This window comes from Arenimonas sp., from assembly GCF_047602345.1.
Lineage (GTDB): Bacteria > Pseudomonadota > Gammaproteobacteria > Xanthomonadales > Xanthomonadaceae > Arenimonas.
Window position 1 is genome coordinate 1 of record NZ_JASGHN010000009.1, and the last position, 56281, is coordinate 56281.

Consider the following 56281-nt stretch of genomic DNA (forward strand, 5'->3'; position numbering starts at 1 on the left):
AAGCTTATGACAGACATCTGCAAGATTGGACTTGTCCACTCCTGCAGGCGCCCGCACAAATTTCCTGCGCACACTGTCAAAGATCAATCGCTTGGAATGCTTTCCGCATCCCGCCCCAGAGGACCTTTCGTCCGAGGGAGCCGCACATTATACGGCGCTTTTGCCGAAGGTCAACACCCCTAAACCATCAGGATCTCCACCTCCCCCGCCCATCAATACCCGCCCGGCCGAGGGACGCGAATCCTAGCCCCTCGTCCCCTAAAGAAACAGTCTTGACGGATTCGCCAGAACCGCTACTGCGCGTCTTGACAGCGACGCGCCGCATCCCGGAACGTCTGCGCTCCCTCAGGACGATGCCCGAATGCCCCGTATCCACCGCCTTCTTGCCGCCTTCGCCGCCACCCTCACCCTGGCTTCCTGCGCCACCGCCAGCAACGAGCCGTGGGTGGAATTGAAGGGACGCCGGTTCACGGTCGAAGTCGCCGACGAAGAAGGGGAGCGCGCGCGCGGACTGATGTTCCGCGACACGCTCGCCGCCGATCGCGGAATGCTTTTCATCCATGATTTCGAGGAGCCGCAGGCCTACTGGATGAAGAACACGCGCATCCCGCTCGACATCCTGTACTTCGATCGCGCCCTCAAGCTCGTCTCGGCACAGAAGCGCGTACCCGCCTGCTCGGCAGGTGATCGCTGCCCGCCCTTCCCCAGCGAAGGTCCTGCGCTCTACGTGCTCGAGATCAACGCCGGTCTCGCCGAAACGCTGGGCGTAAAACCCGGGGATGAATTGCGCCTCGACCCGAGCCTGAAGAAGGCCCCGGCCAAGAGCCCTTGATTCGCCGGCGCGGCAAGCCCACATTAGGCGCATGCCCCGCTACGCACTCCCGGACTGGAACAGCCTCGCGAGCTGCAGCGACGACGACCTGCCCCTGCTCGATGTCGCGCTACTGATCGCTCGCGACGAATACCCGCAGCTCGATGCCGGCGCTTATGCCGACACGGTGCAAGGTTATGCCGATGCCCTGCGGCCCAAACTCGGGGGCGACATCGACCTGCCGGCTCGCCTAACCGCCATCAACCATTTCCTGTTCGAGGAACAGGGATTCAAGGGCAACGCCTCGCAGTACGACGATCCGCGCAACAGCTATTTGAACGAGGTGTTCGATCGCAAGCTCGGCATTCCGATCTCGCTCGCGGTCGTGCAGATCGAAGTCACGCGCCGCCTCGGCCTGCCGCTCGACGGCATTTCGTTCCCGGGCCATTTTCTCGTCCGCCTGCCGGTGGACGACGGCATCCTGGTGATGGATCCCTACAACAAGGGACGACCGGTCAGCGCCCAAGAGCTGAAGGAACGCGCGTCGCCGCATCTGGGCGGCCGCATGATCGACGACCATCAGCTCGGCGATATCCTGGCACCCGCGACGCACCGCACGATCCTCGCGCGCATGCTGCGCAACCTGATCGGCCTGTATACGCATCGCAAGGACTGGGATCGCGTCGCCCGCACCGCCGATCGCATCCTCAAGCTCACGCCCGACCAGGCCGACGCGCTACGCGATCGCGGGATGGCGTATCGGGAGCTAGGTTACGCGCCCGGCGCCCGTGCCGACCTGGCGCGCTACCTGCACTTGCTGCCCGAGGCGGACGACGCCGAAGCGGTGCATACGGCCCTGGTGGAAGTCAGCGGCTCGCGTTCGAGCATCAACTGAAGCGATTCCCGCCTCAGGCTTCGATCATCTCGAAATCGGCCTTGGTCACGCCGCAGTCCGGGCACACCCAATCGTCCGGGATCTCGTCCCAGCGCGTTCCCGGCTCGATACCCTCTTCCGGCAAACCGTCGGCTTCGTTGTAGATGAAACCGCAGACCACGCACATCCAGCTGCGGTAAGCCGTCGAATCGTTCATTGCCTCGGCGCCAAGGGGGAGCGGAGCTATCATTGTCGCATCTTGCCGCGACCGCGACACGCCTTCGAACCATGCCTCCTCGCATCGCCTGGCCGCGCCGCGGCCTCTACCTGCTGACGCCCGACGAGACCGACACCGTGCGGCTGCTGGCACGCACTCGCCCCCTGCTCGACGCCGGCGTGGCGATGCTGCAATACCGGAACAAGCTCGCCGACAACGCGCTTCGACGCGAACAGGCCGCGGCATTGGCCGAAGCCTGCCGCGCATCCCGCACGCCGCTCATCATCAACGACGACTGGAGACTGGCGCTCGAGGTGGACGCCGATGGGGCGCACCTGGGCGAACAGGACGGCGGACTGGCGGAAGCCCGACAAGCGCTCGGTCCGCAGCGAATACTGGGCGCGTCCTGCTACGACCAGTCTGAGCTCGCCGTCCGCGCCGCGAATGCCGGCGTCGACTACATCGCTTTCGGCGCATTCTTCGCCTCCGGCACCAAGCCGCTGGCGCGACGCGCGACGCCGTCGCTGTTACGCGATGCTGCGAGACTGGGCCTGCCCCGGGTGGCGATCGGCGGCATTACTCCGGACAATGCGCCTTCCCTGATCGCCGCAGGCGCCGATCTCGTCGCCGCGATCGTCGCCGTATACGACGCCCACGATCCTGTCGCCACCGTGCGCGCATTCCGCCAATGCTTCGAGCCAAATGCATGAACCACCAGAACAGCCATGATCTTTTCGCCCGCGCCCAGGACCTGATGCCGGGCGGCGTCAACTCGCCCGTGCGCGCTTTCAAATCCGTGGGCGGCGAACCGTTCTTCGCTGCGCGCGCGGAAAGCGCTTACCTGATCGATGTCGACGGCAATCGCTACGTCGACTACGTCGGAAGCTGGGGGCCGATGGTCGCCGGGCATGCGCATCCGCAAGTGCTCGCTGCGGTCGAACGCACGATGCGCGACGGCCTGAGCTTCGGCGTGCCGAATGCGTTGGAAGTAACTATGGCCGAAACCATTTCGCGTCTCGTGCCGAGTTGCGAAATGGTGCGCATGGTGAACTCGGGTACCGAGGCGACGCTGTCGGCGATCCGCTTGGCACGCGGCGCCACCGGTCGTTCGCGCATCGTCAAGTTCGAGGGTTGCTATCACGGCCATGGCGACTCGTTCCTGGTGAAGGCGGGCTCGGGCATGCTCACGCTGGGCGTGCCGAATTCGCCCGGCGTACCGAAAGCGTTGGCCGATCTCACCCTGACCCTGCCTTACAACGACTTCGATGCGGCGACACGACTGTTCGCCGAACTGGGCGCCGACATCGCCGGGGTGATCGTCGAACCCATCGTCGGCAACGCCAACTGCATCCTGCCGCGCGAAGGCTACCTGCAGCATCTGCGCGCCCTGTGCACCGAGCATGGCGCCCTGCTTATCTTCGACGAGGTGATGACCGGTTTCCGCGTCGCGCTCGGCGGGGCGCAGCAGCGTTACGGCGTCGTGCCCGACCTCAGCACGTTCGGCAAGATCATCGGCGGCGGCATGCCGGTCGGCGCCTACGGCGGGCGGCGCGATCTGATGCGCAACATCGCGCCGAGCGGACCGGTCTACCAGGCCGGCACCTTGAGCGGCAATCCGGTGGCGATGGCAGCCGGGCTGGCGACGCTGGATCTGATACAGGCGCCGGGATTCCACGCCGCGCTCGAACGCCGCACGCACCAGCTCTGCGACGGACTGGAAGCGGCGGCCCGCGATGCGGACGTGCCGTTCACCACCACGCGCAGCTGCGCGATGTTCGGTCTGTACTTCACCGACCAGCATGTCGAAACCTACGAGCAGGCGATCGCCTGCGACACCAAGGCTTTCAACCGCTTCTTCCACGGCATGCTGAAACGAGGCGTTTACCTGGCGCCTTCGGCTTTCGAAGCCGGCTTCGTGTCGTCCGCGCACGGCGACGTCGAGATCGCACACACGCTTGCAGCGGCCGCCGACGCATTCCACGAAGCACGCGCAGGATGAACATGCTTCCCCGGCCGAAGCTGCTCCTGCTGGATCTGGACGACGTGCTGGTCGAATACAGCCATGCCATCCGCTGCCGCGTCCTTGCCCAGGCCTCCGGCGCCAGCGAAGAGCAGGTGCATCGCGCCGTGTTCGCCAGCGGGCTGGAAGCGCGCTCCGATCGCGGCGAGTTCGACCTCGATGCCTACCTCGACCTGTTGCGCAGCGAATGGGGCCTGGATATCCCAGCTTCTGAGTTCCTGTCGGCACGGCGACAATCGACGCGCGCGCGTCCCGGCATGCTGGCCTTGTGCGAGGCCCTGTCGTCGCAAGCGCAGCTCGCGGTATTCACGAACAACGGCCAATGGCTGCACCAGCACATCGATCGCGTGCTCCCCGAGCTGTCTCCGTTGTTCCGGCATCGTTTCGTGACCTCGGCCAGCCTGCGCCTGTCCAAGCCCGATCCGCAGGCCTTCGCGGCCTGCCTGGAGCGCCTGGGATACGCATCGCATTCGACCTTGTTCGTTGACGACAAGCGCGCGAACGTCGATGGCGCCAAGCAAGCGGGCATCGATGCCTTCGTATTCGAAGACGAGGCACAATTCGCCGGCGAACTCGTCGGCCGCGGTTTCGTACTGGGAGAACTGCATGCGTTTTGAAACCCTGGCCATTCATGCCGGCGGCGACCCGGACAAGGAAACCGGCGCGTTGTCGCCGCCCATCCACCTGGCGACGACCTTCGAACACGGTCCTGCGGGAGAACGCCGCGCCGGCTACGAGTACCTACGCGAAGGCAACCCAACGCAGGATCGCCTCGAGCAGATGCTGGCGAGCCTTGAGGGCGGCGAAAGAGCCTTGGCTTTCGCCTCAGGCCAGGGCGCGATGATCGCCGCATTGCAGTCCTTGCCTACCGATTCGGAGGTCCTGGTGCCCGACGACTGCTACACGGGTCTGCGTGTGCTCTGCAGCGAATTCCTGCCGGAGAAGAAGATCGTCGCGCGGACCGTCGACATGGGCGATCTGGCGTTGGTTGCCTCCGCCTGCAGCGAACGCACCGGAATGATATGGGCCGAAACCCCGTCCAATCCGCGCCTGAAGGTCGCCGATATCGCCGGGCTCGCCGCCATCGCGCACGAGCGCGGCGCTTTGCTCGCCTGCGACAACACGTTCGCCACGCCGGCGCTTCAGCAGCCCCTGGCGCTCGGCGCGGATATCGTCATGCATTCGACGACGAAGTACTTCGGCGGCCACAGCGATGCCCTGGGCGGTGCGTTGGTGTTCGCGAAGAACGACGACCTCTTCGCGACCGTAGCGCATCGGCGCCATATCACCGGTGCGATCCTGTCGCCCTTCAATGCTTGGCTCATCCTGCGCGGCGCTCGCTCCCTGCCGGCGCGCATGGCCTGGCATTGCCGGAACGCACGCGACATCGCCGCATTCCTGTCGGGACACGAGGCCATCGAGACGGTGAACTATCCGGGTCTGGCGCAACACCCGGGCCATGCGATCGCCGCGAAGCAGATGCGCGATTTCGGCGGCATGATGAGCTTGCAGGTCGCCGGCGGCCGCGAAGCGGCATTGCGCGTCGCCGGAAAGCTGCGTTTGATCCGCAACGCGACTTCGCTCGGCGGCTGCGAGACATTGATCGAACATCGCGCCTCGGTAGAAGGCGCGAATCCGGTTTCGCCGCCGAACCTGTTGCGTCTGTCGGTCGGACTGGAACACGTCGCCGATCTGATCGAGGACCTTCGCCAGGCCCTGGCCGGCTGAAGCGCGACGGCTCCTACCAGTTGCCGGTATTCGGCATGGACACCCACGGCTCCTGTGGCGGCAGGGCTCCGCCCTTCTGCAGCAGCTCGATCGAAATGCCGTCCGGCGAACGCACGAAGGCCATGTGGCCATCGCGCGGCGGTCGGCTGATCACGATGCCTTTCGATTGCATCCGCCGGCACAAGGCATAGATATCGTCCACCGCGAAAGCGAGGTGCCCGAAGTTGCGGGCGCCGCCATAGTCTTCGTCGTCGTAGTTGTAGGTGAGCTCGATTTCGATCTCCGGATTCTCCGGCGCCGACAGGTAGACCAGGGTGAAGCGGCCTTGCGGATAGTCCTTGCGCCGCGTCTCGACCAGACCGAGCGCATCGCGATAGAAAGCCATGGATGCGTCGAGGTCGCGAACACGGACCATCGCATGCAGATACTTCATGGCAGCGCCTCGTCGAGGAAGAGGTCGGGCAACAACTCCTCATCGGGATCGACCGCGTACTGTCCGAAGAGGTGTACGCCGGCCGCGCTCAGCACCTGGTCGTCGATCAGGAACTGGCCGGTACGTTCGCGCGACGGCGCCGTCAGGATCACGTGCGCGGCATCGGCGAGGATCTCGGGCGTGCGACAACGCGAAACCTCGACGCCGGGAATCATCTTCAATGCGTCGGTGGCGATCACCGTGCGCGGCCACAGGGCGTTGACGGCGATGCCGCGATCGCGGAATTCGGCCGCCAGGCCGAGCGTGACGAAACTCATGCCCATCTTCGCCAGCGTGTAACCGGTATGCGGCGCCCACCACGCAGGGTTGAGGTTGGGCGGCGGCGCCAGCGTCAGGATGTGCGGGTTGTCGGCCTTGAGCAAATGCGGCAGGCAGGCCTGCGAACACAGGAAAGTGCCGCGGGCGTTGACCTGGTTCATCAGGTCGAAGCGTTTCATCGGCGTTTCCAGCGTGCCCTGCAACCAGATGGCGCTGGCGTTGTTGACCAGGATATCGATGCCGCCGAAGCGCTCGACGGCCTGCGCGACGGCCGCGCGAACCTGATCCTCCTCGCGGATATCGCAACGCACGGCCAATGCCTGGCCGCCCTCCTGCTCGACCGCCTCGGCGGCGCTGTGGATCGTGCCCGGCAGCTTGGGGTTGGCGACGCTGGACTTCGCGGCGATGACGATGTTGGCGCCGTCGCGCGCGGCGCGCAGCGCGATCGCCAGGCCGATGCCGCGCGATGCGCCGGTGATGAACAGGGTTTTTCCACGCAAGTCGCTCATTGGTTCTTCCTGCAGCTGTTCAGTCGGATTGGAATTCGGGCAGGCGATCGACTATCTGCTGCAGACGACGATGCGGATCGTTCTCCTGCAGGAGGCGCTGGCGATCGTGCACCGCGATCGGCAACCATTCGGCCAGACGCCAACCGACCCATTCGGCATCCTCCAGCCCGCACTTGTCGTAGGCTTCGTCGGCCTTGTCCAGGATGCGCGCAAGCAAGGTCGCGAGCAGCTGGTGTTCGGGACGGATGCGCAGGCGCGTGGACTCGGGCAACCATGCGACATCGGCCACGATCAAGCCGTTGTCGCGAACCTTGGTCCGTTCGACGTGGAAACGCCGTTCGCCGCGAACGACGATCCCCAGCAAGCCTTCTTTCGTGGTCGAGAAGTCGATCACCCGGGCTTCGCAGCCCAGGGCGACGGGAACCGCCGGCGCGCCGACCTCGCTGCCTTCGAGGATAAGGCAAACGCCGAAGCCGCTACCGCTGCGCGTGCAGTCGCGAATCAGGTCGAGATAACGCGGTTCGAAAATACGCAGCGACAATCGGCCGCCGGGGAAGAGCACGGTGCCGAGGGGAAACAGCGGCAGTTGGTTCGGTTGCACGCAGCCACTATAGCCGGAAGCGCCGTAGCCTTGGGCCCGTCCGCTTCAGCCCTGCAATGCGGCCAGAGCGCGACGCGGTGCGCCCTCGAATCCGCCGTTCGACATGAAGACCAGATGGTCGCCGGACCGGCACAGACACTGCAGCTTGTCGATCAGCGCATCGACGCTGACCACGGCCTCGCCCTGGCCGCGCAAGGCGCCGACGACCTTGCCGGCGTCCCAAGGCAACTCCGGTCGCTGCAGGAACACCACGACATCGGCCTGATCGAGCGAAGGCGCGATCTCGTCGGCATGCGCGCCGAGGCGCATCGAATTGCTGCGCGGTTCCATCGCCACGACAATGCGCGCCTCGCCAACGCGCGCGCGCAGACCCGCCAGGGTCGTGCGGATGGCGGTGGGGTGATGGGCGAAGTCGTCGTAGACATGTACGCCGCCGGCCTGCCCCAGCAGTTCCAGCCGGCGTTTGACGCTGACGAAGTCAACCAAGCTTGGAATCACCCGTGCGACATCGACGCCCGCGGCATGCGCCGCTGCAAGCGCGGCGAGTGCGTTCATCGTGTTGTGCCGCCCCAGCAGGGACCACCGCACCGTACCGAGCGGCTCACCGCGATGCAGGACGTCGAACTCGGAACCATCTTCGCGATGCAATCGCGCCGTCCATTCGAATTCGCCATCGAGCCCGAACCGTTCCACCGGCGTCCAGCACCCCATCGCCAACACCTCGGCCAAGGCCGCGTCTTCGCCGTTGACGATCAAGCGCCCGTCGCCAGGGACGATGCGCACGAGGTGATGGAACTGGCGCTGGATCGCGGCAAGATCGGGAAAAATATCCGCGTGGTCGTATTCCAGGTTGTTTAGGATCGCCACGCGTGGCCGGTAGTGCACGAACTTCGAACGTTTGTCGAAGAAGGCCGTGTCGTACTCATCCGCTTCGACGACGAAGTCGCGCCCCTTGCCGAGCCGGGCCGACACGCCGAAATTTTCCGGCACGCCGCCGACGAGGAAACCCGGCTCGCGGCCGGCCGCTTCCAGCAGGAAGGCGAGGATGGACGTGGTCGTGGTCTTGCCGTGCGTACCGGCCACGGCGAGCGTGTCGCGCCCGGGCAAGACATTCTCGCGCAGCCACTCGGCGCCGGAGGTGTAGTTCAGGCGCGCATTCAGCACGTGCTCGACGGCGGCATTGCCGCGCGAGAGCGCGTTGCCGATCACGACCATGTCGCAGTCGGTGGCGATATGCGCCGGCGAATAACCCTGGTTCAGGCCGATGCCGAGTTGTTCGAGCTGGGTCGACATCGGCGGATAGACCGCCTGGTCCGAACCCTGCACTTCATGGCCGAGTTCGCGCGCCAACGCGGCGACGCCGCCCATGAAAGTGCCGGCGATTCCGAGGATATGCAGTTTCACCGAACCCGCCGATGCGTTGTCGAAGTGATTTCGATGCGACCGGCGCGGCGCGCCGTCTCAGCCGACATCCGCATGCGGACTGATCGCCTCGAGGATGCGATTGAACACCTCGTCGAGCGAGCCGACGCCGTCGAGATGCGCGAGCTTGCCCTGGTTGCGATAGAAATCCACCACCGGCGCGGTCTGCTCTTCATAGACCTTCAGTCGGTTGCGCACCGCTTCCGGGCTGTCGTCGGCGCGGCCTTCGGCCTTGGCGCGGCCCGCCAGCCGATCCACCAGCAAGTCCTGGTCGACATCGAGCTGAACCGCTATGTCCATCGGCTGATCGATTTTCGTCAACAGGGCATCGAGCGCATTGGCCTGCGCCAGGTTGCGCGGGTAGCCATCGAGGATGAAGCCGTTGCGTGTATCGGGCTGGGTCAAGCGTTCTTCCAGCATGCCGAGCACGATGGCATCGGACACGAGATTGCCGGCGGCCATCACGGCCTTGGCCTGCAAGCCCAGCGACGTGCCGGCCGCGACCGCGGCGCGAAGCAGTTCGCCCGTGGAGATATGCGGCACCTGCAGGTGTTCGCGCAGTCGCGTCGCTTGCGTGCCTTTGCCCGAACCGGGCGCGCCGAGTAGAACCAATCGCATGTCGCTGGAGATCCCTGCTTCGTCCGGGCGTCGCGTGCGGGCCCGGCGCAAAAAGAATGAAAGACGCACGGCACCGTCTTCACCCCGTTTGGCTATAGTGGGGCCGCAGACTCGCCGTGCGTACCGGCCCACGCTACTGGGGGTGCCTAGGCAAGTCAATCAAACCACGGCAAGAGCTTGATTCTTATGAGCAAAGGAACGCTCCTTTACGCCCAGTCCGGGGGCGTCACGGCGGTCATCAACGCCACCGCGAGCGCGGTCATCCAGGCGGCCCGGAGCCGCGGTCTGCGCGTGCTGGCCGGGCGCAACGGCATCCTCGGCGTTCTGCGCGAGGAACTGGTGGATACCGGGCGACTGTCGACCGACGAGGTCAGGGCGCTTTCGCATACGCCCGGCGGCGCCTTCGGCTCCTGCCGCGTCAAACTCAAGTCTCTCGAAGCGGATCGGGCCAAGTACGAACGCCTGCTCGACGTTTTCCGCGCCCATGACGTGCGCTGGTTCCTCTACAACGGCGGCAACGATTCGGCCGACACCGCGCTGAAGCTTTCGCGCCTGGCCGAGGCCAGCGGCTATCCGCTGACCTGCATCGGCGTGCCGAAGACCGTCGACAACGATCTCGTGCTGACCGATTGCTGCCCGGGCTTCGGGTCGGCCGCCAAGTACACAGCGGTATCGGTGGCGGAAGCCGCGCTGGATGTCGCCGCCATGGCCGACACCTCCACCAAGGTCTTCGTTTATGAAGTCATGGGCCGTCATGCCGGGTGGCTGGCCGCTGCGGCGGGGTTGGCTGGCAGAACGGCGAAGGACGCGCCGCATATCGTGCTGTTCCCCGAGGTGCCGTTCGACGAGGCGCTTTTCCTCGAACGCGTGAAAGCGATCGTCGCCGATGTCGGGCATTGCGTGGTCGTCGTCTCGGAAGGCCTGCGCCGCCCGGACGGCAAGTTTCTCGCCGAAAGCGAAGGCAGCGTCGACGCCTTCGGCCACTCGCAGCTCGGCGGCGTCGGTCCGCTGATCGCGGCAACGGTGAAAGATCGGCTCGGGCTGAAAGTTCACTGGACCGTGCCGGACTACCTGCAGCGCTCGGCCAGGCACCTGGCCTCGAAAACCGATCTCGCGCATGCGCAGGCGGTGGGCAAGGCCGCGGTGCAATACGCGCTCAAGGGCATGAATGGCGTGATGCCGATCATCCGCCGGATTTCCTCGCAGCCCTATCGCTGGGACATCGCGCCGGCGGCGCTGGAAGAGATCGCGAACCGCGAGAAGAAGATGCCGTCGAACTTCATCCGCGCCGATGGTTACGGCATCACTCCCGCCTGCCGCCGCTACCTGCAGCCCTTGATCCAGGGCGAAGCACCGACACCCTTCGACAAGAATGGCCTGCCGGAACACGCGCGGCCGAAACTGCGATTGGTGAAACGGCGGCTGCCGGCCTGGAAAGATTGAGCATCATCGCTGTCCTGTCGGACGACAGGACCACGTTTTCGCTGTGAACATGCCGGGCTGAACAGCTGCCCCCAAGAACTCCGGAGTAACCCATGTCCCCCACGCCGTCGCGAAAGCCCTCCTCCCGCAAGCACGTCGCAATCGTGCTGGTCGCCCTCGGCGCCAGCCTGCTTGCGCTCGGCGCGTCCTCGCAGGCCGGCAGCGGCTCGCGTTTCCGCGTGACCAGCAAGATGGAAATGGCCGGTTTCAGCATGCCGGGCCAGACGCATGAGGTCTGCGGCCCGAAGAACGGCAATGCCCAATCCCTGGTACCGAAGCAGGACAACTGCCGCGTCGACAACTATCGCGCCAGCGGCAACAAGGTCACCTTCGACATGGTCTGCACCGGCAAGGACGCCATGACGGGTTCCGGCGAGCTGGAGATGCTCGGCGCCGATGGTTACCGCGGCAAGATGCGCGCGACCGTGGAAGGCCAGCAGATGCTGATGAGCTTCGAAGGCAAGCGCATCGGCGACTGCAACTACGCCACCGAATCGCCGAAGGCCAAGGCCGACGCGATGATCGGCAAGTCCTGCAACGAGATGCTCGCGCAACCGGGCGCCGCGCTGGTTGGCGCCGGCTCCATGTTCGTCGGTCCGGAAGCGATGTGCGCGGCGAAGAAGCCGGCGTTCTGCGCCAAGGTCACGCCGCTGGCCAGCGACCTGCAGTTCCTGCGTTCGCAGAAGCAGTTCGACGATCTCGCCGCCAAGAACGGTGCCAACACGCAAGGCCAGACCGCCTGGGACGCCTTCGCCGGCTGCGGACTGCCGCGCGCAACCGTGATCAGCAAAGCCTGCGCGAAGGCCGACGCCGGCGGCGACTACGACTTCATCGGCGACATGTGCCCGACGCTGATCGCCGGCTCCTGCAGCAAGGCCGATCCGAACCGCGCGCCGGACTTCCTGATCACGCATTGCGCTGCCCGCGCCGAGGGCATCGCCAGGCAGCACTGCACCACGCGCTCGTTCACCGGCCATGTCGAGGGTCCGTACGGCGCGTTCTGCAACCGCTATGCCGCGCGACGCCTGAACCAACGCAACGAGGGCCAGCCGTCGCAGCAGCCACCGGCGAAAAAGCCGTCGCTGCGCGATCGCCTGCGCGGCGTGATCGGCGGCTGATCGCATGCGGGCCCTGGCGCTCGCATCGCTGCTGTTCTTCTCCGCACCGCCGCCGGCAGCGGCGGTTGCGCCGCCTCGGGACGCGTATCCCGACGTCGCACGAGCCTACTGGGTCGAACTCGACGGCAAGCCCTTATGGGCAGGCCAGCCCGACAAGCGTTTGCCGATGGCCAGCCTCGCCAAGCTGATGACGGCGCTGCTGATCGCCGAAAACGCCGATCTCGCGGCCAAGGTGACGATCAGTCGCGGCGCGCAGCAGGAAACCGGTTCGCGCCTGGGCCTGCGCAGCGGCGACACGGCGCGCGCCGGCGACCTGCTGACCGCGACCCTGGTGCGCTCGGCCAACGACGCCTGCCGTGCACTGGCCGATTGGCGCGGTGGAGACCAGCCGCGCTTCGTCGCGATGATGAACGCGCGCGCGGCCAAACTCGGCCTGCGCAATACGCATTTCGCCGATGCCTGCGGGCACGACGCACCGACGCAGTACAGCAGCGTGCGCGACCTGGCTTTGCTCGCGCGTGCCGCGATGAAGCAACGCGCCATCGTCGACGCGGCCCGCCTGCCTTCATTCCGTTTCCGCAGCGGCGCCGGGCGCGAGTACCGGATGAACAATACCAACGCCTTGATCGGCCGCTACGAAGGCGCGCGCGGCCTGAAGACCGGCTACACCCCCGGGGCCGGGCGCTGCCTGATTGCATTGGCCGATCGCGAAGGACACGAGGTGCTGGCCGTGCTGCTGCACGCGCCGGAGCGCTGGTGGGATTCGATCGGCCTATTGGAGCTCGCCTTCGACGAAGCGAAACGGCGCTCTCGCCGATGAATTCGCCGACAGCAGGCGACGCCGCACGCCGTTTCGTCTGGCTGCCTCATTGCCTGCTGTTGCTCGCGATCGCCGCGACCTGGTTGAACGCACTGCAGACGCCGTTCCAGTTCGACGACTGGTGGGCCGTGCAGGGAAATCCGTCCGTCGCCAACCTCGTTGCCTGGTGGGATGCCCTGCCCGGCATTCGCCCGCTGCTGAAGCTCAGTTATGCGTTGAACTCGATGCTTTCGCCCCATGCCTGGGGATTCCATCTGTTCAACCTGCTCGTGCACGCGATCAATGCACTGCTGTTGCATGCGCTGGCACGACGATGGCTCGCAGCGCTGGCGCCTGGCCTGACCGGTCGCGAATTCGCCGCCTTGGCGACCGCCCTGCTCTTCGCCCTGCATCCGGCGACCACCGAAGCCGTGACCTATGTCAGCGGGCGATCGGTCTCGTTGATGGCCTGCTTCGCGCTCGCCTCGTTGCTGACGCTCACGCCCGATACGACGGATCCGACCGTACGACCGCAGCCCTGGTGGTCGGCGCTCCTGTTCGCCATCGCGTTGGCCGTGCGCGAAACCGCCATCGTCATGCCGGCGGCCTGGCTGCTGTTCGCCTGGTGCGCGGGATTCCGGTTGCGAGATTCCCTTTTCGCGCTGCGCGGCCATGGCATCGTGATCGTTCTCGCACTGATCGCCGTCGCCGCGACGCCGGGCTATCACAGCTTCTTCGCCTGGAGCCTGGACACGCGCTCCTTCGAAGAGCAGCTGCTCGGCCAGGTGCAGGCGCACGCCTACCTGTTCGGCCACACGGTTCTCGGCCTGCAGACGAACATCGATCCGGACGTACGCGTGCCCGCGCAATGGACGATGCCGCTGGCACTGAAGGCACTTCTTCTGTCCACGGCCGTGGTCGTCGCGGCCTGGCAGCGCAGGCGCCGACCCTGGTTGTGCTTCGCGCTCGGCTGGTACTTCCTGCAACTGCTGCCGACGAACTCGCTGTTGCCGCGCTTCGATCTGGCGAACGATCGACATGTCTACCTGGCGCTCATTGGTCCGGTCTTCGCAGTGGCGGTCGTATTGTTCGGCGGGCGCGGACGATTCATCGCGACGCTCGGGCTGGCGGCACTGGCCCTGCTGTTCGGCACGATGACCGTACTGCGCAACCATGAGTACCGGAGCGAACTCGCCCTGTGGCAGGCCACGGTGAGCGCGTCGCCGGCCAAGGCGCGCCCCCGGGTCAACCTCGGCGTTGCCTACGAGCTGGCGGGCGACGAGGCGGGAGCGAAACGCGCCTACCTCTGCGCGCTTCATCTCGACCCCGAGAACCAGCAGGCCCGGAACAACCTCGCCGTAACGGTGTCCGGCGACATCACGCCTTCGCAACGGGATTGTTCGCCGCCCTGAATCGCCGCCATTGCCCTTCAACCCGAAGTTCGCTTACAACCATCGTCAAACACCACAGGGGAAATGCATGAACAAGCACACGCTTCACACTGCCCGCCTCGGCCTGGTGGCCGCCTGCTTCGCCGCGGCCGGCATCGCCTCGGCCCAGGAAGCGACGTCTGCGCAGCCTGCAACGACCGCCGAAGTCGCCGCTGCGCCGGCAGCGGCGACGACCGCCGAAGCGGCCCCGGAGCCGCAAGCGGCCTCGGCCGCAGCCACCGCCGCGGCGCCGGCCGTCAATCTGCCGATCGATTGCATCGAGGTCGAAACCTTTGCTGTCTCCGCCGACGAGAAGGTCGAGGGGCAGACCGACCGTGCCGCCGCGATACCACCGCGGAACCTGGAAATCATCCGCGATGCCGTGATCAGGTTCCTGCCGCGCGAAGCCAAGGGCGTGACCGCCATGGCGCCGGGCACCTGCCCGAACATCGCCAGCGCCGCGAAGCTGCGGGGCGACATCCTCGATTTCCGCAAGGGCAACATGGCGCTGCGCTATTTCGTCGGCTTCGGCGCGGGCTCGCAGAAGGTGCGCGTGCGCCTGAGCCTCGATCGCAAGAACGACGGCTCGCAATTGGTCCAGACCGAAGTCGCGGACACCAAATGGGCCGGGGTCTTCGGTGGCACCAATACCAAGGGCTTGGAGGATTTCGCGGAGAAGGCGGCGAAAGCTGCCGCGACCGCACTGAAAAAGCGCTGATTCCGGAGCCCGGCCCCGGCCGCGCACATGCGAAGCCCGGCCCTGGCCGGGCTTCGCCGTTTCAGGGTCCGCGCAGGCTGGCGCACCCCCCGGCCCTTTGCCATACTCGGGCGCCAGCGGCCTCCGGGCCGCCTTATTTTGTCTTTTTGGGGAGTCAGGGATGTTTTTCGAGCAATACGGTTTACAGCTGGCATTGGCCTGCGCGGCCATTGCCATCATCTATGGTCTGCTGACGGCGCGCTGGATCGTCGCGCAGCCCAACGGCAACGAACGCATGCAGCAGATCGCCGCTGCCGTGCAGGAAGGCGCCGGCGCCTATCTGCGCCGCCAATACACCAGCATCGCGGTGGTCGGCGTGGTCCTGTTCTTCGTCATCGGCATCGTGCTCAAGAGCTGGCCGACGGCGATCGGTTTCGCCATCGGTGCCGTGCTTTCGGGCCTCGCCGGCTTCATCGGCATGTTCGTCTCGGTGCGCGCCAACGTGCGCACCGCGCAGGCGGCCACGCAGGGCCTGAACGCGGCGCTGAATGTCAGCTTCAAGGGCGGCGCGATCACCGGCCTGCTCGTGGTCGGCCTCGGCCTGCTCGGCGTCGCCGGTTACTTCATGTTCGTGCTGCAGGGCAGTGCGGGTAGCGAAGAAGCGCTGAAATCCGCCCTGAACCCGATGATCGGCCTGGCCTTCGGCAGTTCGCTGATTTCGATCTTCGCGCGCCTCGGCGGCGGCATCTTCACCAAGGGCGCCGACGTCGGCGCCGACCTGGTGGGCAAGGTCGAAGCCGGTATCCCGGAAGACGATCCGCGCAACCCGGCCGTGATCGCCGACAACGTCGGCGACAACGTCGGCGACTGCGCCGGCATGGCCGCCGACCTGTTCGAAACCTACGCGGTCACCATCATCGCCGCGATGCTGATCGCCGGCATTGCCTACGGCACCTATGGCTGGGCCGGCGTGATCTATCCGCTGGTGCTGGGCGCGGTGTCGATCGTCGCGTCGATCATCGGCACCTTCTTCGTGAAGGTGCGCGAAGGCGGCAAGATCATGAATGCGCTGTACCGCGGCCTGGCCGTCTCCGGCGTGCTCGCTGCGGTCGCTTTCTGGTTCGTCACCAAGAGCATGTTCCCGGCGGCCGAAGGCGCGCCGGACCTGGGCATGGATCTGTTCTGGTGCGCGATGATCGGCCTCGTGCTGACCGCAGCCATGGTCGTGATCACCGAGTACTACACCGCGACCGAATACGGCCCGGTGCAGCAGGTGGCCAAGGCCTCGGAAACGGGCCACGGCACCAACGTCATCGCCGGCCTCGCGGTCTCGATGAAGTCGACGGCGGCGCCGGTGCTGGCCGTCGCGGCGGCCATCTACGCCTGCTACGAAATCGGCGACCTGTACGGCGTGGCGATCGCCGCGACGTCGATGCTGTCGATGGCCGGCATGATCGTGGCGCTCGATGCGTACGGCCCGATCACCGACAACGCCGGCGGCATCGCCGAGATGAGCCACCTCGGCCCGGAAATCCGCAAGATTACGGATGCGCTCGACGCCGTGGGCAACACCACGAAGGCCGTGACCAAGGGTTATGCGATCGGTTCGGCCGGCCTGGCCGCGCTGGTGCTGTTCGCCGACTACGCGCACAAACTGCAGGAAGCCGGCATCGTCGCCAACTTCTCGATCAACGAACCGAAGGTCGTGATCGGCCTGCTGATCGGCGGCATGATCCCCTACCTGTTCGGCGCCTTCGCGATGCAGGCTGTGGGCCGCGCCGCCGGTGCGGTGGTGGAGGAAGTGCGTCGCCAGTTCCGCGACATCAAGGGCATCATGGAAGGCACCGGCAAGCCGCAGTACGACAAGGCGGTGGACCTGCTGACCAAGGCCGCGATCAAGGAAATGATCGTGCCCTCGCTGTTGCCGCTCGCCATTCCGGTGATCGTCGGCCTGCTGCTCGGCCCGGCCGCGCTCGGCGGCCTGCTGATGGGCACGATCGTCACCGGCCTGTTCGTCGCCATCTCCATGTGCACCGGCGGCGGCGCCTGGGACAACGCCAAGAAGTACATCGAAGAAGGCCACCACGGCGGCAAGGGTTCGGAAGCGCACAAGGCCGCCGTCACCGGCGACACCGTCGGCGATCCGTACAAGGACACCGCCGGCCCGGCGATCAACCCGCTGATCAAGATCATCAACATCGTCGCGCTGTTGCTGATCCCGATGCTCGGCTGATCGATCCGCCCGCTGCAAACGCAAGAAGCCCCGCGAAAGCGGGGCTTCTTCTTTCCGGCGACGATCGCCGGTATTCGCGCGAAGGAACGGCTAGCGGATCAAAGCGAATCCACCACGCTGAGCAAGGCCACGACCGCGTTGCGCGACTCGACGCGCAGGGCCGCCAGCGCCGCTTCCGATGTGGGTTCGCCGTATCGCGCCACGTCGAGGTGCTCGATGACCTGGCTGGTTTCGATCATGCCGGTCAGGCCCAGGGCCAACGCGCCGGAGCGCAGGAAGTGCGCCGCCTGCCGCACCTGTTCGCCGTCGCGATCGCGATAGCCCTCTTCGACCCGTTGCATCTGCACCGGCGCATCGGCGATGAACAGCCGCACCAGTTCGATCATGGCGCCGGGACGGTCCTGGTCGAGCGAGCGCAGCAGCTCTAGGGCCTTCGGGTCGATGACAGGGTCGGTGCTCATGGCGCGGGGGTCCGGGGAGGTTGGCCTACTGTAACCCGCTTCACGCGTCCCGGCGATCCTGCCGAGCCGGGCAAGAGCCGCCCGCCCGAGTGTTCGCTCCAGCGGCTTGGGCTATCATTCGCGCCCTTTTCCGCAGTACGGGAACCGCCATGGCCCTCGATCTCGTCCCCACCGGCCGCGATGTGCCGAACGACTTCAACGTGATCATCGAGATCCCGATGAACGCCGAACCGGTGAAGTACGAAGTGGACAAGGCCAGCGGCGCGATCTTCGTCGATCGCGTGCTGACCACGCCGATGCGCTACCCGTGCAACTACGGCTACATCCCGCACACGCTGTCGGGCGACGGCGACCCGGCGGACGTGCTGGTGATCATGCCGCTGCCGCTGATCCCGGGTTCGGTGATCCGCTGCCGCACCGTCGGCATGCTGAAGATGACCGACGAAGCCGGCGAGGACACCAAGCTCATCGCCGTGCCGGTCAGCAAGATCTTTCCGGCCTACGATTCCGTGCAGTCGGTGGACGATCTGCCGGACCTGACCAAGGAACGCATCGCGCACTTCTTCGAGCACTACAAGGATCTCGAAAAGGGCAAGTGGGTGAAGGTCGAAGGCTGGGCAGGCGCCGACGAGGCGAAGAAGGAAATCCTCGTCTCGGTCGAACGCTACAACGCGCTGCCGGAAAAACCCAACTTCTGAAGCGCGACTAGCCCGCGGCGCGGGCGTTCGGGCGCTGGCGGATCTCGACGTCGTTGTTCGGACGATCGGCGACCGCCACTTCCAGTACGCAGGACACCAGCGCCTGCAGGAAAGCCACATCGTTGCGCAGGGCGATGCGATCGGCGCCCTGCGCCTTGAGCTCGACCTTGGCTTCCTCGATCAGCGCGCGATAGCGCGGCCAGCCGCTTTCGTCTTCGCCGTAGCACGACCATAGCGCCTGCCAGCGACGAGCCAGGCGCAACAGCACGCCGTTCACCGCCGGCACCTGCGGATGCGGTTCGCTCTCGCCGAGCAGGAAGACGATGTGCTCGCGCATCTCCCAGGGCGTCATCACCTTGGGATAATTCATGGTTTCGTAGTCGAGCGCCGGCGTCGGCGCGTCCTTCGGCGACACGAGCCTGGCGGCCCAACCCGGCATGTCGCGATTGGCGGGACGCGCGGCCTGCATCAGCGACCAGAATCCGTCGCCGCCGACGGTATCGGCCACCAGGTGGATGCGCGGACGACTGGCGTCGTTGATGACGCGATGCAGGCGCCAGGTATCGAAGATCCAGCATTCGCCCGCCGCCATGTTGATTTCGGCGTCGCCGCAATGGAAGCGCACGGTCGGCTGCGTCAGGATCGGCACGTGCACGCGAACGCGTTCGCGCCAGTAGTAGTTGATGTCGACGTGCGGCGTGACTTCGGCCTGCCCCGACAAGCGCATCAGGCGCGACCTCCCCCAGGTCGCGCCGACGGCGTCCAGCGTCTGCATCAGGTAGGGACAGCGCAGCAGGTGCGGCGTGGGCCGCATCGGGCCCGCCACTTCGTCGCTGTCCGGATCGCCGTGGGCGGTGATCAGGGTGAGCGAATCGTTGCCGGCGAATCCCTGCGGATGCGGCCGCCATGCCTGTTCGCCCAAGGCTTCGACCTCGGCGTTGAGCCGTTCGGCGTCGAAACGCAGGGGCAGTTGCAGGAAGGGAACCTGAAGCTTCATGGGCGGACTCTGACGCACGGGTCGACCCGGCCATGATACCGGCTGCACTGGCGCCGGTCAGCGCCGGGCTCAGCGCGCCGCCATGACCTTGTTCCTGCCGTTGCGCTTGGCCGCGTACAAGGCGATGTCGGCCTCGCGCACCAGGCCGTCGGCTTCCATGGGAGCGCCCGGCGCGCAGGCGGCCGCGCCGATGCTGATCGTGACGAAACCGCCCGGCGCGAAACGATGTTCGATCGCCCGCGCGGCGATCGCCAAGCGCAGGCGCTCGGCGATCGACAAGGCCGTCGGCAGATCGCAATCGGACAGGATCGCCACGAACTCCTCGCCGCCGTAGCGCGCCAGGCGGGCCGCCGTGCCTTCGAGCATGTAATCGAGCACGGCCACGACCTGTTGCAGGCAGTGATCGCCGGCCTGGTGGCCGTAACCATCGTTGAAAGCCTTGAAATGATCGACGTCGAGCAGCAGCAGCGAGAGCGCCTCGTCCTGCGCGATCGCTTTCCGCACAGCCTCCGGCAACCACGCGTCGAAACGTCTTCGGTTGGCGATGCCGGTGAGGCCATCGTTATGCGAAAGCCGCTCCACTGCGGAATAGGCCTCGCGCAGTTCCTCGTTCGCCTGCCGAAGCTTTTCGTACAGGCCGGCGGCGCGCAGGATGCCCGCAACCTGATCGGCCACCGTCTCGAGCAGGGCGCGCTGGCCGCGGAACGCACCGACGCGCCGACTCTCGGCGTTCAGTACGGCGAGCACTTCGCCCTGGTGCAACACCGGCACGCAAAGTTCCGAACCGGTGCCGTGCAAGGTATCGATCACCGCCGAGTGGCCGCGCGCGTCATCGATATCGACCGTTTCGCCGGTCGCCGCGCAGCGCCCGACGACACCCGTGCCAAGGGCGCGTCGGTAACCGATACGGACCTCGCTTTCGAGGTCGCCGGCGACGGCAGCGCAAACGAACTCGTTCGCCTCATGGTCGATGGTGGCGCAAGCGACGAATTCCCATTCGAACTCGGCGACGAGGGTATCGACGATCCGCTGCAGCATCGGCTGCAGGGCGAGGTCCTGCAGGGCGATGCGGGCGATGCGGTTGACCGTCGCCAACTGCCGCAGCGCATCCGCCCCCGACTCGCCCGCCATGCCCATGGCTCACCTCATTGCTGACGATACACCTCGGCGCCGGCCGCGCGGAACTCGGCCGCCTTGTCGGCCATGCCGCTGTCGAGCGCTTCGTTCTCGGCCACGCCGTGTTCGGCCGCGTAGTCGCGCACATCCTGAGTGATCTTCATCGAACAGAAATGCGGGCCGCACATCGAACAGAAATGCGCCAGCTTGTGCGCGTCCTTCGGCAGGGTCTCGTCGTGGTATTCGCGGGCACGCTCCGGATCCAGGCCAAGATGGAACTGGTCCTGCCAGCGGAATTCGAAACGGGCCTTAGACAGTGCGTTGTCGCGCGCCTGCGCGCCGGGATGCCCCTTGGCGAGATCGGCCGCATGCGCGGCGATCCTGTACGCCATCAAACCCTCGCGCACGTCGGCCTTGTTCGGCAGGCCGAGGTGTTCTTTCGGCGTGACGTAACAGAGCATGGCGGTGCCGAACCAGCCGATCATCGCCGCGCCGATCGCCGAGGTGATGTGGTCGTAACCCGGCGCGATATCGGTCGTCAGCGGTCCCAACGTGTAGAACGGCGCCTCGCCGCAGACGGCGAGCTGCTTGTCCATGTTCTCCTTGATCAGTTGCATCGGCACGTGGCCGGGGCCTTCGATCATCGTCTGCACGTCGTGCTTCCAGGCGATTTTTGTCAGTTCGCCCAGGGTTTCGAGTTCGCCGAACTGCGCGGCATCGTTGGCGTCGGCGATCGAACCCGGGCGCAGGCCGTCGCCGAGGCTGAAGGACACGTCGTAGGCCTTCATGATTTCGCAGATCTCTTCGAAATGCGTGTACAGGAAGTTCTCGCGGTGATGCGCCAGGCACCACTTGGCCATGATCGAACCGCCGCGGCTGACGATGCCGGTGACGCGGCGCGCGGTCAGCGGCACGTAGCGCAGCAGCACGCCGGCATGGATGGTGAAATAGTCCACGCCCTGCTCGGCCTGCTCGATCAGCGTGTCGCGGAAAATTTCCCAATTCAGTTCCTCGGCGCGGCCATCCACTTTCTCCAGGGCCTGGTAGATCGGCACGGTGCCGATCGGCACCGGCGAATTGCGGATGATCCATTCGCGTGTTTCGTGGATGTGCTTGCCGGTCGACAGGTCCATCACGGTATCGGCGCCCCAGCGGATGGCGTAGACGAGTTTTTCCACTTCTTCCGCGATGCCGGAGGACACGGCGGAGTTGCCGATGTTGGCGTTGACCTTGGTCAGGAAATTGCGGCCGATGATCATCGGCTCGATTTCCGGATGGTTGACGTTGGCCGGAATGATGGCGCGGCCGCGCGCGACTTCGTCGCGCACGAATTCGGGCGTGATCAGTCTCTGGATCGCGGCGCCGAAGGACTGCCCGGCATGCTGGTTCAGCAAATGCGCTTCGCGGATGCTCTCGAGACGCTGATTCTCCCGAATGGCGATGTATTCCATCTCTGGGGTGACGATGCCGCGGCGCGCGTAGTGCATTTGCGACAGGTTCATGCCGGCTTTCGCCCGGCGCGGCAGGGGCCGGTTCGGGAAGCGCACGGCGGCGAGCTTGGGGTCGTGCTCGCGCTGGCGTCCATAGTCCGAACTCAGCGACGGCAACGATTCGCTGTCGCCGCGTTCGGCGATCCAGGCGGCGCGCAGCGGCGCCAGGCCGGCGGCGAGATCGATGATCGCCTGCGGATCGGTGTACGGACCGGAGGTGTCGTAAACGCTGAAGGGAGCGTTGTTCTCGGCCGCGGCCCCGATGCGCGGCGTCGGCGTCAACTCGATCTCGCGCATCGGTACGCGCAAGTCGTCGCGCGAACCGGCGACGTGGATCTTGCGCGACCCGGGGATCGGTCGCACGACTTCTTCGGAAAGTTGCTGCGCCTGGCGCAGCAGTTCGACGGATACGGCGTTCATTGTGGGCACCATGCTTTCATTGAAAGTCCGCACAACGCGTGCGGGCTCTGCGAGGGACTCGCATGAATGCGGTGGCGCCACGGCGCGGCCAGGGCCGCGCGGTGAAGCTTCCCTACGCCGGTACCAACCGGATCAGGTTCGAAGGGTCTCTCTCAGCCCGCGTGGGCACCCCCGCTTCAGGCCGTATTTCACCACGGCGGAGGGGAGTGCGTCAGGAAAATCGCGAACCGGGCCGTTGCCGTGGGCAAAGGGGGAGGGAGCCTTGCGACAACGGCCCGGCAGCGAAGAGGGTCAGTCCGGGTTCGGCACCCTGAACCAGGCGGCGTACAGCGCCGGCAGGAACAACAGCGTCAGCGCAGTGGCGACGATCAACCCGCCCATGATGGCGACGGCCATCGGCCCGAAGAACACGCTGCGGGCCAGCGGCACCATGGCCAGGATGGCGGCCAGCGCGGTCAATACGATCGGACGGAAACGACGCACGGTCGCATCGACGACCGCCTGCGCCGGCTCGTGGCCTGCGGCGATGTCCTGGTCGATCTGATCCACGAGGATCACCGAGTTGCGCATGATCATGCCCGACAGCGCGATCGTGCCGAGCATCGCGACGAAACCGAACGGTACGCGGAACACCAGCAGGAACAGGGTCACTCCGATCATGCCCAGCGGCGCCGTCAGCAACACCATCAGGCTGCGACGGAAACTCTTGAGCTGGATCATCAGCAGGGTCAGCACGACGATCAGGAACAGCGGCACGCCGGCGGCGACGGACTTCGAACCGCGACCGGAATCTTCCACCGTGCCGCCGGTTTCGAGCAGATAGCCGTTCGGCAACGCTGCGCGAATCTCCTCCAGGCGCGGCAGGATCTCCGCCGTCACCGACGGCGGCGTGGCCTTGCCGTAGACGTCGGCGCGCACCGTCACCGTCGGCAGGCGATTGCGATGCCAGACGATGCCGGGTTCGTAGCCGTATTCGAGCGTGCCGATCTGCGACAAGGGCACCGGCTTGCCGCTCGCCGTCGGAACCGACAGGCTGCCGAGCAGCGACAGGCGCTTGCGCTCCTCCACCGGGCCACGCAGCAGCACTTCGATCAGTTCGTTGCCCTCGCGATACGTCGTGACATGGCTGCCCGAGAGCGAGCCGCGCAGGAACAGCGCGACCTGGGCCGAGGTCACGCCCAACGCACGGGCACGCTCCTGGTCGATGTTGATGCGAACGATCTTGCTCGGCTCGTCCCAGTCGAGGTTGACGTTGTCGACGTTGGGATTGGCGCGAACTTGCTCGGCGACCTGGCGCGCGATCGCCTGCACCTGCTCGATGTGTTCGCCGGACACGCGGAACTGGATAGGGAACCCGACCGGCGGGCCGTTCTCGAGCCGGACGACGCGCACCTGCAGGTCGGGGAAATCCTTGGCGAAGCTGGCGATCAGCCATGAACGAAGCGATTCGCGCGACTCGATATCGTGCGCCAGCAGGACGAACTGCGCGAAGTTCGCCTGCGGCAGCTTCTGGTCCAGCGGCAGGTAGAAGCGCGGCGAACCGGTGCCGACGTAGGCGACGTAGCTCTCCAGTTCCTTGCGCGTCTTCAGCATGGCCTCCAGGCGCTTGGCGGCCGCTTCGGTCGCATCGAGCGAGGAACCTTCGGCCAGCTCCAGGTCCACCATCAGTTCAAGGCGGGTCGAATCGGGGAAGAACTGCTGCGGCACGAAACGGAACAGCGATAGCGATAGCACGAAGGCGAGCAGGGTCACGCCGATCACCGTCCAGCGGCGGCGCACGCACCACTCGACCCACCCGCGGAACATCCGGTAGAACCTGCCGCCATAGACATCGGCGTGCGCTCCGTGCTCGTCGGGCTTGGGCGGGTCGGGCAGCAACTTGTCGCCGAGATAGGGAATGAAGACCACGGCGACGACCCAGCTCAGCAGCAGCGCGATCGTGACGACCTGGAAGATCGAGCGCGTGTACTCGCCGGTGCCCGATTGCGCCGTCGCGATCGGCAGGAAGCCGGCCGCCGTGATCAGCGTGCCCGTCAGCATCGGGAACGCGGTCGTCTTGTAGGCGAAACTCGCCGCGCGCAATCGATCGAAGCCCTGCTCCATCTTCACCGCCATCATCTCGACGGCGATGATCGCGTCGTCGACGAGCAAGCCCAACGCGAGCACCAGCGCGCCCAGCGATATCTTGTGCAGGCCGATGCCGAAGTAATGCATGGCCGCGAAGGTCATCGCCAGCACCAGCGGGATCGACAAAGCGACCACGGTGCCGGCGCGGCGGCCGAGCGAGAAGAAACTCACGGCCAGCACGATGATGACGGCCTCGGCCAGCGAACGCACGAACTCGGCCACCGACTCGCGTACGGCCTTCGGCTGGTTCGACACGCGCGCGAGCTTCATGCCGACCGGCAGGGTTCCTGCAGGCGCTCGAACTCTGCGTCGAGATTGTTGCCGAGCGCGACGATGTCGCCGCCGGGCCGCATCGATACGCCGATGCCGATGGCGTTTTCGCCCATGAAGCGCATACGCGGCGCCGCCGGATCGGTGAAGCCGCGCTTGACCTCGGCGACATCGGCGAGACGGAACGTTCGCCCGCCGGCGCGAATGGGGAAGTCGCGGATCTCCTCCGCCGACTTGAAGCCGCCCGAGACGCGCAGTTGCACGCGGTCGGTGCCGGTTTCGAAGAACGAGGCCGGCGTGACGGCGTTCTGCGCGTCGATGGCCTGCTGCACCGATTCGAGCGGAATGCCGAGCGTCGCCAGCTTGGTATTGCTCAGCTCGATCCAGACCTTCTCGTCCTGCAGGCCGATGAGGTCGACCTTGTTCACGTCCGGCACGCGATGCAGCTGCAGTTCCAGCCGCTCGGCGTAGTCCTTCATCGTCGCGTAGTCGAAACCGTCGCCGGTCAGCGCGTAGATGTTGCCGTAGACGTCGCCGAACTCGTCGTTGAAGAACGGCCCGACCACGCCCTCGGGCAAGGTCTGCTTGATGTCGGTGGTTTTCTTGCGGATCTGGTAGAAGAGATCGGGCAGGTACTCGGAGAACAACGAATCCTTGGCGATGAACATCACCAGCGATTCGCCCGGACGCGAGTACGAGCGGATGAACTCGTATTGCCCGGTCTCCATCAACTTCTTTTCGACGCGGTCGGTGACCTGCTCGGCCACTTCCTCGGCGGTCGCGCCCGGCCACATCGTGCGCACGACCATGATCTTGAAGGTGAACGGCGGGTCCTCCGACTGGCCGAGGCGCTGGTAGCTGAAGATGCCGGCGATGGCGAGGATCACCATCGCATAGAGCACGAGCCCGCGGTTGCGCAGCGCCCAAGCCGAAAGATTGAAGTCGGTCATCGTCCGGACTCAGTTCTTCGCCACGCCAGGCGCCGGGACGGCGCGGTCCTTGCGGTCGATCGGCCGCACGGCCTGGCCTTCGCGCAGCAGGTGCACGCCGGCCGATACCACCCAATCGTCGGCCTTCAGGCCCGACAGCACCGGCACGCGATCCTCGCCGAAAGCACCGACCTTCACCGGCACCAGTCGCACGACGCTCTGCATGCGCCGCGCATCGCCCTCGCCGACGCTCTGCGCGCGGATCACCCAGACCGCACTGCTTCCTTCTTTTCCGACCAGGGCCGACAGCGGCAGGCTCAGGTCCTCGCCATTGCCGTCCTGCGCATAGACGCGCGCGCTCTGGCCGAGATCGATATTGACGCCCGGCGCGGCGAAACTCACGCGCGCGGCGAAGGTACGCGTCTGCGCGTCGGCGGCCGGCGCGAGTTCGCGCAGCTTGCCGGGGAATCGCTTGCCCGAGGCCGCCCACAGTTCGACGGCGAGATCGCGTCCGAGCGGATACTGGTCGACCGATTGTTCGGGAATGCTGATCGCGACTTCACGTTCGCCATCCACCGCGAGCACGAAGACGGTCTGCCCGGCTGCGACGACCTGCCCGGCTTCGGCTAGGCGCAGTGCGATCACGCCGTCGCGCGGCGCGCGCAGCGTGGCGTAGCCGGATTGGTTGCCCGACACGCGGGCTTCGGCGCGTGCCTGCGTCGCACGCGCGGCGGCGGCGCGATAGCCCGCTTCGCGGCTGTCGTAGAGCGAACGGCTGACGAGCTGGCGATCGAGCAGGTTCTTGTAGCGATCGAGTTCGGACTTGGCCAGCGCGAGATCGGATTCGGCCGAGGTGACGGCGGCGCGCGCGGCTTCGCGCTGCAGCAGCAGGTCGCTGGCATCGAGTTCGGCCAGCGCGTCGCCGGCTTTCACGCGACTGCCGGCATCGACGAAACGTTTGGAGATCTTGCCGCCGACGCGGAAGGACAGCTGCGGTTCCTCGCGTGCGCGCACTTCGCCGGCATAGGCGTTCAAGGTGCTATGGGCGCCGCCCGGTTGCACGACCAGGACAGGCCGCATCACGGTTTCGACCGGATCGCTTCCGCATCCGGCGAGCGAAAGCGTGGCGAGGAGCACAAGAATCGCAGGGCGCGCGGGGAACATGAGCCGGACCTAAATAGTGAACCGGCTGGTACACTATCATTATCGAACCGGATAGTTCAATAATAGGGCATGAGCTCTTCGCCCCGCCCTTCCCCACCCGGCCGACCCAAGGACCCGGAAAAGCGAGCCGCCATCCTGGAAGCGGCCATCCGCCTGTTCCCGGCCCGGGGCTACGACGGCGTCAGCATGGACGCCATCGCCCAGGCGGCCGGCGTCTCCAAGCTGACCGTCTACAGCCATTTCGAGGACAAGGAAGCCCTGTTCTCCGCCGCGGTCACCTGCTGTTGCGAGCAGATCCTGCCTCACCAGGTCTTCGAACCCGAGCCCGGGCAGAACGTGAAGGACTCGCTGACCGCCATCGGCCGCGGCTTCCTGGACCTGGTGATGGACGAACGCTCCGTCACGCTGCACCGCATCCTGATCGCGCAGGCGGCCCAGGATCATCATCTGGCCGAAGTGTTCTTCGCGGCCGGACCGCAACGCACCCTGCAGGAAATGGCGAGCTTCCTGCGCCAGGCCCACCAGGCGGGCGCCCTGCATGTCCCCGAACCCAACCGCTCGGCCGAGCACTTCTTCTGCCTGCTCAAAGGCGTGCGGCACATGCGCATCCTGATCGGGTTGTGCGATGTGCCGGGTGCGCGCGAACGCGAGGCGCACGTGGCCGATGTGGTCGAACTTTTCCTTCGCGCGCATGCTCCGAGCGCGTCGCGGAGCGCGGCATGAAGGGCGGAAATACCGCGGAAACCGCCGCCTGCCAGCCTATGCTGGCCGTCCCGGTGACTTCCGGCACTGCGACCAAAAGCCCCCCAAACCGCATCCTGTGGTTCATTCGGTGCCGTCCGAGGCGTAAAATTCCCGCCCCTTCGCACCTCCTGGAAATCCCATGTCGCTGAACTTCGAGCAGGCCCGCGCCGCGATGGTTGAACAACAGGTCCGCCCCTGGGAGGTCCTGGATCCGCGCGTGCTCGAAACGATCGGCGCGATTCCGCGCGAAGACTTCGTCCCGGCCACGCATCGCCAGTTGGCCTACGCCGACCTGGCGCTGCCGCTGGCGCACGGCGAGTCGATGCTGAAGCCGGTGATCGAAGGCCGACTGCTGCAGGCGCTCGCCCTGTCGCCGAGCGACGAAGTCCTGGAGATCGGCACCGGCAGCGGTTACGTGACCGCCTGCCTGGCCAGCCTGGCGCGCGATGTACTGAGCATCGACCGCCACGCCGATTTCGTCGAAGACGCCGCGAACCGGCTCGAGCGCCTGGGCCTTCGCAACGTGCGCTTCGAAACCGCCGACGTCTTCGGCTTGGCGATGAATCGCCGCTTCGACGCGATCGCCATCGGCGCCGCCGTCGCGGCCTTGCCCGAATCGTTCGCGAACTGGCTCAAGCCGGGCGGCCGACTGTTCGTCGTGCGCGGCCTGTCGCCGGTGCAGGAAGCGATCTGCTGCACGCGCCGCGACGAACACCTGCAGACCGAAAGCCTGTTCGAAACCGACATCCCCTATCTTCGTGGCGCCGAACCGGTACCGCATTTCATTCTCTGAACCGAGACTCCCCCATGTCCCCACGCCTCCGTCCGCTTTCTTTCGCGCTGATCCTCGCCGGCTTCTCGGCCCAGACCCAGGCGACCGACCTCATGCAGGCCTATGAGCTGGCCCGGCAGAACGACCCGGTGTTCGCACAGTCCGAAGCGCAGAAGAGCGCGCAGGCCGAAGGCGTGGTGCAATCGCGCGCCGCGCTGTTGCCGCAGGTCAACGCCAGCGTGACCTTCAACGATTCCCAGGGCCGCAACAGCGGCAACCAGGTCTTCGCCGGTTCGGCCACGCCGACCAACTCGACCTACTCCAGTTCGCGCAGCAACGGCTCCGGCGTCGACGTGCGCCAGAGCGTGTTCGACTACGGCAACTACACCCAGCTCGGCGCCAGCAAGGCGCGTGCGCGCCAGGCCGATGCCCAGCTCGATGCCGCGTCTGATTCGCTGATCGTTCGCGTGGCCGATGCTTACTTCAACATCCTGACGTCGATCGAAACGCTGGCCTCGGCCCGCGCCGAAGAGCGTTCGGTCAAGCGCCAGCTCGACCAGGCGGAAAAGCGCCTGGAAGTTGGCCTGGCGCCCATTACCGACGTGCACGAAGCCCGCGCGCGCTACGACAGCGCCCGCGCCAACGCCATCGCTACCGCCAATGCGCTCGACGATGCCTACGAGGCCCTGGCCGAGATCACCGGCCAGCGCGTGGACAACCTGCGCGGCCTGTCGAAGGACTTCCAGCCGAAGAACGACGACACCCGCAGCGCCGAAGACTGGGTGACCATCGCCCTCGACTCCAACCCGACGCTGCGCGCCTACGCCGAAGGCGTGAAGGCCGCCGAGAAGGACATCGGCAGCGCGCGTGCGGATCACTACCCGACGCTGGCCTTCAGCACCGGCTACGACGACAACCGCAACTGGGGCGAAAGCCTGCGCCGCACCGTGCCGGCCTCCACGCCGATCATCTCCGGTTCGGAAAGCACGGGCTACAGCTGGGGCCTGACCCTGTCGGTGCCGATCTTCAACGGCTTCGCCACGCAATCGCGCGTGCGCCAGTCGATCTACCAGCGCGATATCGCCAACGACCAGCTCGAGCAGCAGAAGCGCGCCATCACCCGTAGCACGCGTGGCGCCTATCGCTCGCTCGTCGCCGGCCAGGCCGAAGTCGAAGCGCGCCGCCTCGCCGTGGTGTCGGCCCGCGCCGCCTACGAAGCGGGCGAAGCCGGTCTCGAAGTCGGCACCCGCACGATCGTCGACGTGTTGATCGCGCAGCAGCAGCTCTTCGTGGCCCAGCGCGAATACGCCAATGCCCGCCACGCCTACCTGGTCAACCAGCTCAAGCTGCGCCAGGCCGCCGGCGTGCTGGAAGTTTCCGACCTCGAATCGGTGAACCGCATGCTGGTCACCGACGCCGAAGCCGCGCTCAGCAATACCGACGCGAACTGAGCTTCACCGTCAGGCGGGACGATGCCGTTCCTCGAGGAACGGCGTCGTCAGTTCGCCGACCCCATTCTCTCTTCGATCACCCGCAGCGTGCGGTCGAGCGCGCCGCGCTCGCTCAGCGCGCGGGTGCGCGCCGCTTCGCCGCGCTCGCGTCGCATACGCTCGTCGGCGAACAGTGCGATCACTTCGCGCGCCAGCGAATCGGCATCCTCGATGCGACCCAGGCCGCCGGCTTCGAGCAGCAGTTCGGTGACGTCCTGGAAATTGAAGGTATGCGGCCCGACCAGTGCGGGCACGCCCAATGCGGCCGGTTCGAGCACGTTGTGGCCGCCGATCGCCTGCAGGCTGCCGCCGACGAAAGCGACATCGGCGCAGGCATAGAAGCCGACCAGCTCGCCGAGCGTGTCGATGACGAAGCACTGCGTGTCCGCCGATGGCCAACGATGCTCGCGCCGGTGCGCCACCTGCAACCCCGCTTCCTCCGCCTGCCCGATGGCGGCGGAGAAACGTTCGGGATGACGCGGCGCCCACAACAGCAACGCATGGGGAAACCGCGCCAGCACTTGTCGATGCGCGGCGAGAACGGCCTGCTCCTCGTCCGGATGCGTGCTGGCGGCGATCCATACCGGGCGGTCGCCCCAGGCCACGCGTTCCTCGCGCATGCGCGCCGCGAATTCTTCCGGCAAGGCGATGTCGTACTTCAGGTTGCCGAGCACCCGGCCACGCTCGGCTTCGAGGCCGAGCTGGCGGTAGCGCGCCAGGTCCGCCGGCGTCTGCGCCAGCACGTCGCGCACGGCGCGCAAGGCGATGCGCAACATGCGCCGGATCGGCGCATAACCGCTCAGGGAGCGTTCGGACAGGCGCGCGTTGACGATCAACAGTGGAATGCCGCGACGCCCGATCTCGACGAACAGGCAGGGCCATATCTCCGTTTCCATCACGATGGCGATGCGCGGGCGGAACTGGTCGAGGAAATGCCGCACGGCGCCGGGCGTGTCGTATGGAAGATAGACGTGGCGGATGCCGTCCTTCCAGATCGCGCGCGCGCGCTCCGAACCGGTTGGCGTCGTCGTCGTCACCAGCACGGGCAGCTGCGGATAGCGCTGGCGAAGACGATCGAGCAGCGGCGCGGCCGCGTTGACCTCGCCGACCGAAACCGCATGCAGCCACAGGCATTCGCGCAGGCCGGGTTCGCGGTACAAGGCGAAGCGCTCGTCCCAGCGGCGCCAGTACGCGCGCTGACCGCGCCCTCGCCAGAACAGATGCACGAGCGTCAGCGGCACCAGCAGGCTCATCGCCAGCGAGTACGCCATCAACAGCAAACGCTCGGAGAAATCGAGTTTCATCGCGCAAGCATAGCCGAGCCGCGAGGCGATCCGGCCATGCGCCGCACGGCGACTGGCCCTACAATCGACGCATGACCGATGCACCGACGCCACGCCCGCCCCTGTCGCCGCGCCATTGGCCGACCTGGTTGGCGATCGCCTTCGGCTGGACCCTGGCCCGCTGGCCCTGGTCGTTGGCGCAGGTCGGCGGACGCGCGTTGGGCAAACTGATGCGCGTGGCGATGATCGAACGCCGCCGTACCGCGGCCGCCAATCTCGCCCTATGTTTTCCCGAACTCGACGATGACGCGCGCGAACGATTGCTGCACGCGCATTTCGATTCGCTCGGCCTCGGCGTCTTCGAATTCCTGCGCGCCTGGTGGGGCCCGATCTCGCCGCTGGATACGCGCTACACGCTCGAAGGCCAGCAGCATCTCGAGGCGGCTCGCGCCGATGGCCGCGGCGTCATCCTGGTGTCGCCGCATTTCACCACCCTGGAGATCTGCGTGCGACTGCTTTGCAGGCACGTGCCGATCGCCGGTATGTACCGGCCGCACGACGAAGAGGCGCTGGAATGGGCCGTTCGCCGCGGTCGCGCGCGGTACACCGAAGCCATGTACACGCGCGAGGAACTACGGCCGGCCCTGCGACACCTCAAGAGCGGCGGCGTGCTCTGGTTCGCGCCGGACCAGGAAACTCGGCGCGGCGACAGCGTCTTCGTACCGTTCTTCGGACAACAAGCGTGGAGCCTGACCTCGACGCATCAACTCGCCCGCCTGTCCGGCGCCCGCGTGCTGACGCTGTTCCACGAGCGCCTCGCCGACGGTCGTTATCGCCTCGAGATCGGGCCGGTGCTGGACGATTTCCCGAGCGCTGATGCGACCGTCGATACCGCGCGCGTGATGCAGGCGATGGAGCAGCTCATTCGTCGCGTGCCGGCGCAGTACCTGTGGGTCCACCAGCGCTTCAAGCGCCGACCGAAGGGCGAAGCGCCGGTCTATCGCTGACGCCGGGCCTCACTGGTAGAACGAGGCCGTGCCGTCGGGCCGCGTCTTGAATCTGCGATGCACCCACAGGTACTGCTCGGGTCGCCGCCGTACGACGTCCTCCAGCTCGGCCATGTAACGCGCGGCGTCGCCACCCGGATCGCCGCTCGGCCAATCCGCCCAGGTGGCTTCGATGCGCAGGCGATAGCGGCCGGTATCATCGCGCTCGAACCAGAAGGGCAAGACTTGCGCGCGGCCACGTTCGGCGATCTGCGGCACGATCGCCAGCGTCGCCGCGGGCACGCCGAAGAAAGGCACGAAGGCGTGCTGGTAGTTGAAGTTCTGGTCGGCCGAATAGACCACCGGTTCGCCTGCCTGCAAGGCACGCAGCAGCCCGCGCAGATCCTTCTTCGCGATCGGTTCGCCGAACACCTTACGCCGCGCCGCCGCGAACCAGTTCTCCAGACAGTCATCGTTGCTCTCGCGCACGACCACGCGCACCGGCCGGCCCAAGGCTTCACCGAGCAGGCGCGTCGCCAGTTCGGTATGAGTGAAGTGGCCGGTGAACAGCAGTACGCCACGGCCCTGTCCCAAGGCCTCGCGCAAGCGATCGATGCCTTCGATGGAGGCCAGATCGCGCAAAGCCTCCGGCGGCGCGTGCCAGGCGCGCGCCAGTTCCAGCGCGCCGGTGACGGTGGCGACCAGGTTCGCGCGCAAAAGACGCGCCCGGCGTCGGTGGTCGAGTTCGGGAAAACAGTGCGCGATGTTCATCGCCGCGACATGGCGACGCGAAGCCAGCAAGGGCCACAACAGGAACGTCAGCACGCGCCCGAACCGAAGCAACCGCGGCTGCGGCCAGCGCGCGATCCAATCGGCGGCGCGACGCAGCAGGGAGACGCCGATGCATCGACTCACGGGCGAGGCTCGTCCGTGCGCCCAGCCTCGAGCACCTTGGCGTATTTCAGGAAAGCGTAGAAAGCCTGCGTGCGCGCAGCGAGGTAGCCGGCCCAGCCGTTGAGGAAGTAACGCTTGCCGACGTAGAAGCGCAGGAAGACGAAATGCGGGTACAGCCAGAGCCGCCAGCCCAATACGCCGGTCCCGCGCGCCTTTCTGTAGTCGGCCAGGCCACTGGAATATCGATTGATCTTTTCCACGCGCACCGCCAGCGTCGGTTCGCCGTAGTGCCTGAAAGGCGCGGCGAGTTCGAACGCGTTACCCTGTACTTCCGGCGCCGCGTGCACGGGCACGGCGTTCATGCGTGCGCGTGAGCGCCGGAACAGGCGCAACTGGCGGTTCGCTCGCGTGCCGGCATGCGGCCAGCGCCAGAACAGCCACTCCTGCCGCGGCAGGCGATACGCGTCCGCGCGCGGCGCCGCGAGCTCGCGCTCGATCACCGCCTGCGCCTGCGGCAGCAGGAATTCGTCGGCGTCCAGCAGCAACACCCAGTCGTGCATCGCCTTGTCGATGGCCGATTGTTTCTGCGGCCCATAGCCCTTGAAATCTTCGACGAACACGCGCGCACCATAACGGGCCGCGATGTCGCGGGTCGCATCGGAGGAATGCGAATCGAGCACGACGATCTCGTCGCAGAAGGCCAGGCTCGCCAGGCAGGCCTCCAGCGTCGCGGCATTGTCCTTCGTCGTGACGACGGCGCTAAGCGCTGCCCGGTTCATCCTCGCTCCTCGCCATCAGGGAACCCGCGTAGAGGCCGGCCAGCAACAGAAAGGCGCCACCCCAGGCACTGGAGTAGAACGCGAGATGCGTGTTCAAGGGAAATGCCGCGACCGCCAGGGCCAGCGCCGGCACGCGGCTGCGTCGACGCGCCGCCTCGCCCACCCAATGCCAGGCCACCCAGGCGATCCAGACGCCCGCGCACCAGAACAGCAAGCCGACCACCCCGGTTTCGCTGAACACCTCGAGCAGGAGCTGATGCGCATGCAAAGCCGGGCCTTCGCCTCGGCTTAGGAAGAAGTCGCGCTCGCCGGCGTAGTCCGCGTAGGCATCGCGAAAGCCGCGCACGCCGATGCCATTGAGCGGATGCGCGCGAGCCATGCCGACGGCGGCCTTCCATATCGAAAGGCGTCCCGACAGCGCTTCGTCCACGCCGGCCTCGTCGCCCTGCAGCAGTTCGGCGCTGCGCTGAAAGCGCGTCGCCAAGGTGTCGGAGACGAACAGGCCGCCACCGACCAGCAGGACCAGGCCGAGCACGCCACCCGCCAGCGTTTTCGCCAAGCCGAAGCGGCGATGACCGCTGCACAGCAGAACGAGCCCGTAACTCAACCAGGCCGCGCGCGCACCGGCGAGCAGGATCGCCGCGCCGAGCGCGACGGCCACAAGCAGCCAGGCCGCCGTGTTCCTTTTTCCGGCCCAATGCAGGGCGAAGGGCGACAGGCAGGCGAGCGCAAGACCGAGCTTCAGATTGCCGGCGCCGAAAATGCCGCTGAGCCGATCGGCCGTCGCCGCACCGCCCAGGCTCCAGCCGGTGGCGACCTGCAGCAGCGCATCCATTGTCCAGAACAGCACGATGCCCGCGAGTCCCGTCAGCATCCAGCGTCGGCCGCGCGCCGTGTCCATGGCGATCGCGATCGCCAGCAGGAAAGGCAGATAGCGCAGGTCCAACCAGACTTCGCGCCAGCTCGCCGCGCGATCGACGGCATCGAAGGCGGAGAAGAACTCCGGCAACCAATAGGCGAGGAACAGTGCCGTACACAACGCCCAGGCTTCGCGGCTGGCCAGGGGCAAGACATCGCGATAGCGACGCCACAACATCGCCAACAGCACGAACAACGCCCCCAGCCCGAGCAGGCTCTCCGATACGCCCGGCCAGGGCCAGGTCGCCACGACCAGCAGCAACCAGGCCGCGACGCCGCGCGAGGGCCAGTCAGGTGGCGACGAGGGCGTCATAGAGCTCCAACGTTCTTGCCTGCATGCGCGCCAGGCTGTCTTCGCGCAGGAAAGGAACCTCCGGCATCCTCGTCGACAACCAGTCGTCGGCCTTGCGCGCCAGGGCCTCTTCGTCGAACGCCGGCACCGCGCCCTCCGGGTAGTGCCGCGCCAGCAGTTCGCCGACGCCGCCGTGATCCCAACCCAGGACCGGTCGACCGCAGCCAAGCGCTTCGAGCACGGTGCGACCGAAGGCCTCGGGCTTCTCGGACAACTGCAGCACGATGTCGCTGATCGAATAGATCTCCGCGATATCGCTGCGCGGCGGCAACAAGGCAACCGCCTCGCCCACGCCGAGCGACTGCGCCAGGGTCTCGAGCTCGGCGCAATAGTGCCCGCGCCCGGTTTCGCGCACGCCCAGCAGGCACAGCCGCGCATCCAGGCCGGCCATGCGCAAATCGGCCAGCAAGCGAATCGCCGAGGCATGCCCTTTCAATCGCGTGCCGCGCCCCGGCAACAACAGCATCCGGCCACCCGCCAGCTGCGGGAACTGCGCATCCCAGCGGGCGCGCCATTCCGCGTCCGGCAAGTTGTCGCGCGAAAACGCGTGCGGATCGACGCCGCGCTCGATCACCTGCAGCTTCGAAGGATCGGTATCCGGCCATTGCGCGAGCACATGCCGGCGCACCGTGTCGGATACGCAGATCACACGCTCTCCGCGCGCCAGGATGGAGGAATAGCGGCCAGGCGAATTGAGCCCGTGCACGGTCGTGACGAAATGCGCGCGCGACCCCGGCATCGTCTTCAACGCCGCCCAGGCCAACCAGGCCGGCAGGCGCGAACGGGCGTGAACGATATCGGGCTTGAGCCGCGCGAATACCTGACGCAGGGCGAACACCTGGCGCAGGGCGAACAGCGATTTGCGGCCAATGCCGAGCTTGATATGCCGACTGCCGCCGCGACCCAGATCGGCCGTCAGGCGTCCACCGCCGGAAATCACGATCGAGCGATGACCGGCGCGTTCGAGCGCCGCCGCGACCTCCAGCGTGGAGCGTTCGACGCCGCCGCTGTCCAGCGCAGGCAGCAGCTGCACCACGGTCAGGCGGCGCATCGGCCGGTCAACTTTCCTTCAGGACGAAATGCGCGCCGCAGTACGGGCATACCGCTTCGCCGGTCGCTTCGACCGGCAGGTAGACGCGCGGATGCGAGTTCCAAAGCGCCATGCTCGGCAAGGGGCAGCTCAGCGGCAGATCGCTGCGACTGACCTCGTAACGGCGCTCGGTATTGGCAGGCGTGGACATGGCGGGCTTCCTGGAATGACGCCCCCATTTTAGGGCCTAACGCATGCCGCCGGCGAAACGCCGGGCGACGGCCTGGCCGCCTCCCGGACAGGGCTTACTTGGCCGCAGGCGCCTCGCTGGCGGCCTTGGCTTCCATCGTGATGTTCAGTTTGATCTCGTCGGGCACGCCGGGCAGCATGAACTTCACGTCGAAGTCCGAGCGCTTGATCGTCGTCGTCGCGTCGAAACCGGCCGCCGGCGTATCGCGTTTCGGCGCCGTGCTGTTGATCGTCACGTCGAACACGACCGGGCGCGTCACGCCATGGATGGTCAGGTCGCCGGCCACTTTGAGCTTGTTGCCACCCGCCGACGTCACCTTGGTGCTCTTGAAGCTCGCGGTCGGGAATTTCGCCTCATCGAACATGTCGGCGCTGCGCAGGTGCTCGTCCATCTTCACCACGCCGGTGCTGACGCTGGAGATCGGCAGCTGCACGTCGATGCTCGACTTGGTCGGATCCTTGGCGTCGAAATCGAAGGTGCCGCTGACTTCGGTGAAGCGACCGGTGATGTTCGAATAACCGAAATGGTTATAGGTGAACAGCACCTGCGTATGGCGGGCGTCGATTTCGTACTTGGCGGCCTGGGCGGCGCCGGCGAAACCGGCGAACAGGGCAGCGGCGAGCAACAGGCGTTTCATGCACATCTCCTTGGGGAATCGTCGAACAGGGGTGGACGACGGGCGCATCGTCCGGTCGACACAGTGTAGGGCGCGCGAAGCCGAAGGGAACCGCAAGCCCGCAACGAACCATTGCCGGTCCGCAACGAAGCCGCGGACTGCTAAGCTCGGCGCCACTGTTTGGGAGCCGGGCACCGAGCGATGAGTTCCCCGCGCGAGGTTTGGGTATTGCATGACGGCCGCCGCGGGCATCGTCGCCAGTCCCTGGCATTGGCCGAGGCCCTGGCCCTGGCGCCGCGGGAACTGACGCTGCAACCGGGTCGCTTGGCGCGCTGGCTGGCGCCGCGACGCTGGCCTGGCGCGGAACGGGCATTGGGCGATGAATTCGCCGCGATGCTGGCGACGCCGCCGGCACTGGCGATCGGCTGCGGCCGCGTCCCGGCACTCGCGACCCGTTTGCTGCGCGAACGCGGGACGCGCGTCGTGCAAATCCTGCACCCGCGCATCGACGCGCGGCACTGGGACCTGGTGATCGCCCCCGAGCACGACGGCCTGAGCGGCGCGAACCTGATCGCCTGTCGTGGCAGCCTCAATCCGGTCGACGATGTCTGGCTCGCCAACGCGCGCGCGCGTTTCCCGCGACTCGCTGCCCTGCCCGGCCCGCGCACCGCGGTGCTGCTGGGCGGTCCGACGCCGGCCGTCGCGTTCGGTCGCAGTGCTTTCGAAGTGCTCGCGAGCAAACTCGAGTACCAACTCGCGCGCGAAGGCGGCAGCCTGATCATCTGCGGTTCGCCGCGCACACCGCCGGAGCTGGCGCCGATCGTGCGCGAACGTTATTGCGAAGGGCCGGGCGTGCTCTGGATGGACGAGAGCGACGGCGAGAACTTCTACGCGGGCGCGCTGGCGTTCGCCGATCGCATCATCGTTTCGCCCGACTCGGTCAACATGATCGCCGAAGCCTGCGCCACGAGCGCGCCGGTGTTCGTCGCCGAACCGCATCGCGCGACCGGTCGCGTACGCCGCTATATCGCCGACCTCGAAGCCAGCGGCCGCGTGCGGGCGCAAACGCGCGAGCCGGAATTCTTCGAAGCCATACCGCTGCGCGAGACGGCGCGGATCGCCGCACGGGTGCGCGAGCGTCTCGGCCTCGACTAGGTCGCGTCGGGATCGAAATCCAAACCGCGCTGACGACAGATGCTGCGCACGATGGCCCTGGCCGCCGCGATCGACTCGTCTTCCCGCACCAGGCGAGGGCGACGGTCCAACGTGCACTCCAGTCCGCGCGACAGCAGGGTTTCGTGCGCCGCCCCGAGTCGTTGCGCCTGAATCTCGTCGAATCCGCCCGCCTCGCGCACGGCCTGGACCAGGGCGGGCGTCGCCGTGGTCTCGCACAGCGCCGGATGATCGCCCGACAGGGACAGCACTTCGGACTGCAGCAGGAATTCCAGGTCGACGAGGCCGCCCTCGCCCTGCTTGAGGTCGAATTGCGCGGCGTTGCTGCGGTCGAGCTCGGCACGCATGCGCCGCCGCATCGACACGACATCCTGGCGCAGCGTGTCGCCATCGCGCTGTCGGCGTAACACCTTCTCCCGCACCGCGTCGAAAGCCGCGCACACCGCGGCATCGCCGGCGACACAGCGCGCACGCACCAGGGCCTGCAGCTCCCATGTCCAGGCGCGCTGCAGCTGGTACTCGGAAAAACTTTCCATCGACGAAACGAGCAGGCCTTTCGCGCCATCGGGGCGCAGGCGCATGTCCACTTCGTACAGACGACCGGCCGATGTCACCGTGCCCATCAGGCCGATCAGTTTTTGCGCCAGCCTTGCGTAATAACGCGATGCGTCCAGCGGCCGCGCGCCATCGGAAATCGCGTCGGCGCGTGCATCGTGCAAGAAGACGAGGTCGAGATCGGAATCGAAGCCGAGTTCGCGACCGCCGACGCTGCCGTAGGCCGCCACGGCGAAGCCAGCGCCAGCGATACGCCCGTGCGCGCGTTCGATCTCGCTGCGCGCCAGATGCAGGGCCGCACGCAGCAGTTCCTCGGCCAGCACGGCCAGTTGCGCCGCGCTATCGGCCGCCGGCTGTCGCTGCGCCAGCGCCGCCATCGCGATGCGGAAGGCCAGGCTCTGCTTGAGTTCGTTCAAGACCAGCAGCGCAGCCTCGGTGTCGTCGGTATCCAGCGCAGCGGTTTCGCCGGCGATGCGTTCGCGCAAGGCCGTCTCGTTCGGCGGCGGCCCGACCGCGCGGGCGTCGAGCAGTTCGTCCAGCAGCAGCGGATGCGCCGCGAGGCGCTCCGACAGCAACGAGCTGCGCGCGACCACGTCCACCAGGCGAGACAAGGCCGCCGGCTGCTCTTCCAGCAGGGCGAGATAACTCGGGCGGCGACCGATGGCCTGCAAGAGCGCGAGACCGCGCGGCAGAGCCGCATCCGGCGCCGTGCTCTGCGCCGCTGCCTCGATCAATGCCGGCATCACATGATCGAGTCGCTGGCGCGCGCGTTCGGACAGATCGCGCACGGCCGGCGAGCGGGCGAAATCGCGCAGGCGCGCATGATGCTGCTCGGCTTCGGCGAAACCAGCATCGGCCAATACTGCGGCCTCGCCTTCGTCCGGCAGGCCGCGCCAATACAAACCCAGTGCGGATGGCGACAAGCGCCGCCGCCGGGTCTGCAGCAATTCACCGAAGGCCGCCGTGACCACCTCGCGATGCGTTTCGAGCGCGACGGCGAGTTCGCCCTGTTGCGCGTAGCCCAGGCCGCGCGCGATGCGCTCACGCAAGAACCCATCCTCGGGCAAGGCGTGCACCTGCTGGTCGCCGAGCATTTGCACGCGATTCTCCAGCCGGCGCAGGAACAGATAGGCCTCGCGCAGGCGATCGGCCAGAACCTGCGGCAAGTGCCCGGCCGAAGCCAGTGCACGCAGGGCCGGCAACAGCGCACGTTCGCGCAGCGCCGGCTCACGACCGCCGCGGATGAGCTGCAGCGATTGCACGAGGAATTCGATCTCGCGAATGCCGCCCGGGCCCAGCTTCAGGTTGTCGGCCAACTCGCGCTTCTGCACTTCGGCGTCGATCAAGGCCTTCATTTCGCGTAGGCCATCGAGCGCGGTGTAGTCGAGATAGCGGCGATAGACGAAAGGCCGCAGCGTCTCCAGCAGCTCCTCGCCGGCCGCGATGTCGCCGGCCACCGGCCTGGCCTTGATCCAGGCGTAACGCTCCCAGTCGCGTCCTTCGCGCTGGTAGTACTGTTCCATCGCCGCGAAACTCAGCGCGACGCGACCCGAGTTGCCGAAGGGCCGCAGCCGCAGATCCACGCGATGGCTGAAACCTTCCGCCGTGACCTCGCCCAACAGCTGCGCGAGTCGCTGACCGATGCGCGTGAACCAGGTTTCCGCATCCAGCGCACGCGCGCCATCGCTGTCGCCATGCGCGGGGAAGGCGTAGATGAGATCGATGTCGGAAGAGAAGTTCAATTCGCCGCCGCCGAGTTTACCGAGACCGTAAACGACCAGGCGCTGTACCCGCCCCTGCGCGTCGCGCACGACGCCATGGCGCTCGGCGAACTGCTGCTCCAGTGCGACCAAAGCGGTTTCCAGCGCCTGTTCGGCGATGCGGCTGCTGCCGGCCAACGTCGCCTGCACGGAATCGAGGCCGGCCACGTCGCGCCAGATCAATCGCGTCGATTCGGCCGCGCGCCAGCGCCGCAGCAAGGCCGGCCATTCGTTGACGTTTTCGAACGAAAGCACCGGCGGCGCCAAGGGCCGCGCATCGGCCTCGGCCAGCAGATCCGGTTGCCGGCACAAGGTATCGATGGCGAAATCGCTGGCGAGGGCGAGCCGCCGCAACTGGGTTTCATCCAGCGCCCGCGCCGCGGAACCGGCCGCCGTCAGCCGCGCCAGCGCGCGATCGGTCAGTGTTCGCAGGGCGACGTCGGTCTCCGGACTCATGCGCCATTCTGACCGCTGCGGGGCGGCTAAGGAACCCGCTAAGGCAGTAGGCCCGCCTTGTTGATACCTCAACTGTTGGAAGCAGGCCAAGGATAGCGGCCCACGACACTCACCAGCAGAAGCGCGACGCCCGCCAGACCCGCGACCAGGATGAAAGGCGGCGGAATGTCCTCGGCGCCCGATGCGCCCAGCGCCGTCATGCGCCAGGCCATGCCGAAGCAGCCGAGACTGAGCACGAAGCTCAACAGACGAACGACAGGGTTTGCACGCGCTAACGTCATCGGTCGTAGCCCTGCGTAACTCGGTGCGAGCACACTAGTACTGCCCTGTGAAGTCAGTATGTGCTGCCGCGCCCGCGCAAGGACGAACGACGGTTCAGCGCGCGGATGCCTGCAGCCGGGCCAGCGCATCCATCGCCTGCCGCGCCTGCGCGATGGGCACGAACAGATGATCGTGATGGACACCGGCGATCACGTTGCAGCTGATGCCCGCTTCGCCCAGCGCGCCGGAAAACGCCGCAGTCAGGCCTACGGCCTCCAGGTCAGAGTGCACCGTCAGCGTGATCCAGGCGCAGGCATAAGCCACCGGAAGACCGAGAGCCTGCGCAAGCGACTCGGGGATGACGAGCGTGAGCCCTTCCGGCTCGCGCACGGACGCGACGATCCGGTCCGCCGGCACCTGCACCTCCACCGGAGCGAGGACAAAGGCATACGCGCCTGGATTCAGCACAGGCTCCATCTGGGCGAGCAGTTGTCCGAGATCGCGAATCATCATGGCTTCATGTCTGCTGCCCTGGTTGGCGGCGAGAGCGTCAGTTCCTGCTGCAGGAAACCTGCACCTCGGCCTGCTTGTCCTCGACTTCGATCGGAATCGTAACCAAGCTCCCCGGACCATGCGCAAGAATGCGCTTCTTGGACCAGGCCTTGCGCTGCATCTTCGCATCCAGAGCGGCCTGGCCCGCAGCTATGCTCAGCTTGGGATGGTCCGAGGACAGGAACTCGGCATACGTATAGCGAATCTCGATGATGTCGCCGTCCAGCGACCAGCCACCCATGAGCTTGATCTCGACGCGAATCTCGGTGCCGTCGGGAAACGTGTAGGTCGCATACCCCACTTCTTCGAAGGCGCCGCCGGGCGAATAAACCGGACGATCGACGGCCGAAATTTCCATGCCGTTGCCGTGCATCTGGTAGGGCCCGCAAACCCACGCGCCTTCGATGTCCGCTGCCTTTGGTGCAGCGCTGGCGCCCAGCGCCATCAGTAAGGAGAGCAATGCCATATAGCGCGTGCCAGGCCTAGGATTGAACCGAGCGGCCGAACTACCGGTGTCGCGCGGCCTGCCCTGCATACTAGCAGGGGCGTGGCGGACAAGGCCCGTGGTGTCAACGCGGCCGGTCCAATGAACTGTTAGACGCTAGGCTCGACTCTTGCCAGAACAATAGACGCGCCACGGCAAATGCGGTGCCGTGCGAACAGTTGGAGACTGGTAAGGATCTGCCCAGGACATGGATTGGTGCCTAACGCCTGAAACGAGCCGCGCCGAAGGCGTCGGCTTGAATGACTGGTTAGGCGACCGCCAGATAACCCGATCGTCGACGGGCGCCAAGAAAGCTAGTCATCTACATCGATGTCCCATTGCCCTTTATCCCCGCGCCCACGGTAACCGAGGAGCCAAGTAGCGTCACCCGAGCCTCTTCACCCTCCAGCTTCCTCAGGATGGCTGCGGCTACTCCGCAAACTAACGCGGAACCCATCGCGGCCCAATACACCCATGAGTAGCCAACGGTATCCGGAAAGCCGACGATTGCCACCATGCAGCAGACCAAGACAAGCCCGCTGATGCGGAAAACCGCAGTCCAGACTTTGCGCTCCAGCGGACGGAGCTGCGCCGAGTTGTGCGCTTCTGGCTTCATTGTCACTTTCGTCGCCTAACGATTGAATTGAGCGGCAGCCGGCCGCGAACGGCTGGATTGGGCAAGTCTACATCCGACTGTCCACTGCAATGAGCAGTTAGCCGCCATTTGCGGGAGTCGCGCTGGGTGGGGCCGGAATAGTCCTGCCGAGCTTGGCGTAAAGATGATTGTGCAAGAGCACAGGGATGCCGCGGCAAGCGATATCGAGATGCATGTCGGTGTAATTTCCAGACAGTGAACCCGTGGTTAGATGCGCGAGCCCCTTATTGGCCCATTCAAAAATTGCGACTAGGGCATCCTCCGCATCTGCTCTAGGCCCGGGATATGCGGCTAAAGCAGCACTAGGTGAAACGATACTCAGCGGGAACGCAGGTGTTGAGTATTGCTCAACAGCAATATCGTCCGGGCGTCGATTCGTGATTTGACCTAGTTTGCCTTTGACTACACAAAGACCGAGAAACTCAAGCAATGCTCTGGCGTGAATGATCCCCACCTCAAACATGGGATTAGCAATCATCGCCACATTTCCGCGTAGCTTGAGCTTGCCATCAACCACTAAGTCCACATGGCGTGGCAATTCTGACTCGCCCATCCATTCCCAAGCGAACTGCATCGTTTCGATCGCTTGAAGGCGGTATGGAATCCATTTTTCGAGCACATCATCAAGAGTCATGATGGCAGCTAACGCCTGAATTGGGCCGCGGACCAAAAACGTAGCGATTGGGGCGTCGGCTTGAATGAATTGTTAGGTGCCACCCGACGCGCCTGCAATGACCGGCTGGGTAGCCCTGAACTCCGATGTGGCGTCAGGATGCCACGGAAACAGGCCGGATCGCGAAGGCCACACAACCTGGTAAAGCGGAAAGCCGTTGCCTTGGTAGTACCAGCGGCAGTAGCCAACATTGTCACGGTACTCCGTGGCTGGAACTTGGACAAAGCAACAGAAATAGTTGTCTAGCAGTGCGTCGGAAGGCTGCGTGAGATCGAGTGGGACGCCGCTCTTTGCCGCATCAGCAGCAATGGCAAGAATCTGATGCGCGATCTCGGCTTTGAGGCCAAATATGATCAGCTCGGGGTGCCCATAGCTCTGAAATAGGCCGATGGTGAAGGAGTACGGGGGAAGCTTTCCGTCAGCCATGATGTTGACGCAGTGCCAGCCGAACGCAGCAATGTCATCAATGACCTTTTGTTCGCTTTCATCTTCGCCAACTGTGCGAACCATTTCAATGGCACCCAACGCCCGAATCTAGCCGACGCCGGCCGGCAGCGGTTGTATGCGCCGAGTCTACACCCGGCGGTCGGCTCGAATGAGTAGTTAGGCGGCAATCACGGTGGTCGAATGTGCTTGACCCACATGTCTGCGGTGAAGCCAAGCAAGAGGCCGATGATGCTAGCCCCAATAAACCCCTCGATCGATGTGGTGTGCATCGCCCCGATTGCCAGTGCAACTAGAACACCCAGCAGTGTTTGCCTGGAAAGCGACAACCACGGCCTCTTGCCGTCTGTGCCAAACGCGACGATGCCGCAGTAGCTCCCGAACAAGAAAACTGACAGAAGTACGCCAGTAGTGTCCCCGACAATTGGACCACGGCGTAGCACCGCGAAGATCACGAATATCGCACCGTAACAGAGAGCAGCAAAAACATCCCAGCGGGTCATTGACGCCTAACGCCTGAGTTAAGCCGCGCCGAAGGCGTCGGCTTGAATGATTAGTTAGGCCCCGAATCTGGCTGCCGGACCCTATCGTTGCTCGTCTCGGATACTAGCCCAACTCTCATCTGTCCAATAGAAGTCGGATTGTGCGAAGCACTGGCCCCCAGTCTCGTCTAGGAGTGTCCTCGCCTCCGCTGTGAAGTTGTGGCCCACCGCAACAACCGTGGCTCTCGACGCTGTCGCGCTTAGTGCTTTCGCGACGGAGTGGGAGTCCACGATCGTGTTGGAAGAACCGTGCGCGCTTGGGAAAACGAGCACCGTGTAGGTTTGGTCTTTGAGCGATACAGTATTGACGAGTGCTCGGAACTCGGCAGGCACTGCCGAGGACACGAGCTTTGCCGGAACCGCGTGCACGATATGAGGTTTGCGCGCCATCTGGCTGAAGGGGCCTAACTACTTATAGACCCCAAAGGCGGGGTGATAAACCGTATGGTCCTCGCCGCTCCTGCATCTCGTCAAGCCGGCTTCCTGCCTCGAATCAGCGGCCCGCAGCGCGCCGTCGCGCTTCCTCCCAGCGAAGGCCCGCGGTGTTATCGGACACATCTGGGGTACCAATCGTCGCGGAGGGAAAAACCGGGGCGATATTGGTCATGCGGCGGAAGGACAGAATCGCCGCGATTGGAAGCGGGCAACGCGAAGAGCAGGGCTGGAAGGCCGCGGTTCGTGCGCCGATGCCAGCGCGCCGATCGATCCGCCGCGTTCAGCGGCTGCGCACGATCCGGATAGCGGCACCGGTGCTCCACCCCGATCATGACCTCGTCTTCCGAGGAGTTCGCCATGTCCTTCCGCATCCAGGGCCTCGCGCCCGCCCCGTTCCAGCATCTCTACGACCTCGACGACGGGCGGCTCGCCGAACTCGGCGTGAAACGCATGACCGTCGACAGCCATCCGGGTTATCCCGACCGCATCGGTCTTTGCGACGTGCCCGTGGGCGAAACGGTGCTGCTGCTCAACCACGTGCACCAGCCGGCCGATACGCCGTATCGCGCCAGCCATGCGATCTTCGTGCGCGAAGGCGCGCGCGAAGCCGCGGTCGCGATCGATACGGTTCCCGATGCCCTGCGCCATCGCATCATCTCGCTGCGCGCCTTCGATGCGAACCACATGATGGTGGACGCCGACCTGGTCGAAGGCCGCGACCTCGGCGAGCGCATCGAGGGCTTCTTCGCCAATCCTGAAGTCAGCTATCTGCAGGCGCATTACGCCAAGCGAGGCTGCTACGCGGCGCGAGTCGAGCGGAACTGATGCGGTGACGGCCGGCGGAAAAAGAAAGCCCGCGGCGCCAATGCAGCCGCGGGCTTTCCGCTCCCTCCCCTACGATGGAGCGATGGCATCCTGACCCGACTCCGCAGCGGTCGCACGTTGCAGTGCAACATCACATCAGGAAGTAGGTCACCATCGCCAGGAAACTGCCCATGCTGACCACGTCGGTAATGGTGGTCAGGAAAATGCTGGATGCCGTCGCCGGATCGGCGCCGAGCTTCTTCAGTATCAGCGGGATCGCCGTACCGGACAGACCGGCGACGACGCAGCTGAACGCCATCGCGACCATCGTGATCAGGCCGAGAAAGAGCGGGCTTTCGCTGCCCGGTTCGCGGCTGGCGACGATGAAGATCGCAATGCCGGCCAGGGCGCCGGTGACGAGGCCGTTCATCAGGCCGAGCGTCGCTTCCTTCGCCATCAGGGCCATGATGCGGCCCGGCTTCAGTTCGCCCAGCGTCATGCCGCGCAACAGTACGGCCAGGGCCTGGCAACCCAGGTTGCCGGTCTGACCGCCGAGCACGGGCAGGAACATCGCCAACACGACGATCTTGTCGACCGTGTCCTGGAAGATGCCGACGACGGCGGCGGTAATGAACACCGTAACGAGATTGATCTGCAGCCACGGGTGGCGGAACTTGAACGCGCGCATCAGCGGCGTGGCCAGGCGTTCTTCCTTTTCCACACCGACCATGGCGCCGGCCTGCGCGGAAATTTCGAAGGCCTGTTGCTCGAACAGGATCTGGCCGCGCACCTGGCCGACCAGCGTGCCGTCTTCTTCGCAGACCGGATACACCGGGAAATGCCGCGTCACGACCTCGCGCATCGCATCGACCAGCGTCATGGTCGGGCGCAGGAAGAAGGGGTTGCGCAACATCACCGTGTCGAGCGGCTGGCTGCGTTCGGCGTACAGCAGCTCGCGGAAAGCGACGACGCCGATCAGGCGATTGGCCGAGTCGACGACGAACAGATAGGTGACCATGCGCTGACGCACCGTCTCGCGCAGGATGTCGATCGCGGTGGCGACGCTAGTGCCGCTGCGGAACACCGCCGGCGGGTCTTCGATCAGGCGGCCCACGCTGCCTTCGGGGAAACGCAGCGCATCGCTCCAGTCGGTACCCGGCGGCGCGGCTTCCATCACCCGCGCGCGCAGGTCTTCGTTCATCGCCGACAGGATGGTGTTCGCGCGCGCCGGCGGCAGCGCCGCCAATACCTCGGCGATCTTGGTCGGATTGGCCAGGTCCAGGCGTTCGATCGCCGTCTGGGTGTCGAGGCCCGCGACCTGTCGCAGCAGCGGATTCGGATCGGACGCCAAGGGACTCTCCGGGGGGCTGGGCGGCGGGCTGGGATTTAGGGTAGCCGAAAACCGCGAAAGCCGCGCTGCGCGGCTTTCACGAGGGGCCGTCCCTGGCCCATCATCGACAACGCTGCCCGCGACGGGAGCCGGCCATCGGACCCTCCCTCTAGTAGTCGTAGCGCAGTTCTGCCGCCCAGGTCCGCTGGTTGTAGGGATGGAAGTTCCAGTAGGTCCGATCGCCGAGATTGTCCACGCCCAGCGCCGCGCTCCAGTGCGCGTCATGCCGGTACTTCGCACGCAGGTCCAATACCAGGAAAGGGCTGGTGCCGGTGTAGGTCTCGGCATGGGTGTCGCTGTTGTCGAGCGTATTGAACTGCCGGCCGCTGTAGCGCGCGGCTGCGGTCAAGCTCCAGTGCTCATCGATGCGATGGGTGGCGACCAGGTTCGCGCGCCAGCGCGGCACACGCGGTTGCCAGCGCCCCTCGCTGGCGGGAAAGCCGGGATTCTCGCGGATGATCGAATCGGCGAAGGTCAGGCTGGCGTCCAGGTCCAGGTCTTGCCCGCCGACGTCGTACCAGTGCCCCGCCAGTTCCAGGCCCGTCGTACGGATGGCGCCGATGTTCTGGATGTTGGTGATGTTCGGCAAGACCGTCACGTTCGTCTGCGAATACAAGGCATCGCGTGTGCGCTCGTGAAAGATCGTCGCGCGCCAGTCGCTGTGTTCGCCACGGCGCAATAGCGACAGCTCCGAGGTGATGGAACGTTCGGGCTTCAGGTCCGGATCGTTGTTGACGATGGCATTCGTCGCGATCGAACCCTGGTAGAGCTCGCTGACGGTGGGGAAACGCACGGCTCGTCCGATCGATGCGCGCACCGACCAATCGGGCGCCAGCGAAAACGCGAATGCCGCCTTCGGCGAGAACGCGGTCTCGCTTCTCTCCGCGAAACCGAATTCGCTGGTCGCATTGGCGAGCAGCCCGTCGCGGGCTCGCCAGCGTTCGTGCCGCAAACCCAGCGTCAGGGTCCAGCGATCAGAGTCGCGCCAGGTGTCCTGCAAGAAGAGGCTGCGCAGTTCCGTCTCGCCGCCGAAGGCGGAGAAGCGTGCCGTCGCATCGCCCGCGATCCAGTCGGTGGTGTCGAACACGCGCGTGCGTAGTCGGTGGCGATCGTCCTGCAGTCCGAACTCGATCACGTGCGCGGCATTCGGGCGCCAGGTGAAGGCGAACGAGGCCGTGCGCCAGCCGGTGCCTTCGCTGTCCACGAGGCGCCCCGCTCCACCGGAATCGGCGATGGGTCGCGCGACGGTCGGCGAGCGCAGGACGTCCCGCACGTAGTCGTAACGGCTCAGGCCGATGGCGTAGTCCCATTCGCCGCCGCTGCTGCGTCTGAGCGACAAGCCCTGCATGCGATGTTCGAGGTCGGCGCGCTGCAGGGAAATCGCCGTTGCCGGAATCAGATAGCGTCGTCCATCGATCGATACGTTGCCGCTGTAGATGGGATGGCCGGTGGCATCGTGCAGCCAGGTTTCCGAATCGCGGAAGGCCTCGTTCTTCCAGAGACCCAGGACATAGCTCAGGCGAAGGTCCGGGCCGACGTCGTAGGCGAGCTTGAGCTTGGCATGGTCCTGCACGGTATTCGTCTGTCCCGTCGCCGCCAGCAGGAACCAGGGCTGGCGTCGCGGATTCTCGCCGGCGACCTCCCCTTGCACCGGCATGCCGCCGCCGCTCGTCCCGGCCGATTCGAGCAGGTTGGCGAACGCGATCGGATGCGCCTCGCTGTCCAGGCGCTGCAGCGACAGCCACATCGACAGCCCGTCGACGCGGTCGCCGAGGGACGCGCTGAACGCACGCGCGGCGAAGTGGCGATTCGTCCGATAGAGCTCGAAATCCTCGACGTAGTAACCGAGCTTGGCATGCGCCTCGAAACGCTGCGGCATGCGCGTGACGTAGTCGACCACGGCGCCGACGGAATTGCCGGGATACGCGGCCGAGAACGGGCCGTACAGCACGTCTACGCGCTCGATCTCCTCCGGCGACACCAGGCCCCAACGCGGCGTGAAGCTGGCGCCGTTGCCGAGCAGGTTCGACAGCGGGATGCCATCGGCGTAGACCAGCGATCGCGCGCTGTTGCCGGTGCCGGACGCGCGCGTGGCCAGCACCGCGTGGTCGTAGTCGCCGATGTAGCGCTTTCGCACCAGCAGGCTGGGGAAATATTTCAACGCATCTTCGGCATCGGTGGCGTTGACCCGCTCTTCGACCGCCTCGCCATCGATGCCTTCCATCGTGGTCGGTATCTGGGTCGGCAGCGACGTCGGTTGAGTGCCTACGACCTCGACGGTGCCGAAGTCCTTGGGTTTGCGCGGCGCTTCCGTGTCGGCAGCGATTTCGGACGCGGTGGCCGCGAAGGCGGCCATGGACAAAGCAATGGCGAGCGACAGCCGCGCACAGGGCGCGGCCGCATGGATGGGGCGGGACATGGGAACTCCGAAGGCACGAGGCGCGCGCCGCGAGCGGCGCGCAGATCAGGAGGGTCGTGTTTCAGAGCGCGAGTGGCGGGCCGCGGGAACCGAGGCCGCAGGGATGGCGGGAAACAGTGCGCTGTAATCGTGCGAATCGTTCGAGCAATTCGCGCGGCGCCGCCGGAAGCAGCAGGGCCAGCAACAGGGCGAAGACCGCCACGGCGTTGAGCAGTGGGCAGTAGGCGCAGTCCTCACCCATCTGTGCGGAATGCGATGGCGCCGCGTCGCCCTCGGGCAGCTGCACCCACTTCAGGCCGGTGACCGTGCACAGCTCGACCCAGGAGCCGCCGGTCGCCAAGCCGGCAGAAGCGAGCAGGCGGCTCGCTGTCGGCACGAAGGCCAGCAACAGCATCGCCAGCAAGGCGAGGTGGGTCAGGGATTGCTGGAAACGGAGACGGCGCACCCGTGCATTTTAGCTTGCGCAGCGGCGGGAGTCGCCCTGGGTCTGCCGCTTCAGGTCCAGAAGTAGCGCACCAGGTGGAAGAAGATCGGTGCCGAGAAGCACAAGGAGTCGAGCCGGTCCAGCATGCCGCCGTGGCCTTCGATCAGGTGGCCCCAATCCTTGATGCCCCGATCGCGCTTGATCGCCGACAGCACCAGGCCACCGAAGAAACCCATCACGCAGACGCAGAAGGACAGGCCGGCGGCTTCCCAGGCCGTGAATGGCGTCAAACCATGCAGGGCGGCGCCCAACGCGGTCGCACTGAGCACACCACCAATCAGGCCTTCCCAGGTCTTCGAAGGCGACAAGGTCGGCGAGAGCTTGTGCTTGCCGATCAGTTTCCCCCACACATACTGCAGTACATCACTGCCCTGCACGATCAGGATCAGGTAGGCGATCAGCAGCATGCTCTTGCCCTCGAACCCCGGGATGCGCAGGTTCAGCAGCGCCGGCAGATGCGACAGGCAGTACACCGCCACCATCACGCCCCATTGGATGGTGGCGGTGCGGGTGAGGAAGCGTTTCGGGTCGCCGCTGAGCGCGGCCAGGATGGGCAGCACGAGGAAGCCGTAAACGGGCAGCAGAATGGCGAACAGGCCGTACCAATCGATGTACAGCAGCCAGTACTGCACCGGCAGGCAGAGGAAGAAACTCGCCAGCAGGGCGCGATGGTCGCCGCGACGCGTATCGGTAATGGTCAGGAACTCGCGCAGGGCGAAGAAACTGAGCATGGCGAACAACACGATCACCGCGACGCGCCCGAGCCAGAAACTGACGCCCAGCACGCCGACCATCCACCACCAGGCGTTGACGCGGTCGATCAGGTTGTCGATCACGGCGTGCGGCCGTCCGCGCGCGATGAGCTGGCGCATGGCCAGGCCGATCGCGCTGGCCAGCAGCAGCGTGCAGACCACGCCGCCGAACAGCAGGTAGTAGGGGTTGTCGGTCGGCAACTGAAAGCTCATGGGTCTTCCTCGTCCGGCGCGAGATCCAGCAGGGCTTCGCGCGCCCTCGCCAGGAAGGCATCGCATTCCTCGCCTTCTTCCACATGCAAGGCGGCACCGAAGCGCACGGTGCATAGCAGGGGCACCGGAATCGCCTCGCCCTTGGGCAGGACACGGTTGAGATTGTCTATCCAGACCGGGATCAGATCGAGCGCGGGCCGGCGGCGGCCGACATGCCAGAGCCCGGGCTTGAAAGGAAGCAATCGTTGTTCACTGAGATTGCGCGTGCCTTCGGGAAACAGGATCAGCGAATCGTCGGCGTCGATCGCCTCGATCATCTGGTCGATCGGATTGCGCACGCGCGTTTCCTGGTTGCGATCGATCAACACCGCGCGGAATACGCGTTCGGCCATGTAACGGCGCAGCGGATCGCCCAACCAATAATCCAGGCCAGCGACGGGCCGCGTGCGGACACGCTCGCGCGGATCGAGCGAGGACCACAGCAGGACGAAATCGCCATGACTATTGTGATTGGCGAAGTAGGCGCGTTGTCGCCCGCGCGGTTGCGGTGCCGTCCAGATCGTGCGCGCACCGGTCAGCAGGCGTGTGAAGCCGACGATACCGGCGGCGACGATGCGTTCGAACATCCCCTAGAATCCTCTTGCGACCGATGCGGCCGCCGCGACCAGTATCGCCGTTGCCTGCAGCCCGCACCAGCCGCGATGACGCCGGGCCAGCGCGAATGCACCGGCGGCGCGATCGGCCAACGGTCGCACCGCCGGGAGTGAGCGCCCGGGAAATCGTCGTGCGAGTGCGGCATCGAACTCCTGCACCGCCGCGTCGATATCCGGCCGTGTTGACCACTGCTCGAAGATCCCGGCATCGAAACGGATGCGCAGGGAGTAATACGCGACCACGAGCGTCATCAGCAGTGCGACGACGGACAAGGCGCCGGGAAGACTGCGCAAGGGAACGACGAACAGCAGGCCGATGGCGATGATGACGCACGATCCCGCAACGACGTCCCCGCGCAGCGACTGGCGCAAGCGCGTCGCCGCCGCCTGCGCTTCGGTCTGCGGCGTTCGTTCCTCAGCCATGCACGGCCGCGGCAATGGCCTCGCGATGCGTCGGGGTCAATACGAGCCGAGGCTGCAAGGCGCGCAGACGTTGTTCCGCCTGCGCGAGATCCGACTCGCGACCCGTACGCAGCCACCAGGCGAGCACCGCGCTGGCGCTGCGGGAAAACCCGAGCGCGCAGGCCACGCGTACGTCACCCGTGCTGCGCGCCGCTTCGATGGCCGCGCACGCCTCGCGCAACTGGGCGGGCGACGGCGGTATCAGGTCGAGGCAGGGAATCGCGCGTACGGTGGCGCCGCTGCTATCGAGTTCGGCCGACAGATCCACCAACGATTCGCCGGCCGCCAGGCGCTCGCCGATGCGCGGCACGCGACCGAAACTGACGCCTTCGCCCAACGACACGGCAGCGACCGAACCGCGGGTCCACCACCCTTGGTTGACGCGCGCAGCAAGCAGATACGGCATCAGCAGTAATCTCGGCCCCAATGGAATGCGGCCCCGCGTCGTCTTCTGGAAAACGCGCGAATCCAGTCCCGCGTAAGCCAACGCAATCAGAAGCAGGCTTACTGCGGGCCATAGCGACCATAGCCAGGCACCACCCAGGTGCGCGAGTGCGACACAGGCCAGTGCACCGAGACCGTAGTACCCAGCCAGTCGCCAGTGCGTTGCGTCGCGATCTCGCCTCCAGCTTGTCAGCGGCGACGGGCCTTCGTTCGGCCAGCACCACAGGCAGAACGCGCCGAGCAGCACGCCAGTCGGGATGTCGATGAAATGATGCTGGTAGGTCGTCAGCACCGAGACGCCGATCAGCGCGAACCACAGATGCAGCACGGGTCGCATGGCGCGCGGCAGCTTCGGCGTGTACAGGCTCCACAGGATCACCAGCAGCGCGATGTGCAACGACGGCGCCTGGTTGAAGGGTTTGTCGAAGCTGGTCAAGGCATCGAACATCGCACCCGACCAGCCTTCGGTCTCCGGCCGCGTGAAAGCGAACTTCAGCGGAAAGAGAATGAAACACGAGACTGCGATGAATTGCGCGGTCAGCAATCGCCTGCCCTGCCGGTCGACGTCCGCGGCGCGCCGATGCACGAGCAACGACGCGGCGTAGAAGGCATTGATCGTCCAGTACGGCAGGATCGTCCAGGCCATGAACGGCACGCCGCGCTCCCAATCGAACACGATCGAGGGCACGCCGCTGCGCGAGGCCGCCAGGTGATTGGCAAAGCCGTAGCTCAGGTAGAACAAAGGACCGAGGAGCGCCAGCCAGGCGAGGCCGCGCCGCCACTGCCAGGCATCGTCGTTCATGCGATGCGCTGCGCCAGCGAGACGGTGAAGATGCCGAAGTCGTCGATACGCTGTTCGATCTTGCGGAAACCCGCGGCCTCGACCAGTTGATCCATCTCGCGTTGGCTGCGCCGGCGCATCACCCAGGCCGCGCCCTGGCGATGGCTGGTCAGGCCGCGCGCGATCAGCTCGAGCTGCGGGTGCCAGGGCTGTCCGGTGTAAACGAGATAGCCTCCGACCGGAATCGCATCGGCCAGACCGCCCAGCGAAGCTTCCAGCAAGGCGTTGTCGGGAAACAATTCGTACAGACCGGACACGATGCCCAGCGTCGGCGCCGGCTGCGCGCTGCCGACCTGCGCGCGATCGAAGGCATCGGCCTGCTCGAAGCGCGCGATCGCCTGCATGCCTTTCGCGGCGATCAGGGCCTGGCCCTGTTCGACATTGATCGGGCTGTAGTCGCGCAACAGCACGGCATCGGGCTTGCCGCCCTCGCGCTCGAAGAATTCGAGCGCATAGCGGCCGTGGCCCGCAGCGATGTCCATCACGCGCACCGGCAGGCCGGCAGCGCGCAGCCGTGCCATCGCCAGGCGCAGCAGTTCCTCGACATGCGTCTTGCGGATGCGGATGCCGCGCCAGCCGATCGAGCCCAGATAGACCTTGTCGATCAGCTTGCCGAAGGGATTACGGCTTTCGGCGCGATTCCGGTAAACGAAATCGAGCGTGCTGCCGGAGTCGTAGCCGGTGTCTTCGCCGAGCTTCAGACCGGCCGAGAACAACGCGCCGAATTTCAGCGAGCGTTTCGTATTCGCCCAGTACCAGGCCCGCGGCGACCACCACGGCAGCGGTGCGCCGAGCGCGTCGGATTCGATCTGGCTCGGGCTGGCTTCGTGCGCGCGGCGCTGGTCGGGAATGACCGGCGCGGCATCGAAACGCTGCAGGATGAAGCGCCGCACCTTCGCGACGGCGGTATGCCGGTCGCGCTCGCCCAGCGTGTCGTGGAAGAACCCCGGCAATACGTGCTTTTCCTTGATGCTGCTGCCGAGCCCGTCGAAGAACCGATGCTGTGGGCCATGATGCACGACCCAGTCGGCACCGGAGATCAGCAACTGGGTCGGCACATGCACGGCCTGCGCATCGGCGACGACGCGCTCTGCCGTTTCGTACAGGCCAAGCAGCACGCGCACCGAGATCGGGCGCGCGATCAGCGGATCGGACTCGTAGCTGGCGATGCGTTCCGGATCGTGCGTCAGGAACTTCGCCTTGACGTAGCTGTTGACGAAGAAATTCCCGAACAGCGCGCTCATCAGCTTCAGGCCGGGGCGCGCCAGCGGCACATAGAGCTTTACCTTGAAGGCCGGCGATGCCAACACGAGGGCGCGGATCTTCGGCGCGTAGTCGTGTACCCAGGTCGAAGCGACGACCGCACCGACGCTCTGCGCCACGACCGCCATGTCCCGCGGCGCGACGCCGTGCTGCGCTTCGATATGCGCCACGAAACATGCGAGGTCGCGCACCAGGGCGGAAAAACTCGGGCTGTCGCCGCGTACGCCAGGCGACTGGCCGTTGCCGCGCGCATCCCAGGCGAAGACGTCGAAATCGGGCAGGTCGAGCTCGTCGGCCAGGTGGGCGACGCGGCCGCCGTGCTCGTGGCCGCGATGCAGCAGCACGATGGCGCCTCGACGCGCGCCGGTCGCCGGCCAGTGCCGGTAGAACAACGAGGTGCCGTCATGGGTCGCGAAGGAATTTTCCGAAGGTGTTCGCATGGGTCTCACTGGGGTGGTGAATCGGACGCCGATGCCAGGCCGGCACGAACGCGGTTGAAGCACGTCAACAACAGTAGTGCGCAAAGCAAGGGCATCGTCCAGGCGACGAACGCAGGCAATGCGCCAGTGAGGCCATGCCACAAGCCCAATGCGCCCAAGACGAACGCGCGGTCGCTCTTGCCCATCGGCCCTTCGTAACGCCGCGTCGAGCCCATCATCGGGCCGAGTGCACCGGCGAACTCGCTGAGCATCGCCAGCAACACGACAGCGACCACCCAGGCGGGATGGAAAGGCGCGACCAGGGCGAACGGAAGATAGAGCGCCGCGTCGGCGATCACGTCGGTCAGTTCGTTGAGATAGCCGCCCAGGCGCGATTGCTGACCGAATTCGCGCGCCAACATGCCGTCCACCGCATTGAGCGCCATGCGCAGGAACATCCATGCCGGCAGCAGCAGGAATAGCGCGGGCGATGCCGCGAGATAGAGAACGGCGCCGAGGGCGACGGACGCCACGCAGGCGAACACGGTAACGGTATTGGCCGTGACACCGATCTTCGCCAGGAAAGCCACGCCGGGTCGCAGGAGCGACTGGAACGCAGGCTTCAACGCATAGATGCTGGGCATGGGGTGTCTGGAAGTTTGCGCGAACTTATATGGTCGGCTTGCGCTGCGCAAGCATCCGCCACGCGGCCGACGCGACGAACGCATTCTTTACGGAAAGCGAATCGTCCGCTAACGAAACCCATACCGGAACGGCAGTCACCGTAGGGTGCACGGAAGCACTTGCGCAAAAAAGACCCCGCCAAGGCAGGGTCTTCTTGAAACGATTTCTCTTGAAGCCAAGCACGGCCTCGGCCTGCCTGTAACCTGGTGCCGAGCGAAGCGAAGCCCGGGTTAATCCATGCCGGCGAGAACGTCAATCGCCGCCATCCGGCTTCAATGCCGGCATGAAGTCCGACGTGAACGCCTGGAATTTTCCGCCGGGCGACCGCGGAATCTCGTCGACCTGGACGATGGCCAGCGGGTAATCG

The 56281-nt window shown here is 66.0% G+C and carries 55 protein-coding genes, 1 pseudogene and 1 riboswitch (1 of these 57 cut by a window edge); of the genes and pseudogenes, 19 read left to right on the forward strand and 37 right to left on the reverse strand.

Translation table 11 applies throughout. The annotated features are described in order from the left end of the window. Nucleotides 1-361 precede the first annotated feature (361 nt). A complete protein-coding gene (locus tag QM707_RS12220) occupies nucleotides 362-832 on the forward strand; it encodes a DUF192 domain-containing protein (RefSeq protein WP_415002156.1) in 471 nt (156 codons plus the stop codon). Nucleotides 833-863: 31 nt separating this feature from the next. Continuing rightward, nucleotides 864-1706 (forward strand): SirB1 family protein, encoded by an 843-nt coding sequence (locus tag QM707_RS12225; RefSeq protein ID WP_415002157.1) that lies wholly within the window; start codon nucleotides 864-866, stop codon nucleotides 1704-1706. A 13-nt stretch (nucleotides 1707-1719) separates the two neighbouring features. On the opposite strand, the gene QM707_RS12230 is transcribed toward QM707_RS12225, so the two are convergent. Then, nucleotides 1720-1902, reverse strand: a complete 183-nt coding sequence (locus QM707_RS12230) for a rubredoxin (RefSeq protein WP_415002158.1) — start codon at nucleotides 1900-1902, stop codon at nucleotides 1720-1722. Between the two features lie 71 nt (nucleotides 1903-1973). On the opposite strand from QM707_RS12230, the gene thiE reads away from it, so the two are divergent. The 4 genes from thiE to QM707_RS12250 are packed head-to-tail and all read left to right on the forward strand — an operon-like array spanning nucleotide 1974 to nucleotide 5650. Then, the gene (gene thiE, locus QM707_RS12235) at nucleotides 1974-2612 is read left to right on the forward strand and encodes a thiamine phosphate synthase (RefSeq protein ID WP_415002159.1); all 639 of its coding nucleotides are present in this window, start codon (nucleotides 1974-1976) and stop codon (nucleotides 2610-2612) included. After that, on the forward strand, nucleotides 2609-3901 hold the full coding sequence (gene hemL / locus QM707_RS12240) for a glutamate-1-semialdehyde 2,1-aminomutase (protein ID WP_415002160.1): 1293 nt from the start codon (nucleotides 2609-2611) through the stop codon (nucleotides 3899-3901). The genes thiE and hemL overlap by 4 nt, the downstream gene beginning before the upstream one ends. Beyond that, entirely contained in the window at nucleotides 3898-4539 is a 642-nt protein-coding gene (locus QM707_RS12245; protein WP_415002161.1) for an HAD-IA family hydrolase, read from the forward strand. Before hemL ends, QM707_RS12245 begins: the two co-directional genes overlap by 4 nt. After that, nucleotides 4529-5650 (forward strand): trans-sulfuration enzyme family protein, encoded by a 1122-nt coding sequence (locus tag QM707_RS12250; RefSeq protein ID WP_415002162.1) that lies wholly within the window; start codon nucleotides 4529-4531, stop codon nucleotides 5648-5650. Before QM707_RS12245 ends, QM707_RS12250 begins: the two co-directional genes overlap by 11 nt. Before the next feature lie 13 nt (nucleotides 5651-5663). Here the strand turns inward: QM707_RS12250 and QM707_RS12255 are convergent, their stop codons facing one another. From QM707_RS12255 to QM707_RS12275, 5 genes are read right to left on the reverse strand one after another with little or no spacing between them, the layout of a single operon-like run. Further along, entirely contained in the window at nucleotides 5664-6083 is a 420-nt protein-coding gene (locus tag QM707_RS12255) for a VOC family protein (RefSeq protein ID WP_415002163.1), read from the reverse strand. Further along, nucleotides 6080-6910, reverse strand: coding sequence for an SDR family oxidoreductase (locus QM707_RS12260; RefSeq protein WP_415002164.1), 831 nt, complete (start codon nucleotides 6908-6910; stop codon nucleotides 6080-6082). Before QM707_RS12260 ends, QM707_RS12255 begins: the two co-directional genes overlap by 4 nt. Before the next feature lie 19 nt (nucleotides 6911-6929). Beyond that, complete coding sequence (locus QM707_RS12265) at nucleotides 6930-7511, reverse strand: LON peptidase substrate-binding domain-containing protein (protein WP_415002165.1); 582 nt, start codon at nucleotides 7509-7511, stop codon at nucleotides 6930-6932. Nucleotides 7512-7556: 45 nt separating this feature from the next. Next, complete coding sequence (gene mpl / locus QM707_RS12270) at nucleotides 7557-8915, reverse strand: UDP-N-acetylmuramate:L-alanyl-gamma-D-glutamyl-meso-diaminopimelate ligase (protein ID WP_415002166.1); 1359 nt, start codon at nucleotides 8913-8915, stop codon at nucleotides 7557-7559. 57 nt (nucleotides 8916-8972) lie between these two features. Beyond that, entirely contained in the window at nucleotides 8973-9551 is a 579-nt protein-coding gene (locus QM707_RS12275; protein WP_415002167.1) for an adenylate kinase, read from the reverse strand. Nucleotides 9552-9737: 186 nt separating this feature from the next. On the opposite strand from QM707_RS12275, the gene QM707_RS12280 reads away from it, so the two are divergent. From QM707_RS12280 to QM707_RS12305, 6 genes are all read left to right on the forward strand, one after another. Further along, nucleotides 9738-10994, forward strand: a complete 1257-nt coding sequence (locus QM707_RS12280) for a 6-phosphofructokinase (protein WP_415002168.1) — start codon at nucleotides 9738-9740, stop codon at nucleotides 10992-10994. Between the two features lie 92 nt (nucleotides 10995-11086). Further along, the gene (locus tag QM707_RS12285) at nucleotides 11087-12151 is read left to right on the forward strand and encodes a DUF3617 domain-containing protein (protein WP_415002169.1); all 1065 of its coding nucleotides are present in this window, start codon (nucleotides 11087-11089) and stop codon (nucleotides 12149-12151) included. Between the two features lie 4 nt (nucleotides 12152-12155). Further along, nucleotides 12156-12971: a D-alanyl-D-alanine carboxypeptidase family protein gene (locus QM707_RS12290; RefSeq protein WP_415002170.1), complete on the forward strand. Its 816-nt coding sequence runs from the start codon at nucleotides 12156-12158 to the stop codon at nucleotides 12969-12971. Then, complete coding sequence (locus QM707_RS12295) at nucleotides 12968-14362, forward strand: tetratricopeptide repeat protein (protein WP_415002171.1); 1395 nt, start codon at nucleotides 12968-12970, stop codon at nucleotides 14360-14362. The genes QM707_RS12290 and QM707_RS12295 overlap by 4 nt, the downstream gene beginning before the upstream one ends. A gap of 10 nt (nucleotides 14363-14372) precedes the next feature. Next, entirely contained in the window at nucleotides 14373-15098 is a 726-nt protein-coding gene (locus QM707_RS12300; RefSeq protein ID WP_415002172.1) for a DUF4410 domain-containing protein, read from the forward strand. Nucleotides 15099-15258: 160 nt separating this feature from the next. Beyond that, nucleotides 15259-17310 (forward strand): sodium-translocating pyrophosphatase, encoded by a 2052-nt coding sequence (locus QM707_RS12305; RefSeq protein ID WP_415002173.1) that lies wholly within the window; start codon nucleotides 15259-15261, stop codon nucleotides 17308-17310. Nucleotides 17311-17408: 98 nt separating this feature from the next. On the opposite strand, the gene QM707_RS12310 is transcribed toward QM707_RS12305, so the two are convergent. Next, nucleotides 17409-17771, reverse strand: coding sequence for an Hpt domain-containing protein (locus QM707_RS12310; protein ID WP_415002174.1), 363 nt, complete (start codon nucleotides 17769-17771; stop codon nucleotides 17409-17411). 149 nt (nucleotides 17772-17920) lie between these two features. Here QM707_RS12310 and ppa point away from each other — a divergent pair, with 149 nt between their 5' ends. Then, the gene (ppa, locus tag QM707_RS12315; RefSeq protein WP_415002175.1) at nucleotides 17921-18469 is read left to right on the forward strand and encodes an inorganic diphosphatase; all 549 of its coding nucleotides are present in this window, start codon (nucleotides 17921-17923) and stop codon (nucleotides 18467-18469) included. A 7-nt stretch (nucleotides 18470-18476) separates the two neighbouring features. Here the strand turns inward: ppa and QM707_RS12320 are convergent, their stop codons facing one another. From QM707_RS12320 to QM707_RS12340, 5 genes and pseudogenes are all read right to left on the reverse strand, one after another. Further along, complete coding sequence (locus tag QM707_RS12320; RefSeq protein WP_415002176.1) at nucleotides 18477-19466, reverse strand: aspartyl/asparaginyl beta-hydroxylase domain-containing protein; 990 nt, start codon at nucleotides 19464-19466, stop codon at nucleotides 18477-18479. Between the two features lie 69 nt (nucleotides 19467-19535). Continuing rightward, nucleotides 19536-20597: a diguanylate cyclase gene (locus tag QM707_RS12325; RefSeq protein ID WP_415002177.1), complete on the reverse strand. Its 1062-nt coding sequence runs from the start codon at nucleotides 20595-20597 to the stop codon at nucleotides 19536-19538. A 14-nt stretch (nucleotides 20598-20611) separates the two neighbouring features. After that, nucleotides 20612-22492 (reverse strand): phosphomethylpyrimidine synthase ThiC, encoded by a 1881-nt coding sequence (gene thiC / locus QM707_RS12330; protein WP_415002178.1) that lies wholly within the window; start codon nucleotides 22490-22492, stop codon nucleotides 20612-20614. A 91-nt stretch (nucleotides 22493-22583) separates the two neighbouring features. Further along, a riboswitch (TPP riboswitch) is annotated at nucleotides 22584-22675 on the reverse strand. Nucleotides 22676-22783: 108 nt separating this feature from the next. Further along, nucleotides 22784-25839 (reverse strand): annotated as a pseudogene (locus tag QM707_RS12335) (efflux RND transporter permease subunit). Nucleotides 25840-25848: 9 nt separating this feature from the next. Then, nucleotides 25849-26898 carry an efflux RND transporter periplasmic adaptor subunit gene (locus QM707_RS12340; RefSeq protein ID WP_415002179.1) on the reverse strand — a complete coding sequence of 350 codons (1050 nt, stop codon included), beginning with the start codon at nucleotides 26896-26898 and terminating at the stop codon, nucleotides 25849-25851. Between the two features lie 153 nt (nucleotides 26899-27051). On the opposite strand from QM707_RS12340, the gene QM707_RS12345 reads away from it, so the two are divergent. The 3 genes from QM707_RS12345 to QM707_RS12355 all read left to right on the forward strand — a co-directional run bounded on the left by QM707_RS12345 (nucleotide 27052) and on the right by QM707_RS12355 (nucleotide 29949). Then, a complete protein-coding gene (locus tag QM707_RS12345; protein ID WP_415002180.1) occupies nucleotides 27052-27705 on the forward strand; it encodes a TetR/AcrR family transcriptional regulator in 654 nt (217 codons plus the stop codon). 160 nt (nucleotides 27706-27865) lie between these two features. Further along, on the forward strand, nucleotides 27866-28519 hold the full coding sequence (locus QM707_RS12350) for a protein-L-isoaspartate O-methyltransferase family protein (RefSeq protein WP_415002181.1): 654 nt from the start codon (nucleotides 27866-27868) through the stop codon (nucleotides 28517-28519). A 14-nt stretch (nucleotides 28520-28533) separates the two neighbouring features. After that, the gene (locus tag QM707_RS12355; RefSeq protein WP_415002182.1) at nucleotides 28534-29949 is read left to right on the forward strand and encodes a TolC family outer membrane protein; all 1416 of its coding nucleotides are present in this window, start codon (nucleotides 28534-28536) and stop codon (nucleotides 29947-29949) included. Between the two features lie 47 nt (nucleotides 29950-29996). On the opposite strand, the gene waaA is transcribed toward QM707_RS12355, so the two are convergent. After that, nucleotides 29997-31292: a lipid IV(A) 3-deoxy-D-manno-octulosonic acid transferase gene (gene waaA / locus QM707_RS12360; RefSeq protein WP_415002183.1), complete on the reverse strand. Its 1296-nt coding sequence runs from the start codon at nucleotides 31290-31292 to the stop codon at nucleotides 29997-29999. A 71-nt stretch (nucleotides 31293-31363) separates the two neighbouring features. Between waaA and lpxL the strand changes: the two genes are divergently transcribed. Then, on the forward strand, nucleotides 31364-32278 hold the full coding sequence (lpxL, locus tag QM707_RS12365) for an LpxL/LpxP family Kdo(2)-lipid IV(A) lauroyl/palmitoleoyl acyltransferase (protein ID WP_415002184.1): 915 nt from the start codon (nucleotides 31364-31366) through the stop codon (nucleotides 32276-32278). 9 nt (nucleotides 32279-32287) lie between these two features. Here lpxL and QM707_RS12370 read toward each other — a convergent pair whose 3' ends face one another. The 6 genes from QM707_RS12370 to QM707_RS12395 all read right to left on the reverse strand — a co-directional run bounded on the left by QM707_RS12370 (nucleotide 32288) and on the right by QM707_RS12395 (nucleotide 37117). Next, entirely contained in the window at nucleotides 32288-33172 is an 885-nt protein-coding gene (locus QM707_RS12370; RefSeq protein WP_415002185.1) for a lysophospholipid acyltransferase family protein, read from the reverse strand. Next, complete coding sequence (locus QM707_RS12375; RefSeq protein WP_415002186.1) at nucleotides 33169-33930, reverse strand: glycosyltransferase family 2 protein; 762 nt, start codon at nucleotides 33928-33930, stop codon at nucleotides 33169-33171. Before QM707_RS12375 ends, QM707_RS12370 begins: the two co-directional genes overlap by 4 nt. Further along, nucleotides 33911-35161 (reverse strand): O-antigen ligase family protein, encoded by a 1251-nt coding sequence (locus QM707_RS12380; RefSeq protein WP_415002187.1) that lies wholly within the window; start codon nucleotides 35159-35161, stop codon nucleotides 33911-33913. The genes QM707_RS12375 and QM707_RS12380 overlap by 20 nt, the downstream gene beginning before the upstream one ends. Beyond that, nucleotides 35139-36251 (reverse strand): glycosyltransferase, encoded by a 1113-nt coding sequence (locus QM707_RS12385; RefSeq protein ID WP_415002188.1) that lies wholly within the window; start codon nucleotides 36249-36251, stop codon nucleotides 35139-35141. The genes QM707_RS12380 and QM707_RS12385 overlap by 23 nt, the downstream gene beginning before the upstream one ends. Before the next feature lie 7 nt (nucleotides 36252-36258). Further along, nucleotides 36259-36441, reverse strand: coding sequence for a zinc-finger domain-containing protein (locus QM707_RS12390; protein ID WP_415002189.1), 183 nt, complete (start codon nucleotides 36439-36441; stop codon nucleotides 36259-36261). A 94-nt stretch (nucleotides 36442-36535) separates the two neighbouring features. Then, complete coding sequence (locus QM707_RS12395) at nucleotides 36536-37117, reverse strand: YceI family protein (RefSeq protein ID WP_415002190.1); 582 nt, start codon at nucleotides 37115-37117, stop codon at nucleotides 36536-36538. Nucleotides 37118-37297: 180 nt separating this feature from the next. Between QM707_RS12395 and QM707_RS12400 the strand changes: the two genes are divergently transcribed. Further along, on the forward strand, nucleotides 37298-38251 hold the full coding sequence (locus QM707_RS12400; protein WP_415002191.1) for a mitochondrial fission ELM1 family protein: 954 nt from the start codon (nucleotides 37298-37300) through the stop codon (nucleotides 38249-38251). Here the strand turns inward: QM707_RS12400 and glnE are convergent. From glnE to QM707_RS12440, 8 genes are all read right to left on the reverse strand, one after another. Next, entirely contained in the window at nucleotides 38248-41040 is a 2793-nt protein-coding gene (gene glnE / locus QM707_RS12405) for a bifunctional [glutamate--ammonia ligase]-adenylyl-L-tyrosine phosphorylase/[glutamate--ammonia-ligase] adenylyltransferase (RefSeq protein ID WP_415002192.1), read from the reverse strand. The genes QM707_RS12400 and glnE overlap by 4 nt on opposite strands. 68 nt (nucleotides 41041-41108) lie before the next feature. Further along, a complete protein-coding gene (locus QM707_RS12410; protein WP_415002193.1) occupies nucleotides 41109-41285 on the reverse strand; it encodes a hypothetical protein in 177 nt (58 codons plus the stop codon). 130 nt (nucleotides 41286-41415) lie between these two features. Continuing rightward, nucleotides 41416-41811, reverse strand: coding sequence for an ACT domain-containing protein (locus tag QM707_RS12415; protein WP_415002194.1), 396 nt, complete (start codon nucleotides 41809-41811; stop codon nucleotides 41416-41418). Between the two features lie 40 nt (nucleotides 41812-41851). Beyond that, nucleotides 41852-42319, reverse strand: a complete 468-nt coding sequence (locus tag QM707_RS12420) for a hypothetical protein (RefSeq protein ID WP_415002195.1) — start codon at nucleotides 42317-42319, stop codon at nucleotides 41852-41854. Nucleotides 42320-42659: 340 nt separating this feature from the next. Beyond that, the gene (locus QM707_RS12425; protein WP_415002196.1) at nucleotides 42660-42953 is read right to left on the reverse strand and encodes a hypothetical protein; all 294 of its coding nucleotides are present in this window, start codon (nucleotides 42951-42953) and stop codon (nucleotides 42660-42662) included. A 97-nt stretch (nucleotides 42954-43050) separates the two neighbouring features. Continuing rightward, nucleotides 43051-43626: a hypothetical protein gene (locus QM707_RS12430; protein WP_415002197.1), complete on the reverse strand. Its 576-nt coding sequence runs from the start codon at nucleotides 43624-43626 to the stop codon at nucleotides 43051-43053. Nucleotides 43627-43698: 72 nt separating this feature from the next. Further along, a complete protein-coding gene (locus tag QM707_RS12435; RefSeq protein ID WP_415002198.1) occupies nucleotides 43699-44190 on the reverse strand; it encodes a DUF4262 domain-containing protein in 492 nt (163 codons plus the stop codon). 89 nt (nucleotides 44191-44279) lie between these two features. Beyond that, nucleotides 44280-44612: a hypothetical protein gene (locus QM707_RS12440; RefSeq protein ID WP_415002199.1), complete on the reverse strand. Its 333-nt coding sequence runs from the start codon at nucleotides 44610-44612 to the stop codon at nucleotides 44280-44282. An 831-nt stretch (nucleotides 44613-45443) separates the two neighbouring features. Between QM707_RS12440 and QM707_RS12445 the strand changes: the two genes are divergently transcribed. Next, nucleotides 45444-45911 (forward strand): DUF1203 domain-containing protein, encoded by a 468-nt coding sequence (locus QM707_RS12445; protein ID WP_415002200.1) that lies wholly within the window; start codon nucleotides 45444-45446, stop codon nucleotides 45909-45911. Nucleotides 45912-46041: 130 nt separating this feature from the next. Here QM707_RS12445 and QM707_RS12450 read toward each other — a convergent pair whose 3' ends face one another. The 10 genes from QM707_RS12450 to QM707_RS12495 form a co-directional block, all read right to left on the reverse strand. Next, nucleotides 46042-47241, reverse strand: a complete 1200-nt coding sequence (locus QM707_RS12450; RefSeq protein ID WP_415002201.1) for a magnesium transporter — start codon at nucleotides 47239-47241, stop codon at nucleotides 46042-46044. Nucleotides 47242-47389: 148 nt separating this feature from the next. Next, nucleotides 47390-49699: a TonB-dependent receptor gene (locus QM707_RS12455; protein ID WP_415002202.1), complete on the reverse strand. Its 2310-nt coding sequence runs from the start codon at nucleotides 49697-49699 to the stop codon at nucleotides 47390-47392. A gap of 61 nt (nucleotides 49700-49760) precedes the next feature. Then, on the reverse strand, nucleotides 49761-50144 hold the full coding sequence (locus tag QM707_RS12460) for a DUF2946 family protein (protein ID WP_415002203.1): 384 nt from the start codon (nucleotides 50142-50144) through the stop codon (nucleotides 49761-49763). A 50-nt stretch (nucleotides 50145-50194) separates the two neighbouring features. Further along, nucleotides 50195-51148, reverse strand: a complete 954-nt coding sequence (locus QM707_RS12465) for a phosphatidate cytidylyltransferase (protein WP_415002204.1) — start codon at nucleotides 51146-51148, stop codon at nucleotides 50195-50197. Beyond that, on the reverse strand, nucleotides 51145-51774 hold the full coding sequence (locus tag QM707_RS12470; protein ID WP_415002205.1) for a lysophospholipid acyltransferase family protein: 630 nt from the start codon (nucleotides 51772-51774) through the stop codon (nucleotides 51145-51147). The genes QM707_RS12465 and QM707_RS12470 overlap by 4 nt, the downstream gene beginning before the upstream one ends. A 3-nt stretch (nucleotides 51775-51777) precedes the next feature. Next, complete coding sequence (locus QM707_RS12475) at nucleotides 51778-52224, reverse strand: hypothetical protein (RefSeq protein WP_415002206.1); 447 nt, start codon at nucleotides 52222-52224, stop codon at nucleotides 51778-51780. Beyond that, nucleotides 52217-53509, reverse strand: a complete 1293-nt coding sequence (locus tag QM707_RS12480) for a phosphatase PAP2/dual specificity phosphatase family protein (RefSeq protein WP_415002207.1) — start codon at nucleotides 53507-53509, stop codon at nucleotides 52217-52219. The genes QM707_RS12475 and QM707_RS12480 overlap by 8 nt, the downstream gene beginning before the upstream one ends. Then, nucleotides 53506-55251, reverse strand: a complete 1746-nt coding sequence (locus tag QM707_RS12485; protein ID WP_415002208.1) for a bifunctional alpha/beta hydrolase/class I SAM-dependent methyltransferase — start codon at nucleotides 55249-55251, stop codon at nucleotides 53506-53508. The genes QM707_RS12480 and QM707_RS12485 overlap by 4 nt, the downstream gene beginning before the upstream one ends. A 5-nt stretch (nucleotides 55252-55256) precedes the next feature. Next, complete coding sequence (locus QM707_RS12490) at nucleotides 55257-55874, reverse strand: CDP-alcohol phosphatidyltransferase family protein (protein WP_415002209.1); 618 nt, start codon at nucleotides 55872-55874, stop codon at nucleotides 55257-55259. A 292-nt stretch (nucleotides 55875-56166) separates the two neighbouring features. Further along, a protein-coding gene (locus tag QM707_RS12495) for a phenylacetate--CoA ligase family protein (protein ID WP_415002210.1) crosses the window boundary here: on the reverse strand, nucleotides 56167-56281 show its 3' portion. It continues 1307 nt past the right edge of the window; only the last 115 of its 1422 coding nucleotides appear in the window; the start codon falls outside the window, past its right edge; its stop codon occupies nucleotides 56167-56169.

Coding starts and splice junctions, on each gene's coding strand:
- QM707_RS12350 (WP_415002181.1), top strand. CDS start 27,866: ATGTCGCTGAACTTCGAGCAGGCCCGCGCCGCGATGGTTGAACAACAG.
- QM707_RS12475 (WP_415002206.1), bottom strand. CDS start 52,224: ATGGCTGAGGAACGAACGCCGCAGACCGAAGCGCAGGCGGCGGCGACG.
- QM707_RS12430 (WP_415002197.1), bottom strand. CDS start 43,626: ATGACTCTTGATGATGTGCTCGAAAAATGGATTCCATACCGCCTTCAA.
- glnE (WP_415002192.1), bottom strand. CDS start 41,040: ATGAGTCCGGAGACCGACGTCGCCCTGCGAACACTGACCGATCGCGCG.
- QM707_RS12310 (WP_415002174.1), bottom strand. CDS start 17,771: ATGAGCACCGACCCTGTCATCGACCCGAAGGCCCTAGAGCTGCTGCGC.
- QM707_RS12420 (WP_415002195.1), bottom strand. CDS start 42,319: ATGGCATTGCTCTCCTTACTGATGGCGCTGGGCGCCAGCGCTGCACCA.
- QM707_RS12485 (WP_415002208.1), bottom strand. CDS start 55,251: ATGCGAACACCTTCGGAAAATTCCTTCGCGACCCATGACGGCACCTCG.
- QM707_RS12445 (WP_415002200.1), top strand. CDS start 45,444: ATGTCCTTCCGCATCCAGGGCCTCGCGCCCGCCCCGTTCCAGCATCTC.
- QM707_RS12280 (WP_415002168.1), top strand. CDS start 9,738: ATGAGCAAAGGAACGCTCCTTTACGCCCAGTCCGGGGGCGTCACGGCG.
- QM707_RS12220 (WP_415002156.1), top strand. CDS start 362: ATGCCCCGTATCCACCGCCTTCTTGCCGCCTTCGCCGCCACCCTCACC.
- QM707_RS12470 (WP_415002205.1), bottom strand. CDS start 51,774: ATGTTCGAACGCATCGTCGCCGCCGGTATCGTCGGCTTCACACGCCTG.
- QM707_RS12375 (WP_415002186.1), bottom strand. CDS start 33,930: ATGAACCGGGCAGCGCTTAGCGCCGTCGTCACGACGAAGGACAATGCC.
- QM707_RS12415 (WP_415002194.1), bottom strand. CDS start 41,811: ATGATTCGCGATCTCGGACAACTGCTCGCCCAGATGGAGCCTGTGCTG.
- lpxL (WP_415002184.1), top strand. CDS start 31,364: ATGACCGATGCACCGACGCCACGCCCGCCCCTGTCGCCGCGCCATTGG.
- QM707_RS12295 (WP_415002171.1), top strand. CDS start 12,968: ATGAATTCGCCGACAGCAGGCGACGCCGCACGCCGTTTCGTCTGGCTG.
- QM707_RS12250 (WP_415002162.1), top strand. CDS start 4,529: ATGCGTTTTGAAACCCTGGCCATTCATGCCGGCGGCGACCCGGACAAG.
- QM707_RS12455 (WP_415002202.1), bottom strand. CDS start 49,699: ATGTCCCGCCCCATCCATGCGGCCGCGCCCTGTGCGCGGCTGTCGCTC.
- ppa (WP_415002175.1), top strand. CDS start 17,921: ATGGCCCTCGATCTCGTCCCCACCGGCCGCGATGTGCCGAACGACTTC.
- QM707_RS12255 (WP_415002163.1), bottom strand. CDS start 6,083: ATGAAGTATCTGCATGCGATGGTCCGTGTTCGCGACCTCGACGCATCC.
- QM707_RS12260 (WP_415002164.1), bottom strand. CDS start 6,910: ATGAGCGACTTGCGTGGAAAAACCCTGTTCATCACCGGCGCATCGCGC.
- QM707_RS12305 (WP_415002173.1), top strand. CDS start 15,259: ATGTTTTTCGAGCAATACGGTTTACAGCTGGCATTGGCCTGCGCGGCC.
- QM707_RS12440 (WP_415002199.1), bottom strand. CDS start 44,612: ATGACCCGCTGGGATGTTTTTGCTGCTCTCTGTTACGGTGCGATATTC.
- QM707_RS12385 (WP_415002188.1), bottom strand. CDS start 36,251: ATGCGCCGCCTGACCGTGGTGCAGCTGCTGCCTGCGCTGGACAGCGGC.
- QM707_RS12325 (WP_415002177.1), bottom strand. CDS start 20,597: ATGGCGGGCGAGTCGGGGGCGGATGCGCTGCGGCAGTTGGCGACGGTC.
- QM707_RS12380 (WP_415002187.1), bottom strand. CDS start 35,161: ATGACGCCCTCGTCGCCACCTGACTGGCCCTCGCGCGGCGTCGCGGCC.
- QM707_RS12390 (WP_415002189.1), bottom strand. CDS start 36,441: ATGTCCACGCCTGCCAATACCGAGCGCCGTTACGAGGTCAGTCGCAGC.
- QM707_RS12230 (WP_415002158.1), bottom strand. CDS start 1,902: ATGAACGATTCGACGGCTTACCGCAGCTGGATGTGCGTGGTCTGCGGT.
- QM707_RS12355 (WP_415002182.1), top strand. CDS start 28,534: ATGTCCCCACGCCTCCGTCCGCTTTCTTTCGCGCTGATCCTCGCCGGC.
- QM707_RS12340 (WP_415002179.1), bottom strand. CDS start 26,898: ATGCGGCCTGTCCTGGTCGTGCAACCGGGCGGCGCCCATAGCACCTTG.
- thiE (WP_415002159.1), top strand. CDS start 1,974: ATGCCTCCTCGCATCGCCTGGCCGCGCCGCGGCCTCTACCTGCTGACG.
- QM707_RS12225 (WP_415002157.1), top strand. CDS start 864: ATGCCCCGCTACGCACTCCCGGACTGGAACAGCCTCGCGAGCTGCAGC.
- QM707_RS12480 (WP_415002207.1), bottom strand. CDS start 53,509: ATGAACGACGATGCCTGGCAGTGGCGGCGCGGCCTCGCCTGGCTGGCG.
- QM707_RS12320 (WP_415002176.1), bottom strand. CDS start 19,466: ATGAAGCTTCAGGTTCCCTTCCTGCAACTGCCCCTGCGTTTCGACGCC.
- QM707_RS12345 (WP_415002180.1), top strand. CDS start 27,052: ATGAGCTCTTCGCCCCGCCCTTCCCCACCCGGCCGACCCAAGGACCCG.
- hemL (WP_415002160.1), top strand. CDS start 2,609: ATGAACCACCAGAACAGCCATGATCTTTTCGCCCGCGCCCAGGACCTG.
- QM707_RS12285 (WP_415002169.1), top strand. CDS start 11,087: ATGTCCCCCACGCCGTCGCGAAAGCCCTCCTCCCGCAAGCACGTCGCA.
- waaA (WP_415002183.1), bottom strand. CDS start 31,292: ATGAAACTCGATTTCTCCGAGCGTTTGCTGTTGATGGCGTACTCGCTG.
- QM707_RS12465 (WP_415002204.1), bottom strand. CDS start 51,148: ATGAGCTTTCAGTTGCCGACCGACAACCCCTACTACCTGCTGTTCGGC.
- QM707_RS12425 (WP_415002196.1), bottom strand. CDS start 42,953: ATGAAGCCAGAAGCGCACAACTCGGCGCAGCTCCGTCCGCTGGAGCGC.
- thiC (WP_415002178.1), bottom strand. CDS start 22,492: ATGAACGCCGTATCCGTCGAACTGCTGCGCCAGGCGCAGCAACTTTCC.
- QM707_RS12275 (WP_415002167.1), bottom strand. CDS start 9,551: ATGCGATTGGTTCTACTCGGCGCGCCCGGTTCGGGCAAAGGCACGCAA.
- QM707_RS12395 (WP_415002190.1), bottom strand. CDS start 37,117: ATGAAACGCCTGTTGCTCGCCGCTGCCCTGTTCGCCGGTTTCGCCGGC.
- QM707_RS12490 (WP_415002209.1), bottom strand. CDS start 55,874: ATGCCCAGCATCTATGCGTTGAAGCCTGCGTTCCAGTCGCTCCTGCGA.
- QM707_RS12290 (WP_415002170.1), top strand. CDS start 12,156: ATGCGGGCCCTGGCGCTCGCATCGCTGCTGTTCTTCTCCGCACCGCCG.
- QM707_RS12245 (WP_415002161.1), top strand. CDS start 3,898: ATGAACATGCTTCCCCGGCCGAAGCTGCTCCTGCTGGATCTGGACGAC.
- QM707_RS12400 (WP_415002191.1), top strand. CDS start 37,298: ATGAGTTCCCCGCGCGAGGTTTGGGTATTGCATGACGGCCGCCGCGGG.